Genomic DNA, 57,671 nt, shown 5'->3' with positions numbered 1-57,671 from the left:
GCAGATGACGATGGCGGCTGCGGAACGTGTCTTTGCTTTCTTGGAAGAGCAGGAAGAAACACCAGATCCGGTAGATGCGTTGAGCACCGAAGATCTGAAAGGCGAAGTTTGGTTTGCCCATGTCAATTTCGGCTACACCTCGGACAAGACGATCATCAACGATTTTACCGCTGTGGTAAAACCGGGACAAAAAGTGGCGATCGTCGGGCCGACCGGCGCCGGTAAAACAACGATGATCAAGCTGTTGATGCGTTATTATGATGTTACCCAAGGGGCGATCTTGATCGATCAGTTAGATATCAAGCAGTTTAAGCGCAATGATCTAAGAGGCTTGTTCGGCATGGTATTGCAGGATACTTGGCTCTATCATGCTTCATTAAAAGACAATATTCGCTATGGCAAGCAGGACGCTACCGATGAAGAAATCTATGCGGCCGCAAAGGCAGCACAGGTCGATCACTTCATCCATACCCTGCCGGATGGCTATGACAGCATCTTAAATGAAGAAGCCTCTAATATTTCACAAGGTCAAAAGCAGCTGCTTACCATTGCCCGCGCCATCTTGGCAGATCCACAGATCTTGATCCTTGATGAAGCCACTTCCTCTGTCGATACTCGAACGGAAATCAGTATTCAAAAAGCAATGGATAATCTGATGAAAGGCAGAACATCCTTTGTCATTGCACATCGTTTATCGACGATCCGTGACGCTGATATGATCTTAGTCATGGATCACGGCGATATCGTAGAAAAAGGAACACATGAAGAACTGCTTGCGCAAAACGGTTTCTATGCCAAACTCTATCAATCACAATTTGAAGATAGTGATGCTTAAAAAAACTTCGGGTCATTCCGAAGTTTTTTTCATCTTTCCTGTTCATTTTCAAAAATGCTTGATTACGATCCTGTTACTTTGCATCTAATTCTTTGATTTTTTCTTCTGAAAGCACTTCGCCCGCAGGTACTAGCAACCCATCAGAATCAATCATTTTATTCCATTTCTCTGTACTCTTATCCTTTTGATAATCAGCGATTGGAACAATGGATATGCCCAAAAATATCACTTCCATTCTAGCTCCATCTGTCGTTGTGATTGTATGCCCTTCTTCATTTAATTCCCATGGCATTCCATCAATCATTTCAGTTGGAACAGGATTAGATCCCTCTGTATTATAAAGTGTATTATAACGATATCCAATCGCCAGTTCTGCCTCCTCTAAAACAAGTTCATCCGGCATTTCCGTAAGATCCTCTGCATCAATAAGTGTACCCGCTGTAAGTGCTTTTGTTGCTTCACTATTCATTGTTTGATTTGGAAGGTATTTCGCTTGCTCAGCTAGGCCGATTTTGATACTATCTTGCTCATTCTGCTTTTCTTTTTCAACATTATCTTCTTTCGGTGCTTCTTCTTTTATATCGCTGCTCCCACAGCCGACAACACCGACCCCCATCATACCTACTAATAAAATCATCATCATTTTTTTATAAAAAGCCTTGCTTTCTCTCATAGTATTCATTTCCCTTTTCCTTTCCCGCTTATTTATTCAATACCAGTATATATATATATATATATATTGTCAAGCGCTTACAACAGGAAAAAGAGACTTATTGATCTGTCTTTTTCACACCATATAGCGATTAAAAAAGAGCAGCTTTGCCCTTTTTCTACTATTTCATCTCTCGTAAATCGCCTTGGCATCTGCCGGCAGTCCATGCACATGGCGTAAATGCGCATAGGCGGCATCGGCTTCTTTTTGATCATAGTGATAGCCATAGCGCTTTGCCAGCTCCTGCGCGGTTTCCATAAACAGATCGCACATACAGAAAACTGCTTGCCAAAGATCTGCTATCTCAAAACCGGCATAGGTATGCAAAAAGCGATTCCAGACATCCCTTTCCAGATAGTCCTCAAGGTACTTGCCGCTTTTCCCGCAGGAAACCTGAAAATCATGTGCAAATCCGACCTGCCAGTACAACAGCCTGATAAGCTGTGGATGACTGCCCTGATACAGCGCATCATGCACATAAGGGACTTCCTTTCGCCACAATCCCTTCGCTACATTATTCAGGCACCACCAAAACTCATTGCAACATGCCCAAAACTGCTTCTGTGTCGGCTTTTTCACATAATAGAAAGCATCACTTGGCAGATGCCGCTCATCAAAACGATGCTCTTTATCAAGCAGCACCACATACATACCGTCCTCTAAAAACGTATGATCCTGCTTTGTTACCACATGCAGATCTAAGCGATTGCCATCCGCAAGCTGGATCAGCCAGCCATAGCATTGATCAAAATCCACCGGCAGACCATTGCATCGATCCACTTCATCGGGACGCTGTGCATAAAGCCGCTCGCCGAAACGATCGATCCAAGAAGCATCTTCATAAAACGGCTTTGTTTCCTCCACCAGATAAACAATGTCGTAATCTTGAAACAAATCCCGCTTTGCATGAGGATTGGCACGAGACCCATTCATCCATACCGCTTTGATGCGTTCATCCAAACGTGCTGTTTCAATGATCAGTCCCAGCATTTCCTTTTCATCACGCATCCCATCACCTCTTTATCAAAGCGATACTTCCTTCAATACTTTTGAGATTGCCGGAATCAGCTGTTTTTTACGCGATACGACATTCTCCACAAAATACATTTTTTCCTTCTGCGCATCTTTGAATGCCTGATCGATGATCCAGCCCTTGCTTCCCACAAACACCAGATTGCTGCCCTTGCCTTCCGCATTGGTAAAGACCATCATCAGCAGATCATATTGATTCGCATTATTGACCTTTTCCATGTAATTGACAAACTCTTTCTTGATGATCTCCAGTTCACGAATATCCAACAGATTGATTTGTCCGATCCCCAGTCTGGTGCCTTCTATGGAAAATTCCTTAAAATCATTATAAAGAATTTCCCCGAAAGACTTAAAACGCAGCGTCGCCACCGATTCATACATTTCTTTGGCGAGCGCATCCGTATCAATGCCCGCAAGCTGTGCCAGATCATCGGCAATCGAGCGATCCAGTGCCGTTGATGTCGGAGAATTAAAATTCATCGTATCCGATATGATCGCACAACATAATAATCCCGCGATCGTCGGTGTCGGCTCAATGCCCTGCTCTTTATACATCGTCGCAATAATGGAACAGGTGCTGCCGATCTGCTGGTTGCGAAAATTGATCGGATTGCTCGTTTCAATATCGCCGATGCGGTGATGGTCGATGATTTCCAGCACTTCTGCCATTTCCAGATCATTGATGCTCTGTGAACGCTCATTATGATCCAATAAGATCAGCTTCTTTTTTTCATAATTGAACAGATGAAAACGCGATACGGCGCCGATGACCCGTTTATGCTCATCCAACACCGGATAACTTCTGAAACGCGTCTTGCTCATCTTATCCGATACATCATCGACAAATTCCCGATCATGGAATACCATGACATCTAAACCCATCACATTGTCGATCGAAGGTGTCTGATAAATCAAGCGCGCTGCCTGCAATGCGTCATATGGCGTAGAGAGGATCGAACAGTCCCGTTCTTTTGCCAGATCAATGATTTCCTCGCTTACCTGCGGATTGCCGATCACGATCATACAGCTTGCCCCCTGCAAGATCGCTTTCTTTTGAATATCCGGCTGATTGCCCAGCAGCACGATCGAATTTTCAAAGACATCTTCACAATCCGCCAGATCGCCTGACACCAAAATATGCACATAACCGCTGCTTTTATACAGATCGCTTTTTACGATATAGGTCGCATTCAATGTTTTCTGTATATTAGATAGTGGGGTCTTCATCATAAATTCACGGATGTTCTTAAAATCACTCATCAGCACATTCGATAAGCTCGACATCGAAACGACACCGATCAAACGCTGCTGCTCGTCCACGACAAACAGTGATTTATTCTTGATGCGAATGATCAGATCCCACGCCTCTTTGATCGTCGTATCGGGACTGACCAGTTCTGCCTGATCCATGTCGATGTCGCTTAGCTTACAGCGGGCACTGTGAATGAGCTTAGGCAGCGGCGCCTTAAACTTATTCAGGACAAATTCCGTTTCTGTGTTCAGTTCGCCCAGGCGACATGCGATCGCATCAATTCCGCAGCTTTGCTTCAGATGCGCATAAGCGATCGCCGCACAGATCGAATCAGTATCGGGATTTTTATGACCGGTAATATAAATAGCACGATTCATAATGGTTTCTCCTTTTCTATCTCATATCGTAATTATAATATAATCAAACTGAAAAAGCACGTTTCAAAAAAAGAAAGTGTAATCGTTTACAAAATCATCTTTTTTTATACAATCCCATTCCCCGCAAATGTCCTATGCAAAAAAAGAAACGCCGCACGACTGCTGACATTTCTTTTGATATCCATCTCTTTAAGCGATATGCGAGATCGGGAAATGCAGAAACAGGATAAATTCCTCTCCTTCCTTTTTCGCCTCCATTTTACCGCGGTGCCGCTCCATGATCTTATAAATGCTTTTTAAGCCGATGCAGTTGCTCTCTGCTTCACTTTGTCTTTTACAGCTGTTTTTGATCATGATCGTAAAACGCTTATCTAAAAACAGTTTGATCTCTACGCCCTCTTTTCTTGCATATTTCATCAGATTGGTGCGTACATTGTCAAACACACGCTCCATCTGTCTGCGGTCGATCTCGACCAGTGCATCCTGCGATAATTCATCCATCGCAATGTGAAAACCGTTTAATTCCAATTCCTCTTTCATGTTATCCACGATTTCCATAAACTGAAAGATACTGATTTCCTGTAATTCCAGCGGTTCTTCGGAAAACACCATAAAGTAATTAAACAAAGAATCCGCCCGATCTTTCAACTGCCCACATTTCTCCATGCACTTATGCAAATATTCCGATAACTGCTCCGGCTCATATTTTTCATGCTGCAGGATCTCCAAATACCCCATGAGCGAAGTAAGCGGCGTACGCAGATCATGCGACATCGCATTGATGAGTTCCTGATTGGCCCTTTTCGCTTCTGCTTCTTTCTCCATGTTCTCAGAAAAGGATATGCGCATATGGTTCAGATGATCGCCCAGCTGCCCGATCTCATCGCTTGATTCCTGAAATACCTCATGATCCCAATCCCCATTTGACAATACTTCGATATCGTCATAAATATAACGGATCTCCGTTACTTTTTTCTGCGTAAAAGATAAACTGATGATGAGATATAAAGAAATGGCAATCATTGCAACCACGATGACATATGGCAATACCAGTTCCACTAACGGATAATAAATGATCCATAATTCTCCGATCCCATCTGCCAGCTGTGCCGGATAAATCCTGATACAGGGATTGGCAACGATATTGACATTATACATGCTTCCGCGAACAAAGCGCGTTTCTGTGTTTTGGTACGATCCGGCATAATAAAACGTGTTTTCATCATATAGATAAACATTGAGATCTTCCGGTATCAGCGCCGCAATATCTTTGCTTAACGCCTGCGCATTGGCGCTTTCTGATGATTCATCGACATGAAAACGGTATTGCTTTTCTTCGATCATCGTCTGTACCTGTTTGGCAACGGCATCGACATCCTGCCTTTGATAGCCGATTTCATTGACAAACTCAAAAAAACTGTAACGGTTCTCATATAAAAAGAAAAAGGTGGAAGCTGCCAACAGCACCGCAAATAAATTGACTGCCAGCAGTTTGACAGAGAGATGATGCAGCCATTTCAACGCGGGACTTTTCATAAGCCGCTGCGTGATCCGGCTGCCCAAATGATGGCGGTGTGACAGATAAAGTCCTATGGCAATGATCAAGCCGACAAGCAGCGCCAAAAGCAGACAGACCGTCCTTGCCATCGCATAGAATTCACCAAACAGCGGATACAGCGTGATCTCGCCTGCCTTGTCATTACCAAAGGTCAGTGAAAAGCTATAAGCATACTCTGCTCTATAACTGCTCATAGGTGAAATATAAGACTGCACATACATATTGTAGTACTCTTCCGCTTCTACCTCGGATTGTGTATCGGTCCAAGTGCCTTCGATCAATACCATGAAGTCATAGTCAGATCCGAGTTCTTCTCTGATGATCGTTTCCGCTGCCTGTTTATCCCCTTGACCGGGATCATATTGCAAAAAGGCTTTCTTTATGTTTTCCACCTCCTGCAAAGTAGGCGAAGGATCGATCCGGTTCTTTTCCACCCAGTAATCCAATACGTCATTGCGATACGCATAAAGCGTAAAGAAGGTGACCACACTGATCAGCAGCACTAAGTAAACTCTGATGAAAAAGGCGCTTTTCTTCATCTTATGCGGTTTATTCAAAGCGATATCCTTTTCCCCAAACGGTTTTGATGTAGCTTGGCGCATCACTGTCCACCTCCAGCTTCTTTCGTAAATTCCGGATATGTACCATTACGGTATTATTGGCCGTATAGAAATACGGTTCTTTCCAAATGCTCTCATACAGATTCTGGATCGAATAGATCTTGTGCGGGTATTTCATCAGCAAGTACAAGATCTGGTATTCCAGATCGGTCAAATTGACCAGTTTCCCGTTTTGATAAACGACATGGGTATTCGTATCTAATTTCAGATCCTGTCTTTGTAAAACCGGTTCTTCGACTTCTTCTCGTTTTCCCTTATAGACCTGATATCTTCTAAGCAGCGCTTTGACGCGGGCAAGCAGCTCATTGTAAGAAAACGGCTTTGTCAAATAATCATCGCCGCCGCTGGAAAAGCCTAATGCTTTGTCCTGATCCAGCCCCTTGGCACTTAAAAATAAGATCGGCGCATTGGAAAATTCACGGATCTTGATACACGCCTGAAAGCCATCTGTCTGCGGCATCATGATATCTAAAATGATCAGATCAGCTTGTTTTGCCAAAGCAATGGCATCACTTCCGTTAGATGCTTCCATGATCTCATAACCCTCACTGCCTAATAATACGCGGATCACTTCACGAATCTCCTGATTATCATCTACGACCAATATTTTATTTTGCATATGACCATCCTCTTCTCCTATTCTTTGTCCTCATTATACAACAAGTTTTTTCACTTTTTATCAGCGTTTAAGAATTATTAAGATTTTCATAGGGCATAATTTAATAAATAGATGAGAAACTAACGGTGTGAAAAGGAGATGATGCTATGCGCCGACTTCCGCATGCTTTGGGAATCGCATGGAAACGTTCGTGGAAAGATCTCATTTTATTTGCCATTCCCTTTTTATGCGCACTTGGCTGTTTGATCTGGTTGGAGGGATTTGGATCCTCGACTGACTGGTATACGCAGCACATCGCCATTGCCGATGATTTCCGTTCTTTCTTTTACCGAACACATCGTTTATTTCCGGATTTCATGAGCGATCTTGGCAGCGGACAAAATGTTTTTTCATTTGCTTACTATGGCTTATATCGCTATGATGTGCTGTTATCTTACTTATTTCCTTTCCTTTCGATGTCGCTCATCTTGCCGATCATTCATTTAAGCGCGCTGGGAAGCAGCGCCATCTTGCTGCATCATTTTCTGAAACGCCATGTCGCAGCGGCAACCGCGTTTTTCGGAGCACTCTGTCTTTTGCTGGCGGCGCCGATGTTTTATCACAGCGCCAAACAGGTCATCTTCGTGCTTTACATGCCGTTTGTCATCCTAGGCTTTTACGGTGCGGATCGCTTATTACAAAAGCAGAAATACGATCTATATCTGTTTGCGATCACGATGATGATCTTGACCAGTTTTTATTTTACGGTCGGTGGGGCGCTTGCCTGCTTCGCCTATCTGATGATGAGCTGGGATCCGCATCAACTGTCTGCCAAAAAGCTATGGAAAAGTTTGATCCTATTGCATAGCGGGGCAGTACTGGTATCGGCTTTCTTCTGGATGCCGTGCGCCTATGCGTTGTTCACATCCGGAGCAAAGACATCTGCGGCGTTTTCGCTGCCTGCGCTCTTCACTCCGGACATAAAGATGGAAGCGCTGCTTTATTCCCCTTACTGTATGGGGGTCGGCCTGCTAATGGGATTCTGTCTGTTCCTATGGGCAGGAAAATATAAAAGCAGAGAGGGAATTGCGGCGATCGTGATGCTGGGCATATTGTTTTTACCGATCTGTCTTTACCTTATGAATCTTGGCTTATATGCCCGCCCGAAAGCGCTCATCCCTCTGCTTCCGTTTTTGATCTTATTAACATGTAAATGGCTGGATCGTCATGAATCGCTTTCTGCCAAGCAAACGCTCTGTTTGCTTTTGATCAGTGCGCTGATCGTTTATCAAAAAAACATGCTGTGGGCATTTTGGGATTTTGTGATCGCCTTTGTGATTCTTTGGGCTAATGGTAATCGCAAACAAAAGGGCTATTATGCTTATCTGCTGATCATGGCAATCATCTTGGTACAGGCGAATCAGGGAGAACCGCGAATCTCCTATGCGCGGATCAAAGAACTGGCAGCGAAAAAAGCATGGATCGCATCGCTGGATTTAGCGCATACACCTTTTACAAAGATCGCCGACTACCATGAAAATGCACAGTCGATGAATCTCAGCATGGCACCGCTTGGCAAAACTTCTATTTACAGTTCGATCCATGCCCAGTCCTACAATCATTTCTATTATGATGTCATGCGCAACAACCTTTCCTTACGCAATCGTGTATCGACCTTGGAAAACGGCAATCCCTTCTTTTTGGCTTTCAGCTCTTCCCGCTATCTGATCAGCGAGAACAAGCCGCCTTACGGTTATGTGCCGATTGCCGAAAAAGGTGCTTTGACCTTATATGAAAATAAAAACGTGCTGCCCTTTGCTTATGGCAGCGATCAAGTCATTTCCCAAACACAGTTTGCATCACTGTCAGATATTGACAAGATCGCGCAGCTCTTACTGACACCGGTCGTTTCTGCTGACAAAGACATGATCGAAACCACACAGATACAGCCGACAAAGGAAACATGGAACTTGCAGGAAATCAGCCGGCAGGGGAAATGGATCAGCGCCAAGCAAAACACATTGCATATTAACAGCCGTCAAAAAGAGACGATGCGTTTGTCATTGCAGGACCCTTTACAAGATGAGATCCTGATCATGACGATGCAGATCAAACCGATCCATTCTAACTATAACGATCTGGATGTAACGATCAACGGCATGCGTAACCGTCTCAGCGGCAGCGGCGCCACTTATCCCAATCATCATACCCAATTTACCTTTTACACCCATCAAAGCGATCAGTTAGAGATCACTTTCTCCTCGGGCAACTATCAGCTCAGCGACATCCGAACCTATCGACTGCCGACTGCTCTTTTTCAGACGATGTGGCAGAACAAAACGGCAGTAACTGATGAAACTTATGATGAAACAAACGCTGTTTATGAAGCGAAGATCACGATGCAGAAGGACGGCTGGCTGATCACTTCTTTGCCGTTACAGGACGGTTATACGATCTGGATCGATGGCAAGAAGGTACCGCTCGAAACGGTAAATCTCAGTTTTGTGGGATGTCAGATCGACAAAGGCACGCACCGTGTGAAGATTCATTTTCAGCCGCCACTGAAAGTTCCTGCACAGATCCTGTCCCTTACCGCCTTAGGCGTATTGTTATTTGCGAAATGGAGGCGCATTCGTTATGAGAAAAGCACAAATTCGTGAAACCCTGCTGTATATCTGGTTTGGCATCTGCACGACCGCCATTAACTTTATCGTGTTTTATTTATGCCATGTGATCTTAGGCATTGAACTGATCGCATCAAACAGCATCGCATGGATATTTGCCGTTTTATTTGCTTTCGTTACCAACCGCGGCATCGTTTTTCAAAGCAAAGGCAATCTCACGCGGCAGGCGGTTTCCTTTTTTACCAGCAGAGTGCTTTCCCTGCTGATGGAAAATGTTTTATTATTTCTGTTATCACGGATGCCGATCGCCATCATGCTTTCTAAGCTGTTTGTATCGGGAGCTGTGCTGCTGTTTAATTATATCGCCGCCAAAATATTTGTATTCAAGGAACATAAGGAGATGATCGTATGAGTTTATTAAGCATTATCGTACCATGTTACAATGAAGAAGAAAGCATCTTATTATTTCATGAAGCTCTCTGTAAGCAGGTGGATCAGATGCCGGTGGACTATGAAATCGTCATGGTCAATGACGGTTCAAGCGATGATACGCTGAAGCTGCTCAAACAGCTGTCAGCCATTGACGAACACTGCATTTATGTTTCTTTCTCCCGCAATTTCGGAAAAGAAGCGGCCATGTATGCGGGATTAAAAGCCTGTCATGGCGATTATGCGGTCATCATGGACGCTGATTTACAACATCCGCCTTATCTTTTGAAAGATATGTATGCGGCGATCAGCGAAGAAGGCTATGACTGTGCCGGTGGGCTCAGAATTTCCCGCACGCATGACAGCAGACTGCGCAAATTCGTATCTCACAACTTTTATCAGGTCATCAACAGTTTAAGCGATGTCGAGATGAAAGAGGGCGAAGGCGATTTCCGGATGATGAAACGCTGTATGATCAATGCGATCTTATCAATGAAGGAATACAACCGCTATTCTAAAGGATTGTTCAGCTTTGTCGGCTTTAAGACCAAATGGATTCCCTTTGAAGATGAAGAACGGGCAGCCGGAAACAGTAAATGGAGCCTGAAATCATTATTCTCCTATGCGATGGAAGGTATCTTATCTTTCTCTGAAGCACCGGTACATATGGCGATGGTATTGGGGATCGCCTTATGTCTGGCATCTGTCATCTCCCTAGGCTTTCTGCTATTTGCCCCAAGCTTTGCGATCGGATTGGTCACGATCTTATTGCTGCTAAGTGGGATCCAGCTGATCTTCATCGGCATCGTCGGCAAATATGTAACAAAAGATTATATGGAAAATAAGCAGCGACCGCTCTATATCGTAAAAGAGAGCAATCTGCCGCTTTAAGGACAGGGGCAAAGCGGTGATTCTTACATGACATGAACATTTAATAAAATTCCTCCCTCTCCTATTCTGCTTTGCCCCTTCCTTAATTATGATAGTGATAAAATGTTTGATGTTATGAAAAACCGGCAGATGCCGGTTTTTATTGTATAAAAAATGCCTCCCTTTATCGGGAAGCATCGATTCTTTTGTTCATACAATCATCATAGACAAGCAAATTTAAGGAACATTATTCCCACTCTTTTTGCGGGATCAGCTTTTCATAGCCATACATATGTTTCAGTTTCTCATTGACTGCGCTTTGTGATTGATAAAGCTTCATCATTTCTCCTTTCCACTTAATGCCCGCTTCGCTGATATACGGCTGTTCATCACTTTTCTTCAGATCATCTTTTTTGGTGTAATGATTGAAATAATAGAGATTGCGGTATCCTATTTCTTCTGCGATATCCGTTACGATGCGGCTTGTCATCTTATGATGATTATGTCCGTATTCTCCATCCGGATTATGCGTTACGATCTTTTTCCATTCACGTGATTTCATCAGCTGTTCGACTTCTTTTTCAATCTGCGTATATTCTTTTTTCCACTCGCTGCGCTTGCCCGCTACCTTATCGGGAAAACTGAGGATAATGCCTTTGTCCCCGCTTTGTTTCATCACCGAAAAAAACTCCTTGCGCCGCACATCATTATCGCCATTTGTCAAACATACCACGACATAGTTCTCCCGCCGCAGTTCATCACCGCCCCACAAAATCTCATCATCCGGATGCGCAACGATCATCAAATGATCCGCCTGTTTTTCCTGCAAAGTGGGAATATTGAACTGTACAAGTCCCATGATATTGATTAAAGCAAAACTGATTATTGAAAATAAACCTTTCATGATCATCACCTGTCTTTACTTTATCACAGAAAGGGAATGTGAAATCTTAACAGTTATTAAATTTCCGATAGGAAATTCTTAAATAGTGTGGCATCGTTTTTGTTTCTTATGTAGCGTAAGCTTAAAATAGCATGTCAAACGCAAAAACAGTCTGATCTTACAAATAAAGGAAACCTTTTTCTTCCTGCCATTCCCTTTCCCTTAATTGCATGCTTTGCGCATAGAAAACCACCTGCTTATGATCCTTTCATAAGATCGTAAACAGGTGGTTTGATCCCTGCATCTTATCTACAAATAAGTAACCGTTTCCCTCAGCGATTTGCGTTCACTGTGAGATGACAGCGGTCCTGTTCCCTGCGCATGATAGCCCAGATCTAATAGCATCAGCACTTCTTCCTGTTTTGGCAGCTCCATGACTTCTGCCAGTTCTTGCGGATCGAAGTAATTGATCCAGCAGCTGTCTACCTGCTGATCGGCTGCCGCAAGCATGAGATGCGTTGCGGCGATGGTCGCATCTTCTATACCGGAATCACGCTTGTCACCGGGATAGACAAAGACATTGGTGCTGTCATAGGTTACCATGATTACGGTACCCGCATGATAGCGACACGGCGTACAGCGATCGATCTTTGCCAATCCTTCCTCACTTTCTATGACATAAAGATGATATTCCTGCAAGTTTTTCGCAGTCGGCGCTTTCCTTGCGGCTTCTAAAATTTCCTGTAATGCCGCACGCTCTACTTTGCGGCCGTCAAAGTTCTTACAAGAATAGCGATTGTTTATTACATCTTTGAATTCCATTTCACTGCCTCACTTTATAACTGTTCTGCCCAATTTTTTAATGTGGTCAAAGAAGCATCTGCATTCCAGCGTTTTCCTTCTTTTAAGATCGCGCCGGGACATGATGGGGCAAGATCCTGATTGGTCGCTCCCATTGCGCTGCCTCCTGATGTTGCGAAAGGAATGATCGTTTTACCGTTTAGATCATACTGCTCTAAAAAGGTATGGATGATCGTCGGGGCGGTGTACCACCAGATCGGGAAACCGATATAGATGGTATCATAGCCTTCCATGTGTTCCACATGATTGGCAATGGCAGGACGTGATGTCTTATCCTTCATTTCCACGCTGCTGCGGCTGTGCGCATCATTCCAGTTGAGATCGGCATCGCTGTAAGGCACAAGCGGTTTGATCTCATGCAGATCCGCATCGACTGCCTCAGCCAGATGAGCCGCCAAATGTGCCGTTACACCACTTGCACTAAAATATGCCACTAATTTGTTTTTCATAAAACAGCCTCCTTCTTTTTAATTGTTTTCTTGATTCGATCGCTTGATGATATCTTGTGCAGCAGAACATTCCATCTCAAGCACAATGCTTTATCTGTTTTTTATTCTAATTCAAACTGCCCGGTATAAAGCTGATAATAAACCCCTTTCTGCGCCAACAGTTCCTCATGCGTGCCTCTTTCGATGATCTCTCCATGATCCAATACCATGATCGCCTGGGCGTTGCGTACAGTTGAAAGACGATGCGCGATCACAAATACCGTTCGATTTTCCATTAAGGCGTCCATGCCCTGTTCGATCAATTTCTCCGTATGCGTATCGATCGAGCTGGTCGCTTCATCTAAGATCAATACCGGTGGATTGTGAATGGCTGCCCGTGCGATCGCCAGCAGCTGTCTTTGGCCACTGGAAAGATTGCCGCCATCACCGTTTATCATCGTATCATACCCCTTTGGCAAACGCTTGATAAAAGAATAGGCATTGGCTAATTTGGCTGCCGCGATCACTTCTTCATCGCTTGCTTCTAAATTCCCATAGCGGATATTATCCGCAATCGTACCGGTAAATAAATGGGTGTCCTGTAATACGATGCTCAAAGAGCGGCGCAGATCTGCCTTATCGATCAAACGGATGTCAATGCCATCATAAGTGATCACACCGGAAGAAATCTCATAGAAGCGGTTGATCAAGTTGGTGATCGTCGTTTTACCTGCTCCCGTAGCACCGACAAAGGCGATTTTTTGGCCCGGCTTGGCAAATAAGGAAATGTCCTTCAATACCGGATGACTGCTTTGATAGCCGAAAGTAACATGCGCAAAGCGAACATCTCCTTTTAACGGCACCAGTTCGACTCCGTGCGCACGCGGATGACGCCATGCCCAGTTTCCGGTCGTTTCGTTACATTCTATCATCGTACCATCGTCAAGGATCTTCACTTTTGCCAGTGTTACCTTTCCTTCATCTATTTCATCCTTTTGATCCAGCACTTCAAAGATGCGCTCTGCCCCGGACATTGCCGAAAGCAAGAAATTGCTTTGCATCGTGAATTGATTGATCGGCATTGCCAGCTGTCTCACAAATACCAGATAACTGGCAAGTGAACCCAGATCGCTCCAGCCTTTGACCGCCATAAAACCGCCGACTACGGCAACGATCGCATAATTCACATAAGAGATACTGACGACGATCGGCACCATACTGCCGGAATACGTTAAAGCGCCGATTGCCGCATTGCGCAGTTCTTTGTTTTTCTTGGCAAAGGCCTCCAGATTTTCCCGTTCATGATGAAAGACCTTGACGACCTTCGCCCCTTCTACCATTTCCTCCACAAAGCCGTTTAACGCACCTAAGTGTTTCTGCTGGAAATGATAATAGTATTTGCTTCTGCGGCTGCTGTATAAAATATAGGCAAACATTAACAGATAACAGATCAATACGATGATCGACAGCTGCCAGTTTAAGAGCACGATCAGCGTCAATGTTCCTGTAATCTGGATAAAGCTTTTGATCACGACCGCAAAGCTGTTATTCAGCGCTTCTGCCAAAGTATCAATATCATTGGTAAATCGGCTCATCGTATCACCATGGGTGCGGCTGTCAAAGAACACTAGCGGCAGCTTCTGCATTTTCGCAAACAGGGCGTTTCTGATTTCACAGACGATTTTCTGCGCGGCTTTTACCATGATCTGGGTATAGCCGTATGTCGCCGCTACTCCGCCACCATACATGAGCGCCATAAATCCCAGTACCGCAAGCAGGCCCGATAAATCTGCCGGAAGGATATATTCATTGATGATCGGCTTTAATAAATAAGTGCCGATCAGTTCCACTCCGGCTGAAATGATCACCAAAACGCCGACCAGCAAAAGCAGGTATTTCTGTAATGCGAGGAAGTGCATGAGCCGCTTCCAGGTATAGCGGAAATCTTTCGGCTTAGCGCCGGAAATCGGTCTTGCCATCTTCCAACACTCCTTCCTGCTGTGAATGATATAAGGACTGATACGTTGCATTGCGCGCCAACAGTTCCTCATGCGTGCCGCTGTCGGCAATCGTTCCATCTTCCATGATGATGATCTGATCGGCATTCATGACGGAAGTAACCCGTTGGGCAATGATGATCTTCGTCACATCTTTCAAAGAAGCCAGTCCTTCGCGGATCGTACTTTCTGTCGCACTGTCTACGGCACTAGTAGAATCATCAAAGATCAGCACCTTGGGATGCTTTAATAATGCTCTGGCAATACAGAGCCGCTGCTTCTGTCCGCCGGATACATTCACGCCGCCCTGTCCCAGATCTTCATCATAGCCATTCGGCTTCTGTTTGATAAATTCATCGGCACAGGCAATGCGGCAAGCCCATTCCAGCTCTTCTTGTGTCGCATGTGGGTTGCCCCAGCACAGGTTTTCCCTGATCGTGCCGCTGAATAACGTGTTGTTTTGTAAGACCATGCTGATCTGATCACGCAGTTCATACAGATCATAGGTTTCGATCGGTCGTCCGTCGATCTTCAGCGTGCCTTTGCTGGTGTCATAAAGACGGGGAATGAGCTGTACCAACGTACTTTTAGCCGCCCCGGTACCACCCATGATCCCAATCGTCTGTCCGCTCTCGATATGCAGATTGATGTCGCTTAAAACATATTCCAATGCATCCTCACTGTACTTAAAATACACATGTTCAAAATCAATCGAACCGCTTTGGATCTGTGCATGGGTACAAAGCGCAGAATTTTCATCACGCGGTTCATCCAGCACCTCTTCGATTCGCTTTGCGGAAGCAATCGAGCGAATGAGCAGCAGAAAGACTCCGGAAAGCATCATCAAAGAATTCAGGATCTGTAACACATAGCTCAAAAATCCGGTCAGCTCTCCCACCTGCATGCCGCCTACTTCAATGATATTGCCGCCAAACCACAAGATCATGATGATGACTCCATACATGACAAACTGAAAGGCCGGCATATTCATCTGTGCAAAATGGAAGGTCCGCTGGCTGACTTTCATCAGATCCTCATTGACTTCCGCAAATTTTCGCTGTTCAAAATCCTCACGCACATATGATTTTACTACACGGATCGCCGTCAGATTTTCCTGTACGATCAGATTGACCCGATCGATCGCTTTTTGCAGCTTCTCATACATCGGCGCGACCTTGCGCACGATCATAAACAAGGCGGCGCCCAAGATCGGAATCGCAACAACGAATACAAGCGCCAACTCTCCATTCATCATAAAGGCGACGCTCAAACCGGTAAGCAGCACCATCGGCGCCCGCACGCCGGGACGCAGTCCTTGCGAAATCGCATTTTGCAGCACATTCACATCGTTGGTCAAGCGTGTAACCAAAGAAGAAGTCTCAAAACGATCTAAACTGGAAAAGCGATAGTTCTGCACCTGTTCAAACTCCGCCATACGCAGATCGGCTCCAAAGCTCTGTGCCGCAACTGCCGCAAATCGAGCGTAAAGCAGTCCCAAGATCAAAGAAACGACCGCGCATACCGACATCTGCATGCCTTTCCAAATCATATAGTCAAGATCGCGCGCCGCTACACCGACATCGATCATATCCGCCATCATCATCGGAATGATGAGCTCAAAAACAGTTTCAAGAGAAACGCACAGTACCGCGATCCATAAAGATAAGCGATATGGCTTCATATAAGGATACAGTTTTTTAAGCATGTGCATCCTCCTCTACCGCTGCCTCTTGCAGGTTTTCATAGACCCGCTCCAACAGATTCCACAGCAGTGCTTTTTCCGATTCATCAAAACCGTGGCAGGCGATCTGTTCCACCTCACGATAACGGCTTTGCCACTTCATGAACGCCTGTTTTCCCTGTTCGCTCATCACGACCGCCACCGCGCGTTTGTCACTTGGTACCGCTTCTCTGCAAATCAAGCCTTTCGCTTCCATGTTGTCCAGCAGCTTTGATGCGGTTGCCGCCTCGATATTGCAGCTGCGGGCAATTTCGATCTGCCGGCATGGAGCGTGCTTTGCTAAATAATGCAGCACTTTCGGCTGTCCCTGTGTCAGATCACAAGAACGCATGCGCGGCCGCAAATGCGCCTTCTGTAACTGTGTGATCCGAAATAGCAACGTATGCAGGGCCAGTTTGTCCATTACCATCCCTCCTTCATTAGTTAGTTTACTAATAATTAGCAATCTAACTATATATCCAATTCCCCTGCTTGTCAATTTCAGATCATTTCATTTCGTTTATTTTGCGCATATCAGCACAAATAGGTAAAATACCACTTGCTTCTTAAGATTTCGCCAAATCAAACCGCATCATGCAAACAAGTTTCTGGGATTCCTTTGATCGCCGCTTGAAGTTCATCAGCAAGTCTTTTCTTACTGCAGGCTATCCACCCATGCACGCACCTGTGAAGCATCTGCACCGGCAAAACGCTGTCCGCCAAGCCAGTTTACCGATTCCCGATACGCTTCTAATTCCCGTACACTGGTCTCGATTCCACTTCCGCCCGATGTGCAGAATAAAGCGACCTCTTTCCCATCAAAATCAACTTCATCAAACAAAGTCAAAATGATCTTGGGATTGGTGCCCCACCAAATCGGGTAACCGAGATAAATACGCTGATAGCGATCAATGCTGATAACATTTTGAATACCCGGCCGCGCCGCATCATCATTTTGCTCCTGATTGGCACGGCACTGATCATTTCCATAGTCCAGATCCGCTTCGCTGTATGCCACTTCCGGTATGATCTCCACAAGTTCACTATCCGTTGCCTCCGCAAGCGTCTGGGCAACCGCTTCTGTATTGCCGGTTGCGCTGAAATACAAAACCAGACTCTTTTCATCCTGCTCTTGCGCTTTCGCATCCACTGTTTCCTGTTCACTTGGCTTTGCTTCCTCTTCTGTTTTATTTGCCTGCTTCTCACAGCCGACAACGCCGATCAGCGCGCAGAAGCAAACAAATGCAAGCATCCGTTTTTTCATCTTCCTCATCCTTTCTGTTTATCAAACTTGATCTACTTCACTGCTTTTGGTCATTGCCCATACAGCTGTGTTTTGAAAAACTGCTCGATCTTATCAAAAGGAATCTTTTTCACATCATCATACAAGTCGATATGATTGCAGTTTGAAACCACATAAAGCTCCTTTGGCTCAGCCGCTTTCTCATAATAGTATTCACTCAGAAACCGGCTTTCCGCCTGATCTGCGGTAATGAACAATACCGCTCTTGGCGCAAGCTCCTGTATATAGTGTAAAAGCGGATAATTCAAAAAAGCCATCGCACTGGTCGTCGTCTTGCCGCCTCTCGCATTTGGATGATGACCGCGTTTCAGACCATAGAAAGAATAAAATTCCCGCCAGATACCGTTTAATTCCTCTGGTATCGATTCACTCGGTGTCAGCGGGTACATGGGCAAATATTGCGGTTCCCCTTGCTGAAAATCAATCCATCTTTGATAAGACAATCGCTGTTTTTCCTCCTGCAGCTGCTTTTCGTTTAATCCAAGTCTGCTCATATAGCTCACATCAAATAAAGCAGCAGTCACAACTGCTCTGATACGCGTATCTGCCTGCGCCGCCGACAACACGAAGCCTCCTGATCCACAGATACCTAATGCACCGATCCTTCCCCGATCCACAAACGATACCTCAACGCCTAAATAATCTACTGCGGCGCTGACATCTTCACTATAAAGATCAGGACTTGCCACATTTCTGGGACTGCCGCCGGATTCTCCGCTGAAAGAAGGATCAAACGTCATCACTACGAAACCTCTTTGAGCCAGTTCATTGGCATATACGCTTGGTCCCTGCTCCTTGACGCCGCCATATGGGGCGCCGATCACGATTGCCGCATGTTTTTTCTGCCTGTCGATACTTTTGGCATAGTACAATTCGCCGGCAAGATCAATTCCATAACGGTTCCTAAAGCGTATGCTTTCTACTTGAACAGCACCACTGATCTTGCATATCCTCTTGCTCATATGATCACCCTTTCTTGACAGATACCATCTGCCACACTATAATTATGTAGGATAAACCTAACTTTAGGTCAAGCATATTTTGATGATTTTAGAAAGGAAGTTGTTTATGTATAACATCGGAGAAGTTGCCAATATGTTTCAATTAACGGTATCGACCTTGCGCTACTATGACAAGATCGGTTTATTTACGGAAACGATCAAGCGCGATCCCTCCGGCATCCGTAAATTCGGTAATGCCCAGATCGAAACTTTGACCGTCATTGAGTGTTTGAAAAAAGCAGGCATGCAGCTAGAAGACATCAAACGCTTCCTTGATTGGTGCAAAGAAGGCGATCAAACGATCGAACTGAGAAGAGAACTGTTTTACCAGCGTAAAAAAGAAGTACAGGAAAAAATGCAGGAGCTGCAAAATGTCATGGACTTCATTGATTATAAATGCTGGTATTATGACATGGCATGTGCAGAGCGTACAGAAGCAAAGGTCAAAAACATCAAGCCGCAGGAAATGCCGGAGGAAATCAGAGCAAAGTATGAACGTACGCACCGCTAAACATGGCATACGCGAAACATCATTGATAAAGTAAAAAGCTTACAGATCGCATTGTCTGTAAGCTTTTGATTTCCCTCCTATGCGCATGATGGAAGCCGATATCCGGCATCCATGCAGGGTTTCGCATCCGTTCTTAATGACAAGTCATCCTTCATCCTTTCTCATCACCGTCACGCTTATAAAAATCACATCCTAATTCATGGTCATCAATCATGCCAATAGCCTGCAAATAAGAATATATGATGATGGAGCCAACGAATTTCATCCCTCTTTTTCTTAAATCTTTTGAAACTGTATCTGACAGTGCCGAAGTAACATGAAACTGATCGTCCACATTTTTGATTACCTTATGATCGGAAAAGGCCCAAATATAGTTAGCGAAACTGCCATGCTCTTTTTGTATTTCGATAAATACTTTTGCATTCGTTACCGCAGCCTTTATTTTTAATTTGTTTTTGATCATGTTAGGATAACTGCAAAGCGCATTGATTTTCTCTTCATCATATCGGCTTATCTGATCGTAGTCAAAACCATCAAATGCTTCCCGCAATACCTCTCTTTTGTTCAGCACACACTCCCAAGACAAGCCCGCCTGAAAAGACTCTAATACCAAAAACTCAAACAGATACTTATCATCATAATGCGGGTTCCCCCATTCATGATCATGATATTTGACAGAAAGCGGATTTTTTACGTTTACCCAACGGCATCTTCTTTTTGCCTGTTCCATTATAAAGCGGTTCCTTTCTTAGGTATCGTATAACTGTTTGTATCCACGCCTTCTAATGCAAGAAGTTTTAACTTATTATGGATGCCTCCCCCATATCCAATCAGACTGCCATTGCTTCCTACGACTCTGTGACAGGGGATCATGATACAAATCGGATTCCATCCGACCGCACCGCCGACAGCCTGCGCCGACATTCTTTTCCATCCTCTTTTTGCGCAGATCGCTTTTGCCAGATCACGGTATGTAACTGTTTGCCCATAGGGAATTTTTAACAGTTCATCAATTACTTCCTGTCTGAACGGCGTCATATCATTTCGCTTATATCGGGGGATCGGACCCGGATCTTTCCCTTGAAAGTATTGATCCAGCCATTGGATTGCCTCATCGAATATCGGCAGATCCCTTTCTTCCCCATCCTGTATATACCTTCCATAATCTTTTCCGTCTTCAAAACAGACTGCTGTCAGATTTTCTCCGTCTGCGTTTAAGGTGATCATTCCAAGCGGAGATCGATATTGTTTGCGATACATCATGCTTCCCTCCATTGTTTGCTCATCTGCTGATCATAAAAACAGATCGCTTAGATTGCGGTTCCTTTCACCGGTACAAATAACTTGCTCATATCTGCCTTTTCGTGTTCCAGCAAATATTTCTTTCTTTGGATGCCTCCTGCATATCCGATCAGACTGCCATTGCTTCCTACGACTCTGTGACAGGGAATAATGATAGAGATCGGATTATGTCCCACTGCACCGCCGACTGCCTGTGCAGACATGCGTTTGATTCCCTTTTCTTTTGCAATTCGCTTCGCTATGTCATGATAAGTCATGACTTCGCCATAAGGGATCTCACATAGGATTTCCCATACCCTTTTTCTGAACTCGCTCCCGATCGGCTCTAGCTCCAGCTCCTTTATCGAAGGCTTTTCGCCATTGAAATATCGATCCAGCCATTCCTTTGTTTGATTCAAAAGAGCATGATCGCTTCTCTCTTTCAGCTCTTCCTGAACATTCGATAAATAATATTTTTGATCCTTTATCCACAAACCGATCAGCTTATCGTTTTTCGCTGCCAGCAGCAGTTCTCCAATCGGTGATTGATAGTATGTTATTTCGATCATCGCTTTTCCCTCCTATCCGATCTTAAAATAATCATCAGCATCTTTTGGCGCGTTTTATCACTCATTCATTCCATCTGTTCTGTCCATGAGCGAAGAATCTCATATAAGTCCTTCTGCTTAAACTTTTTCATCTTAGATCTCCTTACCTATAGATTACCGCAAAATGATGTTTTATGTCTAGCCGTTTTCGGACATGCGCCTGAAAAATTTACTGACTGGGCTCAGCCGAAAGGAAAGAAACAGTTAAGCGAAACGAGCAATCTCATTTAAGAAGATGTAATATTCATATATAAAGATATTCAAAATGAAAAATAACCAATTCTTTCAAGATCTGGAAACTAATATATAATGAAAAACCAGTTGAAAAAAATATAAAAAAACTTACGAGCCTTTATGAACTCGTAAGTTGCTTTTTTTATGGAGCAGATGAGGGGAATCGAACCCCCGTATCAACCTTGGCAAGGTTGTGTTCTACCATTAAACTACATCTGCATTGCTCAGTGCTTTCATATAATACCATAAAACAAAGTGTTTGACTAGTCCTTTTTTCAAAAAAATGATTTTTTTGCTTTCACCTGTTTATGCTCGAATCATACATTTCTAGATGCAGCCTTACGATCTTTCCATAAACCCCGTATAATACCTTAAAAAAGCACGAATCAATCCTATATTTTTCACTTTTTTCAGTCTCATTTCAGGTATTTCCGTTATAATCATAATATAATGACAATACAGAAAGAAGGCATGACATGAAAAAGAAAAAACACTGGGTAATCGCTGGCATTCTATGTCTGGCAGTTGCCGGCGGGATCATCTATGGCTTTTCCAGCAATCAGATTCAAAAAACGACTTTTTGGCGTTCCCTTCACACACGCATCATTCCTTCTGAAACACTAGGGGAATCTGTTTATGAGGTAGATGCCGATGCGGATTCGATCTATTCGCTTAATTATCAAAGTGTCGTAGAGGATAAAATCACAGAAGCATTAGATGAATATACGGTGGCCTCTCCACTGCTGTTATACAACCCTTTCGGCACCAATACCTCCTCCTTGCTAGTAGCCTATCACGGAGATGAAGCCTATACTCTTTCTTATGAGATCCATGTGGAAGATGAAACGATCCAAGATTTTTCCAAGACTGCTGTTACTGTCGCAATAGAAGAAGGGTATGCTTCACAGGTCATTGGCTTTGTCTATGGAGAGAAAAACACTTTAACGCTCACTTACAGCGACGATAAAGGAAAAACGATTGCAACCCACACTTACACGATTGAAATGCCGCAGTGTGCTACTCAAAACAATACACAGCTTGCCATCGAGAACGGTGATTCCGCACAAGAACTGAGTGATGGCCTATTTGCGGTTTTCGGATTAGATAAATCATTTAATTCCAATATATACCTGTATGACAATGACGGTGTCTTGCGCGGTGAACTGCCATTAAAGAATTATCGCAGCGACCGCATCGAACAAGTCGGTGATGAACTGTTATACAGTTATAGCAAAAATGGCTTTATGACTGTAAATCAACTTGGCAAGATCACCAATCTCTATTCTATCGGTTCTTATAAACAGCACCATGAATTTCGCTATGATGAAGAACATAATGAACTCGTCATATTGGTAAATGAGGACAATGACATGACCATCGAAGATGTGATGATCTCGTTAGACCTGGAAACGAATGAAGTCAAAGAACTTGTTGATATGAAAGATCTATTGCCGCAGTTATATGCAAAAGCTGTATCACCGGAAGAAGGCAATACCTACGGCGGAGATGAATTAGACTGGATACATCTCAATTTCTTTGATTTTATGGGCGATGATCTGATCGTCAGCTCTCGTGAATTAAGTACCATTATCAAGATCAGTGATTATCGAAACAATCCAAGCATTTCCTATTTCTTAGCAGATGCTTCCTTATATCAGGAAAACGATGATGATGCGCATACGCTTCTCTATGCGAAAGGTACAGACTTCATCTCACAGTCAGGTCAGCACACCATCACTTATTTAGCAGATGATAGTTTACCGGAAGGACAGTATTACCTGTATATGTTCAATAACAACTTTACCAATGCAAGGACCAGACAGGATCTGGACTGGAGCGCATTTATCGGCGCCGGCACTTACACAGAAGGAACTGCCTCTTATTATTATCAATACCTTGTTGATGAAAACAGCGGCACTTATACTTTGGTGGATCAAGTTGCACTGCCTTATTCCAGCATCGTTTCTAGCTGTGAATGGTATCAGGATCACTTGATCAGCAGCTCCGGAAAATCCAACTGCTTCAATGAATATGACAAGGAAGGCAATCTGATTCGTGAATATCACTATGAAGCAGAGAAATATGCGTATCGCGTATTCAAGTATGATTTCAGTGATTTCTATTTCCAATCATAGCGCTGAAATCATCATGTAAATGATGATTTCTGAAAGAAAAACCATATCTGAGCAAGTCTTATTTATTAGGACATGTTTGACAGATATGGTTTTATTTTACTCATATTTCTTAAAGAAAGCAGGCAGTCTTTCCTACCTGCTCATTTGCATTGTTTTACTACTGTTCGCTTCTTCTGTTCTTGCGTAACATTGCAGCGAACACGATCATACTTCCCCCTAGCAGCACATAATACATTCCCTTGCTTACTTCATCTCCTGTATGTACTGCTTCGCTCTCCTCTTTCTTGATCTCCTCGATATTGCTTTCTCCCTTTTCCTCTTCATTTGGTGTATTCGGCTTCTCCTCCGGCTCTGTCGGTTTCTCTTCCTTCTGCCACATCACCTCAAATGTCCCAAACTCCTTGCTTCCTACCTCAAACTCCAATCCACCCTCTGTCTTTCTTACTTCTATCTCTCTCGCCTTGCTCTTTGCGATCTCTTCATCCAAAGCCTCTTCGCTCATCTGCATCGTGTAATCTCTTGTCAATCCCTCATAATACACGACCGCAAACCGATCCCCTTCTTCGCTTCCTTCTGGATATGGATAATATACGCTTACCGTTTCCTTTTCCGTTCCTACCCATAAGTTCCCGTCATTTTGATCGACCAGATCCAAATACCGAAACTCTCTTTTTACTTCCTTCGTTTCATCCATCCCTTTCACTGCTTCCATTCCCTTTGCATGCAGTGCTTCCATCCGTTCTGCTGATCCCAATACCTCTTCGATCAATTCATCCCATAACAGCACGATCTTCGCATCTTCATTTACCGGATACATCGTATTCCCGTTCTTATAAAACTGCGTCCCTGCTTTTACATGTGCATGTGCCTCTTTGATCTGGCATGCTCCTTCTTCTTCATATACACCCTTATAGATCTCACTGCTCAGTGTCTCTGCACTTTCATCGCTTACTTCTCTTACCTTTACTTCCCCTACTGCCATCCCTTCTTCCGGTATACTCAATATGTGTTCATCTAATCGGATCTCTTTATCATCTACTCTTGGTAATGCATACAGTGCATAGCTTCCCGCTTTCGCTGCGCTCTCTACCTTCTCTCCCTCGCTGTTTCGATATTCCCATGCAAATGGCACTCCCTCTTCTTCCAGATCCCATGCTTCTCCATCTACGCTGATCGCATAGCTTTCCAAGCCTTCTTCCCATTGCGGTTCCGGCAAGGCATCGCCATGATTGCTGGCGTCGGTTCCCGATCCTCCTTCATATGCGATCAGTTCGACTGCTTGAAGCGGTTCACTGTATCCCGCATATAAGTGCAGCGTACCGTTCGCTAATGTCGTAAAGTCGATCGTTGTTGCTTCATCAAATGGCTTCGTACATGCTTCATCTAAATACCAGCCATTGAATACGCTTCCCTCTTTGCTTAGACTAGTAGATGGGTTATTCATCAGAATGTCAGTTCCCGGCACTGCGGATACAGCAGCTTTTGCTTGATCGACCTCTGTTTCATTTGCATAGATAAAGTGATTGGTTTCATCATTTACAACCGTAAATTGCTTTGTGCTTCCATCTGCAAATACACCGCCATTGGCATCAAAAGAAACATTGCCAAAATAAGGGATTCTCCCTTTGATACTGTCAGGATCATTATATCTTTCGATTAGTTTTTCATCTTCCGTAATGATAATGGTAGGAATCGGATCGTCAATAAAATCATCACAGTCAAATATTTCTGCCATTCTGTCCGCGTTACTTGTTTTGAACCCACTTAAGTCAAAGCTGCTTAAATCAAAAACATTGATTTTTTCACAATCGGAAAACATTCCATACATATTCTCTACTTTGCTTGTATCAAAATGATTTAGTCCTTCTATATTTTTTAGATTTTCGCACATAGTAAACATATAGTCCATTCTTTCAACTTTACTCGTGTCAAAACTGTTAACATCCAAACTTTCTAAGTTGAGACAAGCCATAAACATATAACTCATATCTTTTACATTCTCTGTATTGAAATGGGTCAAATCTAAATTTTTTAATAAAGGGCAATCCCAAAACATTGCATTCATAGTTTCGACTTTACTTGTGTCTAGCGTTTCTAAGCCTTTTATTTCTTTAAGTGAAATACAAGACATAAACATATTAGACATATCTGTAACACCACTTGTATCCAAACCACTCAAATCTATTGTTTCCAGCACATCAAAAAGACCATCATATTTAATTGGACAAAATGCACCTCGAAGGGATTCTGTTCCAAGTGCTACTTTCTGGCTAGTCGTTCCTATTTTTAATGATACTAATGTATTATAGTGGTCATAACCGTCTATATCTGCTGTTGGATTTTCTTTCTCAAGATTATCAAACATTCCATCAAAAGTTGCAATCTCTACTGATACACCTGGTCTTTCTTCAAACTCTGATGGAATGACAACATTTACGGCATTCCCTTTATATTTTTTTAATGAGATCCCATTTGGTCCAGGTCTCCAATCCCAATCATCCAGCGTTAATCCGCCAATCTCAGTTTCAGAGTACTGATTTACAGTACCCCCCCCCCTGGGCAAAAATCATGTTCGGTTTTACTGCCATGCCTAGCATCAGGCATAGACTTGCCAAAAGCAACGATACTTTCTTTTTCATCTTTTCCTCCTTCTCGTCTGTTTCCTTTTACAGACGCTATCTTTGCTTGTTTACACTATACCATATTTTCCCATATTTATCTACATTTACTGTAACCGCTAACGATTATCTCTATTTATTTGTAAACAAACACACTTATCGTATGTATCTGCTATGACAATACTAATAAAAACTATGCCGCAAAGCAAAGGATCGAACGCCTTTCCTGCGACATAGTTTCTGATTTTATCTCTGTTTTAATCTTTGGTGATCAACTCTAAATTGTCAAGATATTCACTTTCAAATGCCATTTTCTTTTCCGCATCTGCTGTGTACTTCTTAACCAATGCCGTTGATTTCATAACCGGCTGCAACGTACCGGCACCGGCAACACAGCCGCCCGGGCATGCCATTCCTTCCAACAGATAGCCATTGCGTTTTCCGGCCTTAGCCATCATCAGCATCGTACGGCAATTTTTCAAGCCTTCTGCTGAATCGATCAATACTTCCATATCCGGATGTTTTTTCTGAATGCACTGTTTTACCGCATTGGCAACGCCGCCGCTTACCGCAAATCCACGTCCATGGCTGCTTCCTTCTGTAAACGGTTCATCAGCCGTTGCCTGCTCCAATGAAATGCCTTTGGCTTCAAACATGCCCATTACTTCTTCAAATGTCAATACGAAATCAACATCGCTGCGCACGCTCTTACGGCTGGCTTCCAGCTTCTTAGCGGCGCAAGGTCCGATGAATACGACTTTTGCATCCGGCTTCTGCTTCTTGATCAGACGACCGGTCAATACCATCGGTGTCATTGCCATTGAAATGTACGGTTTGAAATCAGGGAACAGCTTTTTCGCCATTACCGACCAAGCCGGACAGCAGCTGGTAGCCATGAACGGCTGCTCTGTCGGTACTTTCTTTAAGAAGTCCTCGGCTTCTTCCACCGTACAAAGATCGGCACCGATCGCAACTTCCACAACATCCGCAAACCCTAATTCTTTCAATGCCCCTTTTACTTTTTCAGGCGTTACCGTAGGGCCGAACTGTCCGACGAATGCCGGTGCGATCGCCGCAATCACTTCTTTTCCGGTTTTCATCGCATGAATGATCTGGAAGATCTGCCCCTTGTCAACGATTGCCCCAAACGGACAGTTTACCAGACACATACCGCAGGAAACACACTTATCATAATCGATCTCAGCACGTCCGAATTCATCGGAACGAATTGCATCCATGCCACAGCTTGCGGCACAAGGACGCTCTAATTTATTGATGGCATGATATGGACAAACATCCACGCATCTGCCACATTTGATACATTTTTCCTGATCGATCACCGATTTTCCGTTAATGATGCTGATGGCATCTTTTGGACATACTTCTTTACATGGATGTGCTAAGCAGCCTTGACAAGTGCTCGTTACAACAACCTGTTTTTCAGGGCAGGCGTTGCAGGCAAACTTAATGATATTGATCAGCGGATCGTCATAATATTTTTCAGCGATCGCACTTTCTTCAATACCGTCGCTCAACAACGAATGCTCATCCATTTTGCGCAAAGGCAGCCCGATTCCCAAACGCAGACGTTCCCCGATGATCGCACGTTCCAAAAAGATGGAATCACGATAAGTCGCTCTTTCACCCGGCAGGATCTTGTAAGGCAAACGCTCGATCTTCTCTGCATAATCGCCGCCTTCATATGCCAGTCTGGCAATTTCAGTAAACACTTTTCTTCTGATGTCGGTTACTGAATTATAAATTCCTCTCATACTCATAAATATCACCTCATCCTGCTATATTATAACGAAAAACAATATGCTTTTTCAATGTATTTTAGAAAATTTGTGAAAACATTATCAATTTTTCAGAGATGAATCAGAGAATACGAGAAATATTTTTACTAGATCAATAAAGCATTGAAAAAAGCAATATAGCATCGCGTGCTTGTTATTTAGATGATCTTGTCGTCTCCTACCAATCTGCAACTGATTACTTCCTGATTATTTCCCAAGAAATAATCAGATCTGTTTATCCTGTGATCATGAAAGACATGAGAAAGTGATATGTAAGAGAAGCAGCTTGCGTCTGCATGCATCGGCAATAAAACGAAACAAACCATGACATAGCTTATCCGTATTTATAGAAGCACTTCGCTTCTGATCTCACTTAGTGAAAAAGTGATATAAAAAAAACCACTGCTGTGGCTTTCTTTCTCAATGGCGTCCACGGAGGGATTCGAACCCCCGACCGTGCGCTTAGAAGGCGCATGCTCTATCCAACTGAGCTACGTGGACCTTTCTTTTACTGCCACACCATTATAACAAACATTATTGTTGTTTTCAATCTTTATTTTCTTAAATTTCACGTATGCAATGACTGTACGGAAAGGTATTTTGATTCCCTTCTTCCGCTATTTTCTCCTAAAAAGAACAGCCGATCTTCCCATCCGCTGTTCTTCCCTGATTTTGTATTTTATTTCTTTTGATAAGCAGGCAGTCCATAGGCGCTTTTCGCCTGTTTGAATCCGTTTATGACTGCTTGTTCCACACATTTTACCGCAAGTGCTCCAAGCAGATTGAAATCACATGATGCCGTTCCGCTTGCCATTGCAAAGATCGTATCTCCATCAGACATCGTATGTGTCGGGGTGATCGCATGTGCATAGCCGTCATGTGCCATTGCGGCTAGTTTATTCGCCTGTGCTTTGGTAAGCTTGGCATTGGTCATCACACAGCCGATCGTCGTATTGCCCATAGGCATTTCCATCTTCTGCATCAATAACTGTTCAGCCGGATAGAAAACACCTTCCTTTTGTGCTGCACCGATGATTTCATGATTTTCATAGTCATAAATATCACCGCAGGCATTGACCGCTACTACTGCACCGATCTGCACATCACCAAACTGCATGGCATAAGCGCCGATCCCGCTTTTCATCGCATGAGCAGCTCCCAGCGTTTTGCCGATAGAACAGCCGCATCCGGCGCCGTAATTCCCTTCCTGAAACAGCTGATCTGTTTTGGTACAGGCCGCATAACCCATTTCCTGATTCGGTCTGATATGCGGATCTCCGATATGCAGATCAAATAATGACGCACCGCAGACGATCGGCACTTTAACGGTTCCCATATCAAAGCCAATGCCTTTTTCTTCTAAATAGCGCATGGCACCGCTTGCCGCATCTAAGCCAAACGCACTGCCGCCGCTTAACATCACACAGTGAATCTGTTCCACTGTATTGCATGGATTTAATAAATCCGTTTCCCGCGTTGCCGGTGCACCGCCGCGCACATCGACACCGGCTACCGCGCCTTTTTCACAAATGATCGCCGTACATCCGGTTCCGGCCTTCTCATTTTGTTCCTGCCCGATCAAAAAACCATCGATTTCCTGTATTTTGATTTTTCGCATTCTGCCCACTTCCTTTTTTCTGTTACTATGATTGTAGCACAATCTATCTTCCGATACAAAGAAAGATCGCCCCCTATTTTATTGGCGCAGCGCATAGCGGGCTTATCATCACTCCTGCTTGCATTTTGATCGTGCCATGTGCTTAAAGATCACGATTACAAAAAGAAAAAGCCTGACCGTTTGCGATCAGCGCCTTTCCTCTTACGCATGTTTTAAGAATGCCACATATCCTTGTTTCGTTTCATAAACATCAGCTTTGGAAACAACTTCCCAAGGCGCGTGCATATTTTGTACCGCTACCCCGCAGTCGATCACTTCCATATTGTACTGTGCCAGAATGTAAGCGATCGTTCCACCGCCGCCCTGGTCTACTTTTCCAAGCTCAGCTGTCTGGAATACAACGCCTTCCTTTTCCATGATCTGACGCAGTTCCGCGATAAATTCCGCATTGGCGTCATTACAGCCGCCTTTTCCTCTCGAACCGGTATATTTATTGAAAACGATGCCTTTTCCGAAAAATGCCGTATTCTTCATTTCATTGACACTGGCATAGTTAGGATCATAGGCAGCGCTCACATCACTGGAAAGCATCTTAGAATTCTTTAAGGCGCGCCGCACGCCCAGTTCACTGTAATTGCCGCAAAGGTTCATCACTTCCGCAACACTGTTTTCAAAAAACTTGCTCTGCATGCCGGTGGCGCCGATGCTGCCGACTTCCTCTTTATCCACTAACAGACACACACATGTCTTATCACAGGTTTCCACTTCCAGCATCGCCATTAACGAAGTATAGGCACAAACCCGATCATCATGTCCATAGCCCATGATCATAGAACGATCAATGCCATAATCTCTTGCCTTTCCTGCCGGAACCACCTCTAATTCCGCTGATAAAAAATCTTCTTCCGCAAAGCCATACTCTTTCCGCAAAATATCCAAAACCATCGCTTTGACCTGATCGCTGCCCTCTTTATCTAAAGGCATAGAACCGACCAAGATATTCAGATCTTCACCTTCTACTACTTCACTGCCGCTTTTCTTCAACTGATCGGCTGAAAGATGGATCAATAAATCACTGACCCCCACTACCGGATCTTCCTCTTTTTCTCCAATGACAACTTCTACCTTAGTTCCATCCTTTAACACCACAACGCCATGCAGCGCTAACGGCAGCGTTACCCACTGGTATTTTTTCACACCGCCATAGTAATGTGTATCAAGCAAAGCCAGATCATGATCTTCATACAGTGGATTCTGTTTGATGTCAAGACGCGGAGAATCCACATGTGCCCCTAAGATCTTCATGCCCGCTTCCAACGGTTCACTGCCGATCACAAACAAGGCGATCGTCTTTCCCATATTGTTGGCATATACTTTATCGCCCGGCTTTAACGGCGTATTAGATGCCACAAGCGTATCTAAATTGCGATACCCTTTCGCTTCTGCCATGCGGATCGTTTCCGCTACACATTCCCGTTCTGTTTTACAAACAGAGATAAAGCGCTTATAGTCCTCACTAAAAGCAAACACTTCCTGTTTTTTCGCTTCATCATATGTATTCCATGCTAACACTCTTTCCATAATTGCTTCTTTCCTTCCTTTCTATTTTACCATTATAGCCTCTTTCAAAAAGACTTACAACAATTCCCGCTATTTTTTACATAGCTGCGCCAACGCCTGTTGTAATTCCGCCTGTACGCTAAGCAAAGCGGAATAATCGCTTTGCTTTTGCAGCGTTTGAAATACATGGAGCCGTGCGAGCTGAAGCTTATGATACGTATGCGGCTCATATGCTTCTTCCCGCAAAGCTTCACTTTCTTTTAACTGTTTTAAGATTACTTCATAAAGTTGAAAATAGCGATGCTCTTCTTCGACCTCTTCTAACAGTTTGATAAAAGACCATGTACGGTTATGCTTTGTTACAACTGCCTTTGATCCAGAATAGATGATCTGCCTTTGTGCAAAGGCACGGCGCAGTTTTACAAAAGTCTGCTCTTTTCCCTCGCGAAACAGCATGCAGGCTTCCTGATGCCGCCGATTAACGATGACCGCTTGCTTCTTAGTGTTCAATAATGACTGAATCGACTGATCCAGATCGCTGTCTTCTAAAACCGTATAAGCAATCTGACATGCTTCAAGCGCCGCAAGGATCGCTTCACTCGTTTTTTGATCCAATGCACCGCTGTAATACAATACTTGTTCCTGCATCTTCTTGCCTCCCATTGATTGCCGCTATTTTATCATAGTTTTTCCCTGTTTCGCATGCAAACTGCCTAAGATCTGTTGAAAATAAGCTTCATTATGCAGAACTGAGGGGTGTTCAGGATGATAGTGTTTGCTTCGCAAATGCCAATGATACGCTCTTTTCTGCTGATGCAGCTGATCATAACAAACACATAAGCCAAGTGATGGCAAAAAGCCGTACGCATCTTCCACAATAAATGCGCCCTTCACTCTTTTGGCATGCAGTGCCTGCCGATACCAATAGATCGCTTCCTGATAACGGCGCATTTGAAACAGACAACTGCCGATCTCACATAAGACCTCAGCATGCGGTTTCCCATAGATAAAACTGTGGAATAGCCAGTTTAATGCCTCTTCCGGTTCTAAATAAGCCAAATGCCTGCACGCATCAATACAGTTTTCCGCCCAGCCGTCACCACGCTGTAAAAAAGTGATGAACGCCTGTACAGCAGCCCTTGATTCCCCGCATTCTTGTAATTCCCGGGCATAGTAAAACTGTTCTCTGGCATCTAGGGAACGAGTCTTTCTGATTGCTTCGTAAATATCCAAATTTCGTCTGGTCTTTGTTTTTTTAATGCTTTGATGCCAAATATGCACACGACTGTGCAAGATCTTACCGGCAGGCACGATCACTTCATGTACCGCTCCCTGCCATTGATCATGGCGATCTCTGCGAAACAAGCGCTCCCGCTCATAAGAAAAAGCAACCGAGCCATCTTCATGTACTGCGGCGACATATGGCATCATCACCATATCCACATCATCATTTAATGTTTCTTTGAGGGCAAGCAGTTCCTGTCGATCTGCTTCTTTCAGCACATCATCGGCATCCAGCCACATCAAATAATCCATCGTCCCTTTTGAAAACGCATAGTTGCGCGCTTTGGCAAAATCGCTGCACCAGATAAAATCATATACATGCGGCGTATAGCGGGAAGCGATCGCCTTGGTCTGATCTTTTGATCCTGTATCGACGATAATCATTTCATCTACAACATCTTTTATACTGTCAAGCGCACGGCTCAGCACTGCTTCTTCATCTTTCACGATCATGCATAAACTAATTGTCTTCATCACATCACCAATCTATTGTATGCCTGCCTGCATTGTTTGATACAAACCTTGATTTTATGATAAAATATGACATAATGGAGGGGTTTTATGAAGAAATATCGGCTGTCTGCTTCACATGTTTTACTTGCATCCGCTTCTTTGATCGTCGTAATGATCGTATGCCTTGGCATATATCAGTATTGTAGAGCGCATGTCGCATTGAAACAGCAGATATTTACGATCAGTTATAAAGAAGAAATCCCGACTTCCAGCGCTTATTATTTTGAAGGACAGGCGGAAGAAGAAAATACGGAATTTGAGGAATCGCTGTTTCAGTTCTCAAAAATCGGCGAACATCGTGTCACGGTTTCTTTTTTAGGCAAAGATTACGAAATCGTCATCGAGCTGGTTGATGATGTAAAACCGCGGATTCAGTTTATTTCTCATACATTCCTTTTAGGAAGCATGCGTTCTTTTGATGAAATCGTCGAAGTGATCGACAAAAGTGCGGTTGAAGTATCTTATTCCTTAGAAGAGGAATCGTTAAAGGAAGGCACTTACACTTTGAGCGTAACGGCAGTGGACGCATATGGGAATCAGCGTAAAAAGAGTGAAGAAATACAAGTAGTGGCAGTGGAGATGATCACCTTTGATCCCGGCTATGATTATCAAAATCTCTCGCTGGAGAAATTGGTAGATCGCTATCTTTCAGATCAGCAAATTGACGCGGAGAATCTTGCGATCGGCTATGTGAATTTATCTACCGGTGAAACCTATTATCAAAATGAAACCGTGTGGTTCACGGCTGCTTCTACCTACAAACTTCCGTTAAATATGCTTTATGAAGAGATGATCAATGACAAAACGCTGCAAGAGGACAGTACGCTGCGCTATTGCACAAACTGTTATGAAGAAGGCGGCGGCACGACTGATTACTATTATTCGGTGGGAAGCGCTGTGCCTTTGAGCTTTTTGATGGAACAAAGTTTGGTACATTCCTGTAATACGGCTTCGCATATTTTATTTGAAAATTTAGGTGGCTGGCGCGTTTTCCGGGAGATGGCGACGAAATACAGTAAAGACACGGTTTATCCGGATGATTATTATTCGGTTTATCACAATGAAACGACAGCCCGTTATTTATTAGATACGGCATCTTATCTATATGCACATCGTAAAGAATATGCGATCGTGATCAAACATTTGAAAAACGCAATGCCGCAGCAGTATCTGAAAACCTATGTGGAATATCCGATTGCTCAGAAGTATGGGCTGCTTGATTCTTATCGCAATGTCGTAGGAATCGTATATACGCCGACGCCTTATGCGACAGTGATCCTGACCCATGGCTTAGCGGACGGAGAAAAAACGATTGCAGAATTAAATGCGGTGATCGCACATTATCATTTGGCACACAGCTAGCAGGATCGTTTGATGAGCAGATGAAGTGATGGACAAAGAAATATTTTAGGAAAAGGGTGTTTGTGATCATGCTTTCTATGCGTGCTCTAAACATTGCAAGATGAAAAAGAAGAAAGAAAGTACGCGGAAATGCGGCTTTTTTTCTATCAGTATGGAGCCTATCCTATGTGGTGATGGTAATGTGAACGTCCAATAGGATCATATATACTACTATTCTAACCCATTCTTGCATGTATCTATTTGCCTAAATCATCATCGATCATTTGGCAAAGAAGAAAATATGGGAAGGGGAAAAATGCTTTTTGAAAATGGTACCTATGATGGCTGCCATCGTAAGCAGCTGATGATCGAATCCTACACGGAGATGAAGTTTTCGATCTCTCCATAAAGCGTGCCTATTTGCAATCATTTTTATGATAAAGCAACATATTGCCTTATAAGATAACAATCATATGAAATGGGGATAGTAAACGCTTCCTCCAAGATAAATTTCAGTTCTTAACATGCACGCAAAAGCAAACAATTTATAATCAGGCAAAGATAAAAGTGAATTTGATCTTTTGCACGAAAAAAAAGGCATGGTTACAGCCTTTTTTCAAAAGCATATCACTCGTGCCTCTTTCACTATTTTATTCCTGTTCTAATAAAAGGGTTTCCGTCGTAATATCACAAACCTCAGCAGGTCCATAATACTGAATTGCACCCGGATATACGAAACTGGTTTCCACGGCCCATTCTTCGCGATGTGCTTCAAAGAACTTAAACGGCTTGCCTTCCAGTTCCACTAACGCTTTTCTGATAACCGGCTTATCTTCACCATGCCGTCTTTCAATGTTCATCATTTTTGTAATCGGCATACCGCCGGCAACCCATTCATTAGCCGGTTTAGAAAGATTAGAAATCTTAGACAGATAACCGTTATATCCATACTGAATCAACATAAACGCGTTATATCCCAAAGAATAGCAGTAATCCGCATCAAAGTTAGACGGGAATGCACATCTTCCTTCATAACCCAAGAAATGATGCAGTGCATTGAACTTGCCATTATAAGTACCGGCTTTCTTTCTCTCCTCCAACTTATCCTTTACCAAAGCTGAGAATAATTTTTCCGATTCAATCAAAGAAACCTGTACATTGCCATGCGGATCGCGTTCCAGGAACAACTGCTGCTGAATACTTTCCGGCAGGATCGCAAAAACTTCCATTGATTTTGCACTCAAGCCATTTTCAATGAACGCATATTTTTCTTTCCATGTCGGCAGCGCATTAAACGCATCCGCCTTGCTTCCGGCAAGCAATTCATTGATTTCGTGAATCAGGACTGAGAATTCCGGCACAAATTCCACAACTCCTTCCGGAATGATCGCCACACCGAAATTCATGCCCTTTGCGGCACGATTGGCTACCGAATCCGCGATATAATCCGCAATCTGCGAAAGAGACATTTTCTTTTCCGATACCTCTTCTGAAATCAAGCAGATATTTGGCTGCGTCTTCAGTGCACATTCCAAAGCGACATGAGAAGCAGAACGTCCCATGACTTTAATAAAGTGCCAGTATTTCTTTGCGGAATTCGCATCTCTTTCAATATTACCGATAATTTCGCTGTAAGTCTTTGTAGCGGTATCAAAACCAAAAGAGCACTCGATGTCTTCATTTTTCAAATCGCCGTCGATCGTTTTCGGACAACCGATTACCTGCACGCCGGTATTGTGTGCCGCAAAATATTCCGCAAGCACTGCCGCATTCGTGTTAGAATCATCACCGCCGATGATAACGATTGCCGTAATGCCATGTTTTTTACAAACCTCCGCAACGATCGCAAACTGTTCATTGGTTTCCAATTTCGTTCTTCCTGAACCGATGATATCGAAACCGCCAGTATTGCGGAACTGATCAATATAAGCATCATCAAAGATCAAATAATCATCTTCGATCAATCCGATCGGTCCATTCTTAAAGCCATACAGTACATTTTCCGGATTTGTCGCCTTCAACGCATCATAAAGTCCGCATACAACATTATGTCCGCCCGGCGCCTGACCACCGGAAAGAATAACGCCGACAACCTGTTTCTTCGCAGTTGAAGTATTTTCCCCTTGTGCAAAAGTGATTTCCTTTTTCCCATAAGTGTTAGGGAACAGCGCTTTGATCTTTTCCTGATCTGCCACGCTGCTTGTTTCTTCGCCTTCTTTTACGCAGATGTTAGAAATGCCGTTTCTGAGCATGCCCGGCAATTTCGGCGAATATTCATATCTTGCTTTTTGCAGTGATGAAATTTTCATAATTTGCCTCCTTCATCCTATTATTCGATACGTATCAATTTTAAGATATTTCCCTCAAAAAGTAAACTATAATTCAAAGGGATTCGCAAAAAGATAGTCAGATGCAGGCAAATGATCCACTAAAAGGCATACACCTTCTCAAAGGGAGCAATGAAATGATGAAATAAGCGTTTTTCAGCTGCTTTTATACTGCGGGATAGTCTGAATCCGCTTTGATTTTGATTGCATTTTAATAGGAGCGAGAATAAAATGAAAGATGTAGAAGATAAAAATAAGGAAGCGATGGCTTGCTTAGATAGGATGCATACAGGAGGATCAAGATGAGAGAAGCATTTCACTTTGCCATCAATGGCTTTTGCGTATATGCGGAATATGAGGATACTTTTACAAGTCAGATCGTCAAACCGCTGTTAAGAAAGCTTGCGAAGTTACAGAAAAAAGCCGGACGCAGGATCATTGTTTTTCTGGCAGCACCGCCGGCGACCGGAAAATCAACGCTGGCAGCTTATTTTGCCCATTTATCGCAGAATGATCCTTCCCTTCCAGCTTTACAGGCAATCGGCATGGACGGTTTTCATTACACACAGCAATATATCTTGTCACATACGCTTTCCATTGATGGAGCGGAAACACCGATGAAAGCGGTAAAGGGATGCCCGGAAACATTTGATCTTGCTTTACTGAAAACAAAACTGCTGGAACTGCAAAGAAAACCGCAAGTGTACTGGCCAGCCTATAACCGCAAAAAGCATGACGTAGAGCCGGATGCACTACTGGTCGATCAGCCAATCGTAGTGCTTGAAGGAAATTATTTATTGTTGAGAGAGCTGCACTGGCAAGAACTTGCTTCTTTTTGTGATTTTAGCATTTTTATTGAGGCAAATGAAGCGGAACTGCAATCGCGTTTATTGTTTCGTAAAATGAAAGGCGGCTGTGCGCCGCATGAGGCAATGCGCTTTTATGAAACAAGTGAAAAACGCAATATAAAAAGGATTATGGAACATCAGATGCCATGTGATATAAAGTTACAACTGACACATGACGGTGATTATCAGCTGATATATCCTGATCAGATCAAAGAGTGAGGCAAAACTCTAAAAGCCTAAAATATCGTATCGACAAACAGGTTTATAGAAGTCGGATGAGCGATTGTATAATTGTAATTGCCTCATTTTATTGCATGATACGAAAAAGTATGAGAGATGCAGATGAAAAATCAAATCGAGATCAGTATAAAAGTAAGGCAGAAATAGCAATTTAATCACACGATTCGTTTTCTTGGCGATATAATAGGCAGTGGCGTTTTTGATATTCCTCATCCATGAAACAGGCATAATGAGAAAGATTACCGCGGAAATGGCGTTGAAAGTAACGGAAACTATCGAAATAAAGAGGCGCTTCTTCGCTATCATAATAATGAAAGGTATCGACACTGCGCAGAACACGCATATAAGTATCTTGCATATCCTTGGCATATCCTTTTGAGATGCCTTTTAATAAAATTTCGCGGTTATGATAAAAAATCACAAGGCTGTCGGGGAGTTTGCCGATATAGGCGATCGTGTTCGGATATTTTTGCTTCATCTTTTTAGAAAAGGTGCGATAGGTATCTGCGATCATGCGTTTACATTCAATGTGCTGCAAGGAGAGGTATCGAACATTTAGCCGTGGTGAAAGATTGGCAAGCACTTGAAACTGTTCGCAAAACAAACGAAATTGTGCCATGATTTCAGCATCGGCATTTTGTTCAGCAAGCTGTTTTGCTTCGCTGTTACGATCGGCAATGACATAAATTTCATCTTGATAAGAGTTGCGTACCAGTTGAACATCTAGACAAAGAATTTGAAAATGTGTACTAAGCCAATCACGGACGGCATCTGTAAAGGGATCGCTGTGGATCTGTTGTTCTCTTTGATACTGCTTTTTGAAGCGATAGATCCTGTTTGGGTCATAGGTTGCGATCTGGGCCGGTACTGACAGTTGTTTGCGCTTTTGAAATAGCATGAAAACACCCTTTCTTTCCTTACGGCAGTGATGATTGCTGTTTTATGAGTGAGGCAATCTTTTAATAAGGATTTGTAATATGATTATAACATAATTATTTTGCTTTTATAGAAATAGGTGGATTTATCAATATAGAAATGATAGGAATCTGAATGGAAGAGATGTAGTTGGGGGCTTATAGGCAAAAGATAAGTGCGGATCAAAAAGCAGAATCGGATTTCCGTTACTTCTTAAAAAAATATATTGACAATAAAAAAAGAACATGGTAATATAACAAAGCATTCGATGACAAGGGCCTGTAGCTCAGGTGGTTAGAGCGCACCCCTGATAAGGGTGAGGTCGTTGGTTCAAGTCCATTCAGGCCCACCATCATCGAATTTGACATACATGGGGTTATAGCTCAGCTGGGAGAGCACCTGTTTTGCACGCAGGGGGTCAGGGGTTCGAATCCCCTTAGCTCCACCAAATTTTTAACAAAACGCATAGGTTTGATTCCTATGCGCTTTTTTATTAGGGCGCTTTAAATTGGTGCGTGGATGTGGAGGACCTTTAACTCTTTGCGTGGCTATTTTCAAACCTATTTAACTTCATGCGTGGATACCCTTTAACACCTTGCGTGGGTGTCCACTTTTACTATGAAAAAAAATAACCTTCATGTTACTTTTTCTTTGCCGAGAAACTTTAACACGAAGGAGGTATCAACCTATGTATGATTTTATCACAGATCTATTCAATATCGACAAAAATTTGATTCAATTTTTTGATATCAAATCTTCTCCTGATCTAACCCAACTTTTTATTACTCTTAAACCCACTAATCCACCTTGTTCTTACTGTAGTGGTATTTCCCACTCCAATGGTTATCATCGTCCTAAATATATCAATCACCCTAAACTTACTGATCGTAAGTGTGTCATCGTTTTCAAAAATAATCGTTATCAATGCAACGAATGTCTTCGTACTTTCTCTGGTAAGAATCCTTTTACTTTCTCTACCTTCAAAAACTCTTACCTCGCTTTGAATAACATTATGAAATCTCTTTCCAATCTCAACTATACTTATTCTATGGTAGCTCAACTCAATCACATCTCCATTACGCAAGTACAGCGTTACTTTGACAGCTTTGTCAATATCCCTAGAATTCATCTTCCTGAATCAATTGGTATCGATGAAATCCATTCTAAGATGGCAAATCGTAGAGATTCTGCTTATTTATGCATTATGGTAGATAATGTAAATAGATCCTTATTTGAAATTCTTCCTTCTCGTTCTAAGGCTGAATTAAAACGCTATTTCGATAAAATACCTCTTGCAGAGAGAAATAACGTGAAATACGTAACGATTGATATGTGGTTGCCTTATAAAGATATCGCTGCTACTTATTTAAGGAACGCTATTATCGCTGTTGATCCTTTCCATGTTGTAAAACACCTCATGGATTGTTTCACTCGCATTCGTCTTAATATCCTTTATCAAGTGGAATACAATAGTAATAGTTATTATCTCTTAAAAACTTGGAAAGATTTGATTGAGAAAGATGTTTATTTAGATAATAAACCTCTCTACAATAAACGATTTAATAGAAAGTTGAACAAAAGAGATCTGCTTGATATGATATTGGATATTAGTGAAAACTTAGCTCTTGCATATCGTTTGAAAGAGATGTATTTACTCTTTAATCAGAAAGCAACTGAAGAAAATTGTGAACAATGGTTTAATTCTATTTATGAGGCTTTTATAGAGGCACAGATTCCTGAATATCATGAGTTTATTATTCTCCTTAACAATTGGAAAATTGAAATACTCAATTCATTCAAAAAGCCTTTTGATAATAGAAAGCTTAGTAACTCTCTTTCTGAAAACATCAATGGTCAGATACGTACTTATCTGGCGGTTTCTAATGGTGTTACTAATTTCACTAGATTTAGAAAAAGATGTCTTTTAGCTCTTAATAAAAAAGTTTTTTATTCTATCAATGATCACTTAAAGTCTGATAAAAATTCTAAGAAAAATCATTTATTATAATCATCTTACCTATATTCTCGACATATAAAAAGCAAATGTTTTTATAAGATTTTTTATCTTATTTTTCATTTGCTTTTCTTCTTATTACCAACGCACTAGTTTATAGCGTCATTTCCCAAAACCACGCTCCAGTTTACATTACCTTTTTATACAATCCTGAACTATATCAGAATGTATTTGATATACTTCAGATAATTTAAGTACTTTTATATTTCTTACAAATTGTTTAGATTCTTCAATTTCTACTCCTATATCTTTAGAATTATATAAAAAATTCATGCTTCTTAAATAAAAATCAAAATTTACTAAATCATTTGTTTTATACTTTTTATCATGTGGAGAGTAATCAATATTTTTTGTTCCTTTAGCATGATTACATGAATGGCAAACTGGAACAAGATTGTAAAAAGAAACTGCCAATAAAGGATATTCGTCTTTATTATAAAAATGATCTAAATCGCACATTGTTCTTTTTTTAGCAGAATTCACAAAATTTCTATTACAGTATGGGCAAACTGGAACTCCTAAACTTTCCACAAATTCATTTCTTGTAAATCTTTGTAAATATAATTTGTTAATCATAAACTCTTTGTGTTGAAACGATTTTAGTTCATCTAATTTTTCTGAAATTTTTCCCAATGTTTCAAAATCTGCTTTTATAATTATTGTAAACATAAAAAAGAAACATCAAAACCTATCAATGGTTTCTTTTAATTCTCATGCAACTATTCTTTTTCATTTTCCAAAAATTCTTTTGGAAATGATGTAATATATGCATCAGGTATATAGTAGTTATTATTTACGTATCCATAAACTTCAACAAAATCGCCGATTTTAAATTTATATTCATAATCTAATCCTTGTTCTATTGTTTTATCTTCAACAATTATTTCATTTCCTGTATAATATTCCTTTATTTTATACCCTAATGGACTTCCATACTTATTTTTTATTTCAATAATCTCACCGTATGTATTATTTGAATTATATTCTACTATTTTTTGTGATTCATTGCTATCATTCCATACAATCTTATCATTAATTTCAAGATCGTATCCTTTGATATCTATATATTGGTCATTTAACTTATAAATAAAACCAATGTAATTCGTATTTAACTTATCTGTTTCTTTAATAAATTCGTAGATATTTGGATAATCTTCGGAAGAATATGAAGAAGTTATGGAAATTATCCCTATATCATCAGAAATGTTATTTTCTTGTAGTTCAACCATTCCTTCTTTTCCAACATAATTTTTAAATAAAGATTCCACTTTATTTTCTATTGAATTATCTGAGTATAGTTTTATATCATTTTTTTCCTTTATTATCCTTACAAAGAAACCACCAAATACAAGGATAATAAGCACTGATATCGATATTATATAACTAATCATTTTATTTATTTTTAAATTTTTACTATATATAATTAAATTCATTCGATCTGTTATTCCATTTTTTTCGGTGCTAATTTTTATCTCAGGTTGACTTAATTTACTTCTAATAAAATTAACTAATGTAATGATTTCAGCTAAATTATACATTAACAAATTAATTTTTAATTTTTGACTATTTGTTTCTATAATCATGATTTTATTAGTGAGTAAACCATTAATTATTTCAATATTTCTAATTTCAGAGACTGGTATCTGATATTTTTTCTCATACATAATATCAATTATATCGTTATCATCTAAACAAATATAACCATTTTTCGAAAGTTCTAATTTTTCCATACGTTCTCCCTACCATAATATATAATTTATAAGATTGCCCACTAAATCATCAAAAAAAATATATCTACCTGTTAAAATCCCTATAGGATAATTTAATATCAATATGATAAATACAATTAGATTAATAATTTTGATGATACGCGTACATACAGGCTTTGTGATATAGCATAATAAGTTATTTTCGATTGAAAAAAACCTAAAAGTTTGTCGACCTATAATCAAAACAGATATCAAAAAAAGAAAAGTTAAAAATAGAAATATCAAAATATAAATTATATGAAATAAAAATATTTTTATTAATTCGAAATCAACAGACGAATAATCAAATAACATTATTAATTTCATCACATAAACAGATTTCATTTCTGAATAGTAAATTAATAAATTAGCAATTAATTTCTTGTAACCGTAAATAATATACAAGATAGATAATATCGTAAGCACAATTGATGGAGCATATTTATGTAACATAATATCTATAATTAAAAAAAATTTATGAAAGTTAGAAGAAATGCTAACAGTTGATATAGTCCTTATATCAAACTTTCTTATAAATAAGATTAGTCCTATAAAAAGTATCGGTATAAATAATAATAATATTGTTTTTAATAAGTAATAAGCAAGCGCAATAGGTATCGCTACTACCATAGTTATTAGAATGAAATATCCTATTCCTATTTCTGCCAATCCATAATTTTTTTCACCATATTTAACCCCATATGAATTTCTATAATATCTATTTTTACCTCTTCCATAATATCTTCCTTTTCTCCCCACAGTATCCCTCCTTCTCTCTCATATTGTTACACGTTGCTTACTTTTGCATTGCCAAAACAATTCAAATCGTTTGGAATAACGACCGTACATGAGTAAAATCCTTCTGTTTAGTCGTTTTTTTATATTCAATTAATATCCTCTAATTGCATTTACTATTGAATCTGTGTTCCATTTCACAATTCTATCTGCTTCATTTTTTACAACAGTTGATATTCTTTCAGACCCCCATGGTTCAATTGCTATTATTTTTTTATTCATGCTTCTTGCTAGTTCTATTTCAATATTTATCCATTTACTATAAGTTGAATAAACTCCTGCCATGATTAAAACGCAACTAGCAGGTTGCATTTGTTTTCTAATAGCTTCTTTTAATTGGTATGCATAAGGAGCGTTGTGAATTGGATCATTCTTAGGTACAGAATAATCACGATAATCAAAATAAGGTTTAGCTCTAAGCATATTAGTTAACTTATCATAGGCATCTCCATAAGTCCATGAATGGCTGATAAAAATATTATATGTCATACTGTTCCTCCTTGTGTGAAAAATTTGATAATTAAAATAGTACCAATAGCAATAATATATAATACAGTAAACATTACAGGAAGTGTTTTCTCCAATTTAGTGCTATCCTTATATTTCTTATTGTCTTTTAACTTGTTCCACTCGTCATTGAAAGGTTTAACCGGTAATTTCTTTTCAATATCATTGATAACATTAAATTTTTCTGTATTAAGCATCTTATAGTTTCTAATAAACAATAACCAAATAACGCTAATAACTATTCCAGCAATAAGAATAAATAACGACTTAATATCCCAGCTTATTGAAATGGCTGTAACAATAGCTAAATTCAATGTTATAAAAATATTGTTCATTGTATCTCTACGTTGACTAACAGAATTTGCCATTTCAACACAAGTTTGCCACTGAGACAAAATGATTTCTATTTTTTCATCAGTTGCTTTCAATAACAACTCCTCCTTTTTACCATACTATCTTCTACCCTTCATTTAGTACTTGTATAAAGATTATTTTCTATAGATATTTATTCCTTTTCCCATATCTACTTCATCGCAAAGTGCTCCTGTATTTGGGTCAAATAAAACTATAACCAAATCTGTTGGTAATCTATATATCTTTAAGTTTTCTAACATATCAAAAGGATTAATATCATGATAATCATTAATATCAAATAATACCTCTACTCTTCTAAATGACTCTTCATTTTGAGCAACGATAGTCATAATAGTAGCCAATATATCATATGCACCCTCAACCGATAAATCAACAGCATCTGATCCTACAAATTCACTGAATTCAATAATGATTGATGTGTTCTTTGGCTCTCTTCTCTTAGATATCTTTCCAGAAAATAAAACTGATTCAGTTCTATACTGCAATTCAATTGGAACCTCATCTAAATTCCACCCATTAATATATTTATATGATAAGTAGCGACATGACAAATATCCTTGTTCATCTTATTTATGATCATCTTCCCCAAAGATAATAGCCGAAGCAACAGCAACTAGAAACTTATCTAGATAGTCTGATAATTTGTCTAGCACCGCTTTACTAGGAAATTTTATTGATCCATTCTCAATCATCTTGATAGCTTGAGAACTAATTCCTAATATATCAGCCATCTCAGATTGTGTTAATAACTTATCTTTGCGCAACTTTTTCATATATTCTGCAAAGTACATATCTTTCACCTCTTCGTATATATGTCCTTTCATATTCACTATTATAAACGAAATTGATAACTTAATAAACATATAAGTAAATTATTTTTATAAATAAATTTATTCGATATTCCTTTTATATTTTGGCTTGATAATATTTTATCTAATAAAGGTTTAACTTGTTTAATACAATTTTCAATTGCCCCTAAGTGAAATGGATTAACATTCTTTAGTAAACGCATTATACTATTTGCTAAATCTTTATTTCCACCATATCCCACATATGTTAATCCACTTATTAAATTGATAACACCTAATTTCTTGTAATTCTCATCAATAATTTCTGATCTTTCTGTTACTCTTCTGTCTGTTGCTAAAATAGCTTGATCGTCATAACAAATACCAATAATAAAACTCATAAAATACTCCTTCTTTAATTCCACTTTAGATTATAAATCTCAAAATCTCTTACAAAACCTTTAAAAACATCTACTAAAATCTTCACCAACTTTAAGACATTCATTATACGTTGCTTGGAAACGTTTTTTAGTTATCCATTTTAAAAATCCTATTTCTTCGAGATATCTGCATAGATCTTTGTAAGCTGTTATAACATATTCAATATAATTATCATCAATGTTTCGAGTAGCTAATACATAATATGTAAATTGAATATCTCTCAATTTACTCCATAGGTCAGCGTTTAGCATTTGTTCTCTATATAAATAAAATCTGTCATCCTCAATTTTATTCAAATATTTAAGCACTATTTCTGCTTTACTTTTAGTTCTACTTTGAAAATCACTCAAATAACTATTTTTATTCTCTAGTTTATGAAATTCTGAATCTAATATATTTAGCCATTCTTTGAAAGTATGTGAGTCACTTGATAGATCTATACTTTCTAGAAAATAAATCTTACAAAATTGTGCAATACCAATAAAATCAAATGTTATCAAACTAACTAATTCATTATACAAAAAACACCGAGCAATTTTTAGTTCCTTATTTTTCTGTTTTACACTAACGAAATCTAACCACCAAGCTACTACAGTGGAAGCAATTCCACCATATCCTAAATTTTCTAATATCTTATTTCCATTTTGGATGCCATAAATCATAGATGCTATACAGATAATAAGTATACTTATATACCACCAATTATTAACATTTACTTGTTCAAATACTTTACCTTCTTTTTCCATAAATCCCTCTCTATCTGTACTAAGTCAATCAACACAATAAATTCGCTTTTAATTTTTGCACCAAAAGAATTATCAGTTTCTACCCAACCATGAACACAATAATAGTTACGATCTTGTAAAATCTCGACTCCATTGCTTATAGCTGAAAATGGAAATTTAGCAGAAGATGGTGACTTTAAATTACTTTTAACTTCTTTGATTGCTACAGTCCAACATCTTGCGAGTATATTTTTATCAGTAACTACTTTTTCATTTTCAATATTAAATCCTTTTGTTGATTGAAATTGTTCACTTTCATTGTTACTATTATTCCTAATTATTTCATTCTTTTGGCCCCGTACTAATGCTACTGTAGACCCGTTATATGTCATTTCAAGATTATTTCCAATAAATTAATTACTACATCATCAATAACAATCATATTTTCATCAATTGTATATTTTCCAAACAAGTCTTCCCCTTTTTTATTAAAGTAATTTACTGCACCATCTTTAGAAAATATATTTCCATAATTTAAACCTGGATCCTTACAATAGAAAATCCAAGTTCCTAATATCTTTTCTTCATAAGATACTTCTTCTTTTTTATCTTCTGTATTATTTAAATGCTCATTTTTACCATTTGTGCATGAACATATGAATATCACTAATAATATAATTAATATTTTTCATTATATACTTCCTTTCATAAAATTTAACCAACTATCATTATTTTCTATTTTCATATAAACCACTAAATCGTAATTTCTTACTTCTGATTTCTGAAAATAAAATCTGTATACCTTCCAATAGAATCTAAACCAGGAAATATTGATTTTTCATTTACTCCTAGAAGATCAAGTTGAGATAAAATATTATCTTTTTCTTCCTTTGGAATAATTATTTCAAATGCATACCTCTTATTAGAATATTCCTCTTCTTTTGTAGATGGATTCATATAACTATCATTATCCATGAAGTCGTTAAGTGCTTTATAATGCATTGGCCATAACATCATTCTACTAGATTGTGCATTCATTCTATCATCTATATAATTTGGAAAAAAATTATTGGAAGTTCACCTTTCTTATTTTTATTATACTCATCCTCTGAACTTTGTTCTAAATAGTCATGAAGTATGTCTATTTCTCGATCCCTCCCCTTTCCTTCTGCCTTACAATATTCAAAAGAAGTATGGCAATTAAATCTAAATTCATTTATAATCCAGAGAGAACCGTCAACACTTTCATCTCCATTACATGCAAAATATAAAGCTACTAATGGGTTAGAAGAAAAATCAAGTAGACGAGTTGGAACACCAAAATGTTGTGCATATTGCATCCATAATAATTTATCATCTCCGCACTTTGAATATAGATAACTATTTGCTTCTTTTTTGAATCTTTCTAATGGTTCATCATATGATAATAAATTATACCCATTTCTAAAAATTTTGGGAATCAATTTAAAATCTTTATTACTTAATCCGCGAAAAACAAAATCAGCATCTGGATGGAGTGATCCATTAACACTTGGAGTGACTCCTCCATACTCACTTTTTTCTCCATAATTTTGCTTTATATCTGATAAAATATTAAGTAAATCTTGTACTGTCTTTATATTCATTAAATCACCTCATTAATTTTATTTTCATATTATAATTATATCATTGATTTCAAACAAAAAAGAAGTATCTAAACACTCACTGAGTCTAAATATGTTGCATACCGTTTTTATTTTAATAAAACAGAAAAAAACTCAAATCGTGTAAAAGTCGATAAATAAAGACTTTTTTGATTTGAGTTTCTTTGCATTTCTCTGAATAAACGAATAAATTAACGTTTTGAGAACTGCAAAACCTTATAAAATAAGGATTTTGAAGCCTTTGCTTACTTGTTGCATTGCTAAAGCATCTGAGATAATTTTATAACAACTGTTATATTATCATGCATAATTTAACCTCGCAATACCTCGCATTTACCTCGCAAAAAATATATCCTGCTTCAATCATTAAAAATGAGCTATTTTTTTATTATCATATATCAATAGTCACAAAAATATCACTTAACCTCGCAATACCTCGCATTTACCTCGCATTTTTTCCTTTAACTATCTCATTTCATATGTCTGTTTAGGATCATATTTGCTTCCATTGCGCTTAATAATATTTAATGAAATGAGATGATTTAATCTAGCAGATATAGTATTAGGTGCTTTATTAGTGTATGTACACAACTCTGATCTTGTCACTGTCTTTTTGCTTCCTAAATAAGTTAAAATTAACTTTTCTAATTCATCTAGTTGTTGCCACACTTCTGGTGTTAAAATGCGTTCCAATCGGTTTTCTTGTCGAATGTTGCGCATTATAATATTATTTTTCAATATCAATTTAACAGCAGATTCAGGTTCACTATACTCTGGTTCATCTAAAAAGAAATCTGCCATATCAGAATAAATACGTTTTACTCCTTCGTTCAATTCTCTTACCCAGCCAAAATCCGTTAATACTCTTGAAATTCTTGGATTTCTTGCATAACGAGTATCCTTGATATTTTCAACTGTTACTATATTAGGTAATTTTCCAGGACTTTTAATTTCTAAACGATCATCGAACATAGTTACCAATATATAATTTCCACTCATTCCATATTCACGATGTGTTATTGCATTTACTAAACCTTCTAACCAAGAAAATTCTGGATATTCTGGAACTGTTTTAAATTTGCCAGTTAATGGATCTAATGCCGTAAATTCTCTTAGTTGAGATGAAATAAACATTCTTGCCTCGTCAATTAATTTAAGAATATTACATTCAATAGTTTTGTCTTTAATAATATTCATTCGTGTCCCAACTTGAGCAGAATTTCCATCATAGCGAATAAATCTAACCCTACAATTTGGATAAAATTGAGAAACATTTTTTGCAAACAAAAGAACTGCAGCATTTGTCAAATAATTATTTCCATCTTTATTTTTAATAAAGGCTCTAGCTTTTAAAACTTGTTCAGTTGGTAAATGAGTTGCATCTAATTTTTCTTTATAATCGTTAATTAATTCTTCATCTAAATCTTCAAGTAAGGCATCTTTATTTATTTCATCTTCGAAATGTCTAGTGCTTTTTGAATACTCTAAATTTCTAAGGTCATCTCCTTTTAATTCTTTAGTTTTATCACCAATTCTTAAATAAGTAGAATCATTTGTTGTTCTCACAATTTGATCAACAGATGGTTGAATATGCAATAACAACAATTGATCTTTTTCTCCCTTACTGTTTATAACATCTAAAAACTCTTCATTATATTGTGGCATGGGTTTACATCCATTTTTAGGAATAGCAATAAATTCATTAGCTTTATCCATACCATATTGATGGATGCCTTCAATTTCTAATGTCTTATCACTTATTCCAATGACAATAGTACCACCTTCTGCATTAGCAAATGCTGATACTAAAGGTGATAAATCAGATGGTTTAATTTTTGCCGATTTTCTATCAAAATATTTATTTTCATGTTCCGTTTGCATATATTCCAATGTTAAAAAAGGATTATAAGAAGAAAATACTTGATTCGCCATAACGATCCCTCCTAAGAATCTAATTCCATCTTATTTACCAGACAAATGTTTACTTCATTATTTAATTATAGTCATATTATACCTTTTATTACAAAAGAAAAAAAGAAGTATCTAAACTTCTCACAAAGTCTAAACACTTCTCTAATCTTCTCAATACAACGATTAACGTTTTGGTGTTCTTCAAAATCCTTTATTTAAATGGATTTTCCAAAAAAAATCCGTCGACCAGCGTTCACCCCACAGCTTTTTTTACACACTTTGGACATCTTAGCACGTTTGCAGAAAACACCAATCGTACGCTATCCTTCAACTCTTTCTCTATAATTTTGCGCACTAAGAAGTAACTCTTTTCACAGATTTAGTCTTGCATATTAATCGTATACATGTGCATTTTAGCATCTAAAGCCAAGATAATCTAACCAAATTTATGAAACTCTTTATTTATAGAAAAAGCAAAAATAAGTGGTTATCAACAATCTTACATGCATATTTTTGTCCACAGGGTGATTAATCATCATTGATTATCACCTTTTCTTTTGCTCTAATATCTTCAGGTGTTATTATGCTTGATTTAGCTATTCCTGTTGATTCTACGTCTAAGCAAAGAAAAAAGGATAATAAAGCCAAAGAATGTGTTAAATACATAACACGCTACACTTCAAGACGAGCAATGGCAGACAGTATAGACAGAAATAAGAATTATTCTTCTTTAGTCACATAATTATCATAACTTTGATATTCATCTAATAGTTGTTGTAAAGTTATTTTCTTCATAGAATTTTTTACAGAATTTCCAATTTCATTATATGGCTTTTTTAAAACTGATGAAATTCTTTTTCCAACAGGGCATTTACGAGACGGGTGTGGATGAAATCCAATAAAATGATCCAATCCTTCAGGTTCAAGAGCATGATATACATCCCAGATTGTTACTTCCTTTGGATTTTTGTTTAAATGAGCTCCTCCAATACCACGTGTAACAGTAATAATCCCTGCTTTCTGTAATGAATTTTGAATACTTCTAATGGCTGCTGAATTACATCCTGTACTTTTTGCAAGCAATTCGCTCGTTACTTTTAATTTATTTTCATATTCACAGATAAATATGAGACAATGTAAAGCGATTGAACATTTTGTACTAAGTTTCATACTATCAGTTCCTTTCTAATTATTTATAATTATAATTTATTTTATGAAAGTTGTAAATATTGACAATACAACGTAACAGGGTTATAATTTTAGTTGTAAAAAATAAAAATACAACCGAAAGAGGGCGATATTTAAAAACAAATCAATTTTCTTTCATGATAATCATTATAACAATAGGAGGAGAGTTTATGATTAACACAACATATTTATATTATTTTAGCCCCACTGGTGGTACAAAAAAAGTTGGAGAATTATTTTCTAATGGCATATCTAAAAATATCAAAAAAATAAATCTTGGTTTACGTGATGCTCAAATAGAAAATCCTCAAGGAGATTTAACAGTTATTGCTGTTCCTGTTTTCGGAGGTAGAATTCCAGATTTTACAACAAGTCAATTAAAGCAAATAAATGGCAAAGGAAAAAAAGCAGTCACTTTAGTTGTTTATGGAAATAGAGCTTATGAAGATGCTCTTTTAGAATTAAATAATGTTGTAAAAGCACAGGGATTTCAAATTCTTGCTTCCGCTGCTTTCGTTGCACAACACTCTATGGCCCCTGAAGTTGGAAAAGGACGACCTGATGAACAAGATAAAAAAGAAATTATAGTTTTTGCAAAAAAGGTATTAAGTAAAATTGAAGCAAATGATGAAACGACTGTGGAAGTTCCAGGTAACTATCCATATAAAGAAGCAAAAGGTATGCCTGTTACCCCTATTTCACTTAAAACTTGTCATTTATGTGGAAAATGTGAAAAAGCATGTCCTACAGGAGCTATTATAATTAAGAATCAGATTGTTGAAACAGATGCAGATAAATGTATGCTATGTATGGCTTGCACTGCTGTGTGTCCTGAACATGCACGTATTCTTCCTATGCCTGTTCAAGAGAAAATGGAACAAATGCTCGGTACATTAAAAACAGTTCGTAATGAAAATCAATTCTTTATATAAGGATGTTATATTATTTACAAACAAGTTAAAGCAAGGAGGTCATTGAATTTTGATTAAAGCACTTTTTATGGATTATTATGGGACAGTTGCATATGAAAATGGACCAATCATGTTAGAAGTTATTCAAAGCGTTTATAAAAATAGTACAGCCAAATCTCCAGAAGAAATTTTCATCTATTGGTGGAAAACATTTAAAGAAAAAGTTGTACATGCAAATGGTGCGAACTTTCGTACACAGCACGAAATAGCCTTAGAAAACTTTAATGATTTACTTGATCATTTTCATTCTTCTAAAAATAGTTTAGAACTTTTAAATAAAATGGAAGAACATTGGTGCACCTCAGCACTTTATAAAGATGCCCGTTTATTTTTAGAAAAAACTAAGCTCGATGTCTATTTTATAACAAATAGTGACAATCATTATGTTTTTGAAAACATTAAGAAACACGGATTACATCCTCAGGGAGTTATTACCAGTGAACAAGCAAAATATTCAAAGCCTAGAAAAGAAATTTTTCTATATGCCCTTGAAAAGACTGGATTACAATCTGAAGAAGTAATTCATATAGGAGATTCTCTAGAAAGTGATGTTAAATGTCCTCATCAGGTAGGGATTGACAGCATATGGATGAATCGAGAAAATAAAACAGTGCCAGATGGTGTAAAAAGCGCAACTGGATTTGATGAAGTAGAAAAAATACTAAATCAGCTCGTTCAAACAAATCATTTTTAATACTTGAGATTGTCTTATAAAAACATTTGTTTAAAATAATAGATAATAATCATGTAAAATATTATCAATCTTATTATTTATTTATCACGCCAATTCATTCTCATATGAATTGGTTTTAATTATCATAATGGATTCAGAAAATTTGCATTTTATAAAATAAATCTTATTGTATTTATCTTTAAATCAAAATTATTCATTCTTACAGTAAAATAAAAAATTATCCAGTGATACAAAGACGATTTCAATCCATTAATATTTGTATATTCAAAAACTAGAAATATACATTTCAAATTTAATATGCAAGCTTTTTTATAACCTATTTGTATCAAAATTCTGGCATAATTATAAGTTCTCACACTTACTGCTCAATAAATCACGATTTCCATATCTTTATCTAATTTTTAAAAATATAGAACTAACTGCCCATATTCAAAGTCGTTGATATAGTTTCTTTGAATGCCCATTTCCATTGCCATCAGACTTTAACTAATTTTACGAGATTTTCTGAATCTTTTAATCAGTCAAATCATTTTCTGCCTGTCAATCATCCTGCACAGATTCTCATTAACCATTTAATCAATTTTTCATTCAGCTAGTTCTTCTAGAAAAATATCATGTTTACGTTATATGCTACATCACATAATCTTACGCCAAAGCTACGCCAGATTTTACGCAGAAATTACGTCAGATTGCTACATATTTGTTTCATAATAATTTCCGTCAGTAGATGGCTTTTTAGCAATTCTAAGCACTTTTTATCAGAAATTCACGATCTTCATAAATATTTGCGAACATGAAAAAAACGCGTAAATAGAGAGATTTTTTCATAATTTCATTTTTACTGATGTTCTCAGACCACAATTTAATACTCTCATCATTAAATTATACATGTAAATTTTAGCGACTTATTCTTAATAATTCAATCATTTTTAAGTCAGTATGATTTTATATAAAATCCCTTCTAACAAACCTTACTTTACCTATAATTCTTACTGGCAGTTCTTCAACTTGACTGAATGTAAACTTTCTATTGTCATATTTTGGATTTGATGCCTCCAATAAAATACCATCTGATAAAAATTTGACAATCTTAATGGTTACTTCATCCCCAATCATCACTACTGCAATCGTACCCGATTCTACACTATTGCATTGCTGTACATATACTAAATCACCCTCATAAATATGTGAATCAATCATAGAATCTCCTGTTACTCTTAAAAAGTAATCACCATTTTGAGCATCACCATGCCCTACTTCTACATAGCCCTCAACATCTTGATCAGCCCATAAATCATAGCCTGCTTTTACTCTACCAAGAATAGGTTTGACTCTATTCATATCTTCTATAACCTGTTCAACATCACAATGTAAGACTTCTGATAATCTTTTAATTTTAGTTTTTTTAATATGTGTGCTCTCCCCACTAAGCCATCTATAATATGTTGATAATGAAATACCTATTTCTTCAGCAACTTCAACATGAGATTTATCGTTTTGTATTTCATATTGAATCAATAATTCCTTCAATGTCATATAAATCCACCTCAAATATAGTTTACCAAAAATATTATCTTTTGGGAATAGTTTAAACAAAATTCCCAAATCTATATTGTTTTAGGAATATAAAGGACTATAATATGAAATCACAAGGAGGAATTTTAATGAATAATAAAATTTATTTATGTATCGATTTAAAAAGTTTCTATGCAAGCGTAGAATGTGTTGAAAGAGGATTAGACCCTTTCAAAATCAATTTAGTTGTTGCTGATCCAACACGTGGAGGCGGTGCCATTACTTTAGCAGCAACTCCAGCTATTAGACAATTGGGTGTACCAAGTCGTGGCAGGATATATGAAATACCAAAAGATATAGAATACATTACAGCTACACCAAGAATGACTTTATATATGAAGTATTCCGCTAAGATTTATAGTATATTTTTAAAATTTGTTTCCTGTGAAGATATTCATGTGTATTCCATTGATGAATCTTTTTTAGATATTACATCATATTTATCATTATACAAAATGAATGCAAAACAGCTTGCGAAAACCATTATTGATGAAATCTATAATGTTACTGGAATTACTGCAACTGTTGGCATTGGAACAAATTTATTTCTTGCAAAAGTTGCATTAGATATTACTGCAAAACATGCTAAGGATTTTATGGGGTATTTAGATGAAGATTTATTTAAGCAACTCATATGGCATCATACACCAATCACTGATGTATGGATGATTGGTCCCGGTACAGCAAATCGTCTTGCATCATTAGGTATCAAAGATTTATATGGAGTCGCTCATTATGATGAGAAGATACTATATAAGATATTCGGAGTTAATGCAGAGTACTTGATCGATCATTCATGGGGAAAGGAAACAACGGAAATAAGCGATATAAAAGCATATAAGCCTTCGTCCAATTCTATTTCCAATTCTCAAATACTCTTTGAAGACTATAATTACAAAGATGCTTACCTAATCATGAAAGAAATGGTGGAAACCAATGTATTACAGCTAACTGAAAAGCATTTAGTTTCAAATCATATTTCATTATTCATTGGATATTCAAAAAATATTATAAAGCCGACAAGAGGAAGCAGAAAAATAACGAACACAACAAATTCTTATCATATCTTACTGGAGGAATTTAAATTATTATATAAAAAGGTTGTAAATCCAAATTATCCCATCAGACAAATAGCAATTTCATTTGGTAATGTTATAGATGAAATATATGAACAATATGATTTATTTGCAGATTATAATGATATTGAAAAGGAAAAAAGAGTACAAAAAGCACTTGTAAGTATTCGTTCTAAATATGGAAAAAATGCCGTATTAAAAGGAATGAACTTCTATGATAAAGCAACGCAAAGAAAACGCAACGGTTTGGTGGGTGGCCACAATGCATAGAACAAGAGCACAGAGAGCACAAATATTTCAAAGTTTCGATGCACTGAAAGGATTTAGGGAAATCTTAAAAGAACAGGAAAGAATAGTTGTCCCCAAGAAAATTCTTTCTGAAGATGACTTGGCTGAACTAGATTATAAAGTCCATCAGATAAAAGATGGAATGATTATTAACGTCGTTTACTATGATAAAGGACAATATGTTCAACTAGAAGGAAAAGTAGCTAAGTTTAATCTAGATACAAAAATGATCCAGATTGTAAAAACAAAGCTAGATTTAAGAAATGTTATTGAAATTCACTTTAAGTGAAATAGTCATTTAATCATAAAAATATCATCACATAAAAAGAAAAGGAAATGACAATATTGTATTTGATTTTTAATATATCATTTCCTTTTGCTATAAAATAAAAAAAACACTAAAATCCATAAGATTCCTCTTATAAATTCTAGTGTCATTTACTTTCTAACTTTATTTATCTTTTTAAAGTTGATTGACTGCATCCAATAATTCCTGAACATTAAAATGTGTATATACTCTTTCTGTCAATGTCATTGCACCTGAATGCCCAACAATCTTCTTTATAATCGTCTGTGATATATTCTTTTCAGCCATCATCGAAATAAACGTATGCCTGCAACAGTGAGGCGTCAAATCTATATCCAATTTTGTGATGAACGGATTATAGTAAATATAGCGATATTCCATATACTTGATATGCTGACCTCTTTGATCAAATATTAAATATTCTGACCTGTTGCTTTCATCATAATACCATTCCTTAAAGAAAGGCATGATTTTATCACAAATCGGGACCTCTCTGATTCCATTTTCTGTCTTGCTTTGTACAACTTCAAAATAACCTTCGTCAATATGTACATGTTCCTTTTTAAGGTTTAATAATTCGCCGACACGCACACCTGTATAAAGAAGCATAAGGACAGTCATATCTCCTTTATTTTCAACTTTTTCCCATGCTTCTGCCACTTTTTCCTTACTGAAACGCTCTCTCTTCATCTTGTTTGGATTTCTTTTCTTATACCTTAATATATCTACCCAGACTGCAAAATTTTTATCTACAATATCATGCATATATGCAAATTCAAACATCTGCTTATATAAAACTTTCAAAATTTTTAAGGTTGGATAGTTTTTCCCACAGCTGTCAACAACATTCTGCAAATCACTTAAATGTATTTTTGAAATTTTCTTTTTATGCAATGGTGCGGAAAGCTTAAAGGCATATTCATATGTTTCTACTGATCTCTGTCCTACATATTGAAATTTCCCGCTGGACCATCTTTCATATAATTCAGCAAAAGTAATGTTCTGGTTCTTATAGAATTCCTTCTTTGAATTGTATTCTTCCAATGCTGCTAATGCTTCTCCATACGTTTCATAGTAACCAAGAGATGGGCGGGAAACTCTTACCCTATTCTGTTTCTTATCATATATCAGGACTTGTGGTGCTCGAACATTATATTTTTTACGTACTTTCTTTTTAGATTTTGAAATAGAGCCATAACCGTTTGGAAACTTCATAATATTTCACCCTTTCTGTTCTATGCTTATTATGTCGTGCTTCAGGTTATTTGTCAGTGCTCTTTTCATCAGGAATTGGATTAAAATAGCCAATTTCTTCCCATACTTTCCTATCTGAACAGTAGTAACTGTAATTGCACTTTCCTTCTATTTTCATTGCTACACCAAATTTAAGTACACCCATTTGAATCCCAAATCTAATGAATTTCGGGTCTTTGTGCATTGCTTTTGCTATTTCGCTGATAGGAACATTCCTTCCCGTAAATTGTGGAATTTCTTCCTTTGCCTTGTCTTTCTTCTGATTCAAGTTCACTCCATTCTTCCAGCTTATTGACTTCTCTTAGCATTGCTTCTACTTCATAATGTGTATAGATGCGTTCTGTAACAGCCATGTTTGTGCTATGACCTACTATTTTCTTGATCATGACAGGATCTACTTCTGCTTCACTCATAAGAGAAACAAATGTATGTCTGCACCAGT

At 38.9% G+C, this 57,671-nt stretch carries 55 protein-coding genes and 4 tRNA genes (2 of these 59 running past the window's edge); 15 read left to right on the top strand and 44 right to left on the bottom strand.

The features are described from left to right. Nucleotides 1-835: the 3' portion of an ABC transporter ATP-binding protein gene (locus C1712_RS12440; protein WP_102269666.1), read on the top strand. 1,013 nt of this gene lie to the left of the window's left edge; only the last 835 of its 1,848 coding nucleotides appear in the window; its start codon lies beyond the left edge, outside the window; it ends in the stop codon at nucleotides 833-835. Nucleotides 836-908: 73 nt separating this feature from the next. On the opposite strand, the gene C1712_RS12435 is transcribed toward C1712_RS12440, so the two are convergent. The 5 genes from C1712_RS12435 to C1712_RS12415 form a co-directional block, all read right to left on the bottom strand. Beyond that, nucleotides 909-1,508 (bottom strand): hypothetical protein, encoded by a 600-nt coding sequence (locus C1712_RS12435; RefSeq protein WP_180963194.1) that lies wholly within the window; start codon nucleotides 1,506-1,508, stop codon nucleotides 909-911. A gap of 165 nt (nucleotides 1,509-1,673) precedes the next feature. Continuing rightward, the gene (locus tag C1712_RS12430) at nucleotides 1,674-2,555 is read right to left on the bottom strand and encodes an aminoglycoside 6-adenylyltransferase (RefSeq protein ID WP_102269662.1); all 882 of its coding nucleotides are present in this window, start codon (nucleotides 2,553-2,555) and stop codon (nucleotides 1,674-1,676) included. A 15-nt stretch (nucleotides 2,556-2,570) separates the two neighbouring features. Beyond that, nucleotides 2,571-4,208 (bottom strand): putative manganese-dependent inorganic diphosphatase, encoded by a 1,638-nt coding sequence (locus C1712_RS12425; RefSeq protein WP_102269660.1) that lies wholly within the window; start codon nucleotides 4,206-4,208, stop codon nucleotides 2,571-2,573. A 189-nt stretch (nucleotides 4,209-4,397) separates the two neighbouring features. Next, the gene (locus C1712_RS12420; RefSeq protein WP_102269658.1) at nucleotides 4,398-6,368 is read right to left on the bottom strand and encodes a sensor histidine kinase; all 1,971 of its coding nucleotides are present in this window, start codon (nucleotides 6,366-6,368) and stop codon (nucleotides 4,398-4,400) included. Then, nucleotides 6,316-7,005, bottom strand: coding sequence for a response regulator transcription factor (locus tag C1712_RS12415; protein WP_102269656.1), 690 nt, complete (start codon nucleotides 7,003-7,005; stop codon nucleotides 6,316-6,318). The genes C1712_RS12420 and C1712_RS12415 overlap by 53 nt, the downstream gene beginning before the upstream one ends. Before the next feature lie 146 nt (nucleotides 7,006-7,151). On the opposite strand from C1712_RS12415, the gene C1712_RS12410 reads away from it, so the two are divergent. From C1712_RS12410 to C1712_RS12400, 3 genes are read left to right on the top strand one after another with little or no spacing between them, the layout of a single operon-like run. Beyond that, entirely contained in the window at nucleotides 7,152-9,644 is a 2,493-nt protein-coding gene (locus C1712_RS12410; RefSeq protein ID WP_102269654.1) for a YfhO family protein, read from the top strand. Next, the gene (locus C1712_RS12405) at nucleotides 9,622-10,020 is read left to right on the top strand and encodes a GtrA family protein (protein ID WP_102269652.1); all 399 of its coding nucleotides are present in this window, start codon (nucleotides 9,622-9,624) and stop codon (nucleotides 10,018-10,020) included. The genes C1712_RS12410 and C1712_RS12405 overlap by 23 nt, the downstream gene beginning before the upstream one ends. Further along, complete coding sequence (locus C1712_RS12400) at nucleotides 10,017-10,928, top strand: glycosyltransferase (RefSeq protein ID WP_102269650.1); 912 nt, start codon at nucleotides 10,017-10,019, stop codon at nucleotides 10,926-10,928. The genes C1712_RS12405 and C1712_RS12400 overlap by 4 nt, the downstream gene beginning before the upstream one ends. Before the next feature lie 226 nt (nucleotides 10,929-11,154). On the opposite strand, the gene C1712_RS12395 is transcribed toward C1712_RS12400, so the two are convergent. The 8 genes from C1712_RS12395 to C1712_RS12360 form a co-directional block, all read right to left on the bottom strand. Next, complete coding sequence (locus C1712_RS12395; protein WP_180963193.1) at nucleotides 11,155-11,811, bottom strand: PIG-L family deacetylase; 657 nt, start codon at nucleotides 11,809-11,811, stop codon at nucleotides 11,155-11,157. A gap of 288 nt (nucleotides 11,812-12,099) precedes the next feature. Then, nucleotides 12,100-12,612, bottom strand: a complete 513-nt coding sequence (locus tag C1712_RS12390; RefSeq protein WP_102269646.1) for a nitroreductase family protein — start codon at nucleotides 12,610-12,612, stop codon at nucleotides 12,100-12,102. A gap of 14 nt (nucleotides 12,613-12,626) precedes the next feature. Beyond that, nucleotides 12,627-13,100: a flavodoxin gene (locus tag C1712_RS12385; RefSeq protein WP_102269644.1), complete on the bottom strand. Its 474-nt coding sequence runs from the start codon at nucleotides 13,098-13,100 to the stop codon at nucleotides 12,627-12,629. A 101-nt stretch (nucleotides 13,101-13,201) separates the two neighbouring features. Beyond that, nucleotides 13,202-15,058 carry an ABC transporter ATP-binding protein gene (locus C1712_RS12380; protein WP_102269642.1) on the bottom strand — a complete coding sequence of 619 codons (1,857 nt, stop codon included), beginning with the start codon at nucleotides 15,056-15,058 and terminating at the stop codon, nucleotides 13,202-13,204. Next, nucleotides 15,033-16,781, bottom strand: coding sequence for an ABC transporter ATP-binding protein (locus C1712_RS12375; RefSeq protein ID WP_102269640.1), 1,749 nt, complete (start codon nucleotides 16,779-16,781; stop codon nucleotides 15,033-15,035). The genes C1712_RS12380 and C1712_RS12375 overlap by 26 nt, the downstream gene beginning before the upstream one ends. Beyond that, nucleotides 16,774-17,220 carry a MarR family winged helix-turn-helix transcriptional regulator gene (locus C1712_RS12370; protein ID WP_180963192.1) on the bottom strand — a complete coding sequence of 149 codons (447 nt, stop codon included), beginning with the start codon at nucleotides 17,218-17,220 and terminating at the stop codon, nucleotides 16,774-16,776. Before C1712_RS12370 ends, C1712_RS12375 begins: the two co-directional genes overlap by 8 nt. Nucleotides 17,221-17,451: 231 nt before the next feature. Further along, nucleotides 17,452-18,060 carry a flavodoxin gene (locus tag C1712_RS12365; RefSeq protein ID WP_180963191.1) on the bottom strand — a complete coding sequence of 203 codons (609 nt, stop codon included), beginning with the start codon at nucleotides 18,058-18,060 and terminating at the stop codon, nucleotides 17,452-17,454. A gap of 50 nt (nucleotides 18,061-18,110) precedes the next feature. Then, nucleotides 18,111-19,061 carry an alpha/beta hydrolase gene (locus C1712_RS12360; protein WP_102269634.1) on the bottom strand — a complete coding sequence of 317 codons (951 nt, stop codon included), beginning with the start codon at nucleotides 19,059-19,061 and terminating at the stop codon, nucleotides 18,111-18,113. A gap of 106 nt (nucleotides 19,062-19,167) precedes the next feature. On the opposite strand from C1712_RS12360, the gene C1712_RS12355 reads away from it, so the two are divergent. After that, a complete protein-coding gene (locus C1712_RS12355; protein ID WP_180963190.1) occupies nucleotides 19,168-19,611 on the top strand; it encodes a MerR family transcriptional regulator in 444 nt (147 codons plus the stop codon). A 151-nt stretch (nucleotides 19,612-19,762) separates the two neighbouring features. Here C1712_RS12355 and C1712_RS12350 read toward each other — a convergent pair whose 3' ends face one another. The 4 genes from C1712_RS12350 to C1712_RS12335 form a co-directional block, all read right to left on the bottom strand. Further along, nucleotides 19,763-20,341 (bottom strand): DNA-3-methyladenine glycosylase I, encoded by a 579-nt coding sequence (locus tag C1712_RS12350; protein ID WP_102269632.1) that lies wholly within the window; start codon nucleotides 20,339-20,341, stop codon nucleotides 19,763-19,765. Next, entirely contained in the window at nucleotides 20,341-20,871 is a 531-nt protein-coding gene (locus C1712_RS12345; RefSeq protein WP_245858172.1) for a methylated-DNA--[protein]-cysteine S-methyltransferase, read from the bottom strand. Before C1712_RS12345 ends, C1712_RS12350 begins: the two co-directional genes overlap by 1 nt. Before the next feature lie 50 nt (nucleotides 20,872-20,921). Further along, nucleotides 20,922-21,461, bottom strand: a complete 540-nt coding sequence (locus C1712_RS12340) for a methylated-DNA--[protein]-cysteine S-methyltransferase (RefSeq protein ID WP_102269628.1) — start codon at nucleotides 21,459-21,461, stop codon at nucleotides 20,922-20,924. 418 nt (nucleotides 21,462-21,879) lie between these two features. After that, nucleotides 21,880-21,953 (bottom strand) — tRNA-Gly (locus C1712_RS12335). Nucleotides 21,954-22,210: 257 nt separating this feature from the next. Here C1712_RS12335 and C1712_RS12330 point away from each other — a divergent pair. Further along, nucleotides 22,211-23,869 (top strand): aryl-sulfate sulfotransferase, encoded by a 1,659-nt coding sequence (locus C1712_RS12330; protein WP_102269626.1) that lies wholly within the window; start codon nucleotides 22,211-22,213, stop codon nucleotides 23,867-23,869. Nucleotides 23,870-24,026: 157 nt separating this feature from the next. Here the strand turns inward: C1712_RS12330 and C1712_RS12325 are convergent, their stop codons facing one another. The 7 genes from C1712_RS12325 to C1712_RS12295 form a co-directional block, all read right to left on the bottom strand. Then, nucleotides 24,027-26,234 (bottom strand): BspA family leucine-rich repeat surface protein, encoded by a 2,208-nt coding sequence (locus C1712_RS12325; protein WP_102269624.1) that lies wholly within the window; start codon nucleotides 26,232-26,234, stop codon nucleotides 24,027-24,029. Between the two features lie 510 nt (nucleotides 26,235-26,744). Next, a complete protein-coding gene (locus C1712_RS12320) occupies nucleotides 26,745-28,259 on the bottom strand; it encodes a 4Fe-4S dicluster domain-containing protein (RefSeq protein ID WP_102269872.1) in 1,515 nt (504 codons plus the stop codon). A 448-nt stretch (nucleotides 28,260-28,707) separates the two neighbouring features. After that, a tRNA-Arg gene (locus C1712_RS12315) sits at nucleotides 28,708-28,784 on the bottom strand. A gap of 178 nt (nucleotides 28,785-28,962) precedes the next feature. Then, nucleotides 28,963-29,901: a P1 family peptidase gene (locus C1712_RS12310; protein ID WP_102269622.1), complete on the bottom strand. Its 939-nt coding sequence runs from the start codon at nucleotides 29,899-29,901 to the stop codon at nucleotides 28,963-28,965. 201 nt (nucleotides 29,902-30,102) lie between these two features. Then, nucleotides 30,103-31,482, bottom strand: a complete 1,380-nt coding sequence (locus tag C1712_RS12305) for an aminopeptidase (RefSeq protein WP_102269620.1) — start codon at nucleotides 31,480-31,482, stop codon at nucleotides 30,103-30,105. A gap of 69 nt (nucleotides 31,483-31,551) precedes the next feature. After that, on the bottom strand, nucleotides 31,552-32,109 hold the full coding sequence (locus tag C1712_RS12300) for a DUF3783 domain-containing protein (protein ID WP_180963188.1): 558 nt from the start codon (nucleotides 32,107-32,109) through the stop codon (nucleotides 31,552-31,554). A gap of 24 nt (nucleotides 32,110-32,133) precedes the next feature. Then, complete coding sequence (locus C1712_RS12295) at nucleotides 32,134-33,219, bottom strand: glycosyltransferase family 2 protein (protein ID WP_102269616.1); 1,086 nt, start codon at nucleotides 33,217-33,219, stop codon at nucleotides 32,134-32,136. Between the two features lie 87 nt (nucleotides 33,220-33,306). On the opposite strand from C1712_RS12295, the gene C1712_RS12290 reads away from it, so the two are divergent. Further along, entirely contained in the window at nucleotides 33,307-34,620 is a 1,314-nt protein-coding gene (locus tag C1712_RS12290; protein WP_102269614.1) for a serine hydrolase, read from the top strand. 629 nt (nucleotides 34,621-35,249) lie between these two features. Here C1712_RS12290 and C1712_RS12285 read toward each other — a convergent pair. Beyond that, the gene (locus C1712_RS12285; RefSeq protein WP_102269612.1) at nucleotides 35,250-36,908 is read right to left on the bottom strand and encodes a diphosphate--fructose-6-phosphate 1-phosphotransferase; all 1,659 of its coding nucleotides are present in this window, start codon (nucleotides 36,906-36,908) and stop codon (nucleotides 35,250-35,252) included. A 320-nt stretch (nucleotides 36,909-37,228) separates the two neighbouring features. On the opposite strand from C1712_RS12285, the gene C1712_RS12280 reads away from it, so the two are divergent. Beyond that, nucleotides 37,229-37,993: a nucleoside/nucleotide kinase family protein gene (locus C1712_RS12280; RefSeq protein WP_102269610.1), complete on the top strand. Its 765-nt coding sequence runs from the start codon at nucleotides 37,229-37,231 to the stop codon at nucleotides 37,991-37,993. Between the two features lie 172 nt (nucleotides 37,994-38,165). Here C1712_RS12280 and C1712_RS12275 read toward each other — a convergent pair whose 3' ends face one another. Continuing rightward, nucleotides 38,166-38,912: a hypothetical protein gene (locus C1712_RS12275; protein WP_102269608.1), complete on the bottom strand. Its 747-nt coding sequence runs from the start codon at nucleotides 38,910-38,912 to the stop codon at nucleotides 38,166-38,168. Between the two features lie 292 nt (nucleotides 38,913-39,204). On the opposite strand from C1712_RS12275, the gene C1712_RS12270 reads away from it, so the two are divergent. The 3 genes from C1712_RS12270 to C1712_RS12260 all read left to right on the top strand — a co-directional run bounded on the left by C1712_RS12270 (nucleotide 39,205) and on the right by C1712_RS12260 (nucleotide 40,937). Continuing rightward, nucleotides 39,205-39,281, top strand: a tRNA-Ile gene (locus C1712_RS12270). A gap of 20 nt (nucleotides 39,282-39,301) precedes the next feature. After that, a tRNA-Ala gene (locus C1712_RS12265) sits at nucleotides 39,302-39,377 on the top strand. A 240-nt stretch (nucleotides 39,378-39,617) separates the two neighbouring features. Beyond that, on the top strand, nucleotides 39,618-40,937 hold the full coding sequence (locus tag C1712_RS12260; protein WP_180963187.1) for an ISL3 family transposase: 1,320 nt from the start codon (nucleotides 39,618-39,620) through the stop codon (nucleotides 40,935-40,937). Nucleotides 40,938-41,075: 138 nt separating this feature from the next. On the opposite strand, the gene C1712_RS12255 is transcribed toward C1712_RS12260, so the two are convergent. The 15 genes from C1712_RS12255 to C1712_RS12185 all read right to left on the bottom strand — a co-directional run bounded on the left by C1712_RS12255 (nucleotide 41,076) and on the right by C1712_RS12185 (nucleotide 51,046). Then, complete coding sequence (locus C1712_RS12255; RefSeq protein ID WP_102269604.1) at nucleotides 41,076-41,612, bottom strand: hypothetical protein; 537 nt, start codon at nucleotides 41,610-41,612, stop codon at nucleotides 41,076-41,078. A 50-nt stretch (nucleotides 41,613-41,662) separates the two neighbouring features. After that, on the bottom strand, nucleotides 41,663-42,673 hold the full coding sequence (locus C1712_RS12250) for a hypothetical protein (protein WP_102269602.1): 1,011 nt from the start codon (nucleotides 42,671-42,673) through the stop codon (nucleotides 41,663-41,665). Nucleotides 42,674-42,682: 9 nt separating this feature from the next. Next, on the bottom strand, nucleotides 42,683-43,450 hold the full coding sequence (locus C1712_RS12245) for a hypothetical protein (RefSeq protein WP_102269600.1): 768 nt from the start codon (nucleotides 43,448-43,450) through the stop codon (nucleotides 42,683-42,685). 129 nt (nucleotides 43,451-43,579) lie between these two features. After that, on the bottom strand, nucleotides 43,580-43,975 hold the full coding sequence (locus tag C1712_RS12240) for a TIR domain-containing protein (protein ID WP_102269598.1): 396 nt from the start codon (nucleotides 43,973-43,975) through the stop codon (nucleotides 43,580-43,582). Further along, entirely contained in the window at nucleotides 43,972-44,421 is a 450-nt protein-coding gene (locus C1712_RS12235; protein ID WP_102269596.1) for a RipA family octameric membrane protein, read from the bottom strand. The genes C1712_RS12240 and C1712_RS12235 overlap by 4 nt, the downstream gene beginning before the upstream one ends. 60 nt (nucleotides 44,422-44,481) lie before the next feature. Beyond that, complete coding sequence (locus tag C1712_RS12230) at nucleotides 44,482-44,853, bottom strand: hypothetical protein (protein ID WP_102269594.1); 372 nt, start codon at nucleotides 44,851-44,853, stop codon at nucleotides 44,482-44,484. 81 nt (nucleotides 44,854-44,934) lie between these two features. Then, entirely contained in the window at nucleotides 44,935-45,159 is a 225-nt protein-coding gene (locus C1712_RS12225; protein WP_180963186.1) for a helix-turn-helix domain-containing protein, read from the bottom strand. Between the two features lie 41 nt (nucleotides 45,160-45,200). Further along, on the bottom strand, nucleotides 45,201-45,557 hold the full coding sequence (locus C1712_RS12220) for an Ntn hydrolase family protein (protein WP_102269591.1): 357 nt from the start codon (nucleotides 45,555-45,557) through the stop codon (nucleotides 45,201-45,203). Nucleotides 45,558-45,617: 60 nt separating this feature from the next. Beyond that, nucleotides 45,618-46,343, bottom strand: coding sequence for a hypothetical protein (locus C1712_RS12215; protein WP_102269589.1), 726 nt, complete (start codon nucleotides 46,341-46,343; stop codon nucleotides 45,618-45,620). Further along, the gene (locus C1712_RS12210; protein ID WP_102269587.1) at nucleotides 46,310-46,714 is read right to left on the bottom strand and encodes a hypothetical protein; all 405 of its coding nucleotides are present in this window, start codon (nucleotides 46,712-46,714) and stop codon (nucleotides 46,310-46,312) included. Before C1712_RS12210 ends, C1712_RS12215 begins: the two co-directional genes overlap by 34 nt. Beyond that, the gene (locus C1712_RS12820; RefSeq protein WP_102269585.1) at nucleotides 46,711-46,989 is read right to left on the bottom strand and encodes a hypothetical protein; all 279 of its coding nucleotides are present in this window, start codon (nucleotides 46,987-46,989) and stop codon (nucleotides 46,711-46,713) included. The genes C1712_RS12210 and C1712_RS12820 overlap by 4 nt, the downstream gene beginning before the upstream one ends. Before the next feature lie 101 nt (nucleotides 46,990-47,090). After that, nucleotides 47,091-47,297: a hypothetical protein gene (locus tag C1712_RS12200; RefSeq protein ID WP_180963185.1), complete on the bottom strand. Its 207-nt coding sequence runs from the start codon at nucleotides 47,295-47,297 to the stop codon at nucleotides 47,091-47,093. A gap of 71 nt (nucleotides 47,298-47,368) precedes the next feature. After that, nucleotides 47,369-47,947: an FRG domain-containing protein gene (locus tag C1712_RS12195; RefSeq protein ID WP_102269580.1), complete on the bottom strand. Its 579-nt coding sequence runs from the start codon at nucleotides 47,945-47,947 to the stop codon at nucleotides 47,369-47,371. A 483-nt stretch (nucleotides 47,948-48,430) separates the two neighbouring features. Further along, entirely contained in the window at nucleotides 48,431-49,897 is a 1,467-nt protein-coding gene (locus C1712_RS12190) for an ATP-binding protein (RefSeq protein ID WP_102269578.1), read from the bottom strand. Nucleotides 49,898-50,596: 699 nt separating this feature from the next. Continuing rightward, nucleotides 50,597-51,046, bottom strand: coding sequence for an Rrf2 family transcriptional regulator (locus tag C1712_RS12185; protein ID WP_102269577.1), 450 nt, complete (start codon nucleotides 51,044-51,046; stop codon nucleotides 50,597-50,599). 188 nt (nucleotides 51,047-51,234) lie between these two features. Here C1712_RS12185 and C1712_RS12180 point away from each other — a divergent pair, with 188 nt between their 5' ends. Then, nucleotides 51,235-51,996, top strand: coding sequence for a 4Fe-4S binding protein (locus tag C1712_RS12180; RefSeq protein ID WP_102269575.1), 762 nt, complete (start codon nucleotides 51,235-51,237; stop codon nucleotides 51,994-51,996). Nucleotides 51,997-52,045: 49 nt separating this feature from the next. Further along, the gene (locus tag C1712_RS12175) at nucleotides 52,046-52,729 is read left to right on the top strand and encodes an HAD family hydrolase (RefSeq protein ID WP_102269573.1); all 684 of its coding nucleotides are present in this window, start codon (nucleotides 52,046-52,048) and stop codon (nucleotides 52,727-52,729) included. A 945-nt stretch (nucleotides 52,730-53,674) separates the two neighbouring features. Here the strand turns inward: C1712_RS12175 and C1712_RS12170 are convergent. Beyond that, complete coding sequence (locus C1712_RS12170; RefSeq protein ID WP_102269572.1) at nucleotides 53,675-54,265, bottom strand: LexA family protein; 591 nt, start codon at nucleotides 54,263-54,265, stop codon at nucleotides 53,675-53,677. Nucleotides 54,266-54,393: 128 nt separating this feature from the next. Here C1712_RS12170 and C1712_RS12165 point away from each other — a divergent pair, with 128 nt between their 5' ends. Both C1712_RS12165 and C1712_RS12160 read left to right on the top strand, forming a co-directional pair. Next, nucleotides 54,394-55,650, top strand: coding sequence for a Y-family DNA polymerase (locus C1712_RS12165; protein ID WP_102269570.1), 1,257 nt, complete (start codon nucleotides 54,394-54,396; stop codon nucleotides 55,648-55,650). Then, nucleotides 55,643-55,957 (top strand): YolD-like family protein, encoded by a 315-nt coding sequence (locus C1712_RS12160; RefSeq protein WP_180963184.1) that lies wholly within the window; start codon nucleotides 55,643-55,645, stop codon nucleotides 55,955-55,957. Before C1712_RS12165 ends, C1712_RS12160 begins: the two co-directional genes overlap by 8 nt. Before the next feature lie 174 nt (nucleotides 55,958-56,131). Here the strand turns inward: C1712_RS12160 and C1712_RS12155 are convergent, their stop codons facing one another. Both C1712_RS12155 and C1712_RS12145 read right to left on the bottom strand, forming a co-directional pair. Beyond that, entirely contained in the window at nucleotides 56,132-57,190 is a 1,059-nt protein-coding gene (locus C1712_RS12155; RefSeq protein ID WP_102269566.1) for a tyrosine-type recombinase/integrase, read from the bottom strand. A 197-nt stretch (nucleotides 57,191-57,387) separates the two neighbouring features. After that, nucleotides 57,388-57,671, bottom strand: the final stretch of a protein-coding gene (locus tag C1712_RS12145) for a tyrosine-type recombinase/integrase (protein ID WP_245858168.1). Its footprint extends 835 nt past the window's final position; the window shows 284 of its 1,119 coding nt (coding positions 836-1,119); the start codon falls outside the window, past its right edge — the gene reads right to left on this strand; the stop codon is at nucleotides 57,388-57,390.

The organism is Massilicoli timonensis, assembly GCF_900199515.1.
Taxonomy (GTDB): Bacteria; Bacillota_I; Bacilli_A; order Erysipelotrichales; family Erysipelotrichaceae; genus Massilicoli; species Massilicoli timonensis.
The sequence above is the reverse complement of the archived record's forward strand: the minus strand, read 5'-3'. Positions and strand labels throughout refer to the sequence as shown.

Excerpts from the sequence above, each read along its gene's own strand:
- C1712_RS12435 (WP_180963194.1), bottom strand. The coding sequence starts at position 1,508 with ATGAGAGAAAGCAAGGCTTTTTATAAAAAAATGATGATGATTTTATTA.
- C1712_RS12430 (WP_102269662.1), bottom strand. The coding sequence starts at position 2,555 with ATGCGTGATGAAAAGGAAATGCTGGGACTGATCATTGAAACAGCACGT.
- C1712_RS12425 (WP_102269660.1), bottom strand. The coding sequence starts at position 4,208 with ATGAATCGTGCTATTTATATTACCGGTCATAAAAATCCCGATACTGAT.
- C1712_RS12420 (WP_102269658.1), bottom strand. The coding sequence starts at position 6,368 with ATGCGCCAAGCTACATCAAAACCGTTTGGGGAAAAGGATATCGCTTTG.
- C1712_RS12415 (WP_102269656.1), bottom strand. The coding sequence starts at position 7,005 with ATGCAAAATAAAATATTGGTCGTAGATGATAATCAGGAGATTCGTGAA.
- C1712_RS12410 (WP_102269654.1), top strand. The coding sequence starts at position 7,152 with ATGCGCCGACTTCCGCATGCTTTGGGAATCGCATGGAAACGTTCGTGG.
- C1712_RS12405 (WP_102269652.1), top strand. The coding sequence starts at position 9,622 with ATGAGAAAAGCACAAATTCGTGAAACCCTGCTGTATATCTGGTTTGGC.
- C1712_RS12400 (WP_102269650.1), top strand. The coding sequence starts at position 10,017 with ATGAGTTTATTAAGCATTATCGTACCATGTTACAATGAAGAAGAAAGC.
- C1712_RS12395 (WP_180963193.1), bottom strand. The coding sequence starts at position 11,811 with ATGAAAGGTTTATTTTCAATAATCAGTTTTGCTTTAATCAATATCATG.
- C1712_RS12390 (WP_102269646.1), bottom strand. The coding sequence starts at position 12,612 with ATGGAATTCAAAGATGTAATAAACAATCGCTATTCTTGTAAGAACTTT.
- C1712_RS12385 (WP_102269644.1), bottom strand. The coding sequence starts at position 13,100 with ATGAAAAACAAATTAGTGGCATATTTTAGTGCAAGTGGTGTAACGGCA.
- C1712_RS12380 (WP_102269642.1), bottom strand. The coding sequence starts at position 15,058 with ATGGCAAGACCGATTTCCGGCGCTAAGCCGAAAGATTTCCGCTATACC.
- C1712_RS12375 (WP_102269640.1), bottom strand. The coding sequence starts at position 16,781 with ATGCTTAAAAAACTGTATCCTTATATGAAGCCATATCGCTTATCTTTA.
- C1712_RS12370 (WP_180963192.1), bottom strand. The coding sequence starts at position 17,220 with ATGGACAAACTGGCCCTGCATACGTTGCTATTTCGGATCACACAGTTA.
- C1712_RS12365 (WP_180963191.1), bottom strand. The coding sequence starts at position 18,060 with ATGAAAAAACGGATGCTTGCATTTGTTTGCTTCTGCGCGCTGATCGGC.
- C1712_RS12360 (WP_102269634.1), bottom strand. The coding sequence starts at position 19,061 with ATGAGCAAGAGGATATGCAAGATCAGTGGTGCTGTTCAAGTAGAAAGC.
- C1712_RS12355 (WP_180963190.1), top strand. The coding sequence starts at position 19,168 with ATGTATAACATCGGAGAAGTTGCCAATATGTTTCAATTAACGGTATCG.
- C1712_RS12350 (WP_102269632.1), bottom strand. The coding sequence starts at position 20,341 with ATGGAACAGGCAAAAAGAAGATGCCGTTGGGTAAACGTAAAAAATCCG.
- C1712_RS12345 (WP_245858172.1), bottom strand. The coding sequence starts at position 20,871 with ATGTATCGCAAACAATATCGATCTCCGCTTGGAATGATCACCTTAAAC.
- C1712_RS12340 (WP_102269628.1), bottom strand. The coding sequence starts at position 21,461 with ATGATCGAAATAACATACTATCAATCACCGATTGGAGAACTGCTGCTG.
- C1712_RS12330 (WP_102269626.1), top strand. The coding sequence starts at position 22,211 with ATGAAAAAGAAAAAACACTGGGTAATCGCTGGCATTCTATGTCTGGCA.
- C1712_RS12325 (WP_102269624.1), bottom strand. The coding sequence starts at position 26,234 with ATGTTTGATAATCTTGAGAAAGAAAATCCAACAGCAGATATAGACGGT.
- C1712_RS12320 (WP_102269872.1), bottom strand. The coding sequence starts at position 28,259 with ATGAGAGGAATTTATAATTCAGTAACCGACATCAGAAGAAAAGTGTTT.
- C1712_RS12310 (WP_102269622.1), bottom strand. The coding sequence starts at position 29,901 with ATGCGAAAAATCAAAATACAGGAAATCGATGGTTTTTTGATCGGGCAG.
- C1712_RS12305 (WP_102269620.1), bottom strand. The coding sequence starts at position 31,482 with ATGGAAAGAGTGTTAGCATGGAATACATATGATGAAGCGAAAAAACAG.
- C1712_RS12300 (WP_180963188.1), bottom strand. The coding sequence starts at position 32,109 with ATGCAGGAACAAGTATTGTATTACAGCGGTGCATTGGATCAAAAAACG.
- C1712_RS12295 (WP_102269616.1), bottom strand. The coding sequence starts at position 33,219 with ATGAAGACAATTAGTTTATGCATGATCGTGAAAGATGAAGAAGCAGTG.
- C1712_RS12290 (WP_102269614.1), top strand. The coding sequence starts at position 33,307 with ATGAAGAAATATCGGCTGTCTGCTTCACATGTTTTACTTGCATCCGCT.
- C1712_RS12285 (WP_102269612.1), bottom strand. The coding sequence starts at position 36,908 with ATGAAAATTTCATCACTGCAAAAAGCAAGATATGAATATTCGCCGAAA.
- C1712_RS12280 (WP_102269610.1), top strand. The coding sequence starts at position 37,229 with ATGAGAGAAGCATTTCACTTTGCCATCAATGGCTTTTGCGTATATGCG.
- C1712_RS12275 (WP_102269608.1), bottom strand. The coding sequence starts at position 38,912 with ATGCTATTTCAAAAGCGCAAACAACTGTCAGTACCGGCCCAGATCGCA.
- C1712_RS12260 (WP_180963187.1), top strand. The coding sequence starts at position 39,618 with ATGTATGATTTTATCACAGATCTATTCAATATCGACAAAAATTTGATT.
- C1712_RS12255 (WP_102269604.1), bottom strand. The coding sequence starts at position 41,612 with ATGTTTACAATAATTATAAAAGCAGATTTTGAAACATTGGGAAAAATT.
- C1712_RS12250 (WP_102269602.1), bottom strand. The coding sequence starts at position 42,673 with ATGGAAAAATTAGAACTTTCGAAAAATGGTTATATTTGTTTAGATGAT.
- C1712_RS12240 (WP_102269598.1), bottom strand. The coding sequence starts at position 43,975 with ATGACATATAATATTTTTATCAGCCATTCATGGACTTATGGAGATGCC.
- C1712_RS12225 (WP_180963186.1), bottom strand. The coding sequence starts at position 45,159 with ATGTACTTTGCAGAATATATGAAAAAGTTGCGCAAAGATAAGTTATTA.
- C1712_RS12220 (WP_102269591.1), bottom strand. The coding sequence starts at position 45,557 with ATGAGTTTTATTATTGGTATTTGTTATGACGATCAAGCTATTTTAGCA.
- C1712_RS12215 (WP_102269589.1), bottom strand. The coding sequence starts at position 46,343 with ATGGAAAAAGAAGGTAAAGTATTTGAACAAGTAAATGTTAATAATTGG.
- C1712_RS12210 (WP_102269587.1), bottom strand. The coding sequence starts at position 46,714 with ATGACATATAACGGGTCTACAGTAGCATTAGTACGGGGCCAAAAGAAT.
- C1712_RS12200 (WP_180963185.1), bottom strand. The coding sequence starts at position 47,297 with ATGGATAATGATAGTTATATGAATCCATCTACAAAAGAAGAGGAATAT.
- C1712_RS12195 (WP_102269580.1), bottom strand. The coding sequence starts at position 47,947 with ATGAATATAAAGACAGTACAAGATTTACTTAATATTTTATCAGATATA.
- C1712_RS12190 (WP_102269578.1), bottom strand. The coding sequence starts at position 49,897 with ATGGCGAATCAAGTATTTTCTTCTTATAATCCTTTTTTAACATTGGAA.
- C1712_RS12185 (WP_102269577.1), bottom strand. The coding sequence starts at position 51,046 with ATGAAACTTAGTACAAAATGTTCAATCGCTTTACATTGTCTCATATTT.
- C1712_RS12180 (WP_102269575.1), top strand. The coding sequence starts at position 51,235 with ATGATTAACACAACATATTTATATTATTTTAGCCCCACTGGTGGTACA.
- C1712_RS12170 (WP_102269572.1), bottom strand. The coding sequence starts at position 54,265 with ATGACATTGAAGGAATTATTGATTCAATATGAAATACAAAACGATAAA.
- C1712_RS12165 (WP_102269570.1), top strand. The coding sequence starts at position 54,394 with ATGAATAATAAAATTTATTTATGTATCGATTTAAAAAGTTTCTATGCA.
- C1712_RS12160 (WP_180963184.1), top strand. The coding sequence starts at position 55,643 with ATGCATAGAACAAGAGCACAGAGAGCACAAATATTTCAAAGTTTCGAT.
- C1712_RS12155 (WP_102269566.1), bottom strand. The coding sequence starts at position 57,190 with ATGAAGTTTCCAAACGGTTATGGCTCTATTTCAAAATCTAAAAAGAAA.